Annotated in this window: 53 protein-coding genes and 3 pseudogenes; 31 read left to right on the top strand and 25 right to left on the bottom strand. The window is 72.2% G+C overall.

What is annotated here, in order from left to right; all coding sequences use genetic code 11:
* Positions 1-59: 59 nt before the first annotated feature.
* On the bottom strand, positions 60-893 hold the full coding sequence (locus tag ACN6LD_RS09530) for a helix-turn-helix domain-containing protein (RefSeq protein ID WP_319191927.1): 834 nt from the start codon (positions 891-893) through the stop codon (positions 60-62).
* Positions 894-1,226: 333 nt separating this feature from the next.
* Positions 1,227-2,144, bottom strand: coding sequence for a sugar phosphate isomerase/epimerase family protein (locus ACN6LD_RS09525; protein WP_057574569.1), 918 nt, complete (start codon positions 2,142-2,144; stop codon positions 1,227-1,229).
* Between the two features lie 174 nt (positions 2,145-2,318).
* On the opposite strand from ACN6LD_RS09525, the gene iolC reads away from it, so the two are divergent.
* Genes iolC through mmsA form a run of 5 tightly spaced genes read left to right on the top strand, consistent with a single transcriptional unit; the run spans position 2,319 to position 8,385 of the window.
* Positions 2,319-3,269 (top strand): 5-dehydro-2-deoxygluconokinase, encoded by a 951-nt coding sequence (gene iolC / locus ACN6LD_RS09520; protein ID WP_319191920.1) that lies wholly within the window; start codon positions 2,319-2,321, stop codon positions 3,267-3,269.
* The gene (locus tag ACN6LD_RS09515) at positions 3,266-4,150 is read left to right on the top strand and encodes a Cgl0159 family (beta/alpha)8-fold protein (protein ID WP_319191919.1); all 885 of its coding nucleotides are present in this window, start codon (positions 3,266-3,268) and stop codon (positions 4,148-4,150) included. Before iolC ends, ACN6LD_RS09515 begins: the two co-directional genes overlap by 4 nt.
* Before the next feature lie 7 nt (positions 4,151-4,157).
* A complete protein-coding gene (gene iolB, locus ACN6LD_RS09510) occupies positions 4,158-4,979 on the top strand; it encodes a 5-deoxy-glucuronate isomerase (RefSeq protein ID WP_445042873.1) in 822 nt (273 codons plus the stop codon).
* Positions 4,976-6,868: a 3D-(3,5/4)-trihydroxycyclohexane-1,2-dione acylhydrolase (decyclizing) gene (iolD, locus tag ACN6LD_RS09505; protein WP_445042872.1), complete on the top strand. Its 1,893-nt coding sequence runs from the start codon at positions 4,976-4,978 to the stop codon at positions 6,866-6,868. The genes iolB and iolD overlap by 4 nt, the downstream gene beginning before the upstream one ends.
* A 14-nt stretch (positions 6,869-6,882) precedes the next feature.
* A complete protein-coding gene (gene mmsA, locus ACN6LD_RS09500; RefSeq protein WP_319191913.1) occupies positions 6,883-8,385 on the top strand; it encodes a CoA-acylating methylmalonate-semialdehyde dehydrogenase in 1,503 nt (500 codons plus the stop codon).
* A gap of 93 nt (positions 8,386-8,478) precedes the next feature.
* Here mmsA and ACN6LD_RS09495 read toward each other — a convergent pair whose 3' ends face one another.
* On the bottom strand, positions 8,479-9,333 hold the full coding sequence (locus ACN6LD_RS09495) for a hypothetical protein (RefSeq protein ID WP_319191911.1): 855 nt from the start codon (positions 9,331-9,333) through the stop codon (positions 8,479-8,481).
* 331 nt (positions 9,334-9,664) lie between these two features.
* On the opposite strand from ACN6LD_RS09495, the gene ACN6LD_RS09490 reads away from it, so the two are divergent.
* The 3 genes from ACN6LD_RS09490 to ACN6LD_RS09480 all read left to right on the top strand — a co-directional run bounded on the left by ACN6LD_RS09490 (position 9,665) and on the right by ACN6LD_RS09480 (position 14,795).
* Complete coding sequence (locus tag ACN6LD_RS09490; RefSeq protein WP_445042871.1) at positions 9,665-12,310, top strand: alpha/beta fold hydrolase; 2,646 nt, start codon at positions 9,665-9,667, stop codon at positions 12,308-12,310.
* Positions 12,307-13,161: an ABC transporter permease gene (locus tag ACN6LD_RS09485; RefSeq protein WP_319191908.1), complete on the top strand. Its 855-nt coding sequence runs from the start codon at positions 12,307-12,309 to the stop codon at positions 13,159-13,161. Before ACN6LD_RS09490 ends, ACN6LD_RS09485 begins: the two co-directional genes overlap by 4 nt.
* Before the next feature lie 140 nt (positions 13,162-13,301).
* Complete coding sequence (locus ACN6LD_RS09480; RefSeq protein WP_445042870.1) at positions 13,302-14,795, top strand: YfbK domain-containing protein; 1,494 nt, start codon at positions 13,302-13,304, stop codon at positions 14,793-14,795.
* 119 nt (positions 14,796-14,914) lie between these two features.
* Here ACN6LD_RS09480 and ACN6LD_RS09475 read toward each other — a convergent pair whose 3' ends face one another.
* The 3 genes from ACN6LD_RS09475 to ACN6LD_RS09465 all read right to left on the bottom strand — a co-directional run bounded on the left by ACN6LD_RS09475 (position 14,915) and on the right by ACN6LD_RS09465 (position 16,997).
* Complete coding sequence (locus tag ACN6LD_RS09475) at positions 14,915-15,322, bottom strand: rodlin (protein WP_319191904.1); 408 nt, start codon at positions 15,320-15,322, stop codon at positions 14,915-14,917.
* A 130-nt stretch (positions 15,323-15,452) separates the two neighbouring features.
* Positions 15,453-16,481 (bottom strand): LCP family protein, encoded by a 1,029-nt coding sequence (locus ACN6LD_RS09470; RefSeq protein ID WP_445042869.1) that lies wholly within the window; start codon positions 16,479-16,481, stop codon positions 15,453-15,455.
* Between the two features lie 105 nt (positions 16,482-16,586).
* A complete protein-coding gene (locus ACN6LD_RS09465) occupies positions 16,587-16,997 on the bottom strand; it encodes a rodlin (protein WP_319191900.1) in 411 nt (136 codons plus the stop codon).
* A gap of 229 nt (positions 16,998-17,226) precedes the next feature.
* Here ACN6LD_RS09465 and ACN6LD_RS09460 point away from each other — a divergent pair, with 229 nt between their 5' ends.
* The 3 genes and pseudogenes from ACN6LD_RS09460 (at position 17,227) to ACN6LD_RS09450 (ending at position 19,488) form a co-directional block, all read left to right on the top strand.
* Complete coding sequence (locus ACN6LD_RS09460; protein ID WP_319191898.1) at positions 17,227-17,637, top strand: rodlin; 411 nt, start codon at positions 17,227-17,229, stop codon at positions 17,635-17,637.
* 290 nt (positions 17,638-17,927) lie between these two features.
* Positions 17,928-18,178: pseudogene (locus ACN6LD_RS09455) on the top strand (chaplin).
* Positions 18,179-18,285: 107 nt separating this feature from the next.
* Positions 18,286-19,488 (top strand): chaplin family protein, encoded by a 1,203-nt coding sequence (locus ACN6LD_RS09450; RefSeq protein ID WP_319191897.1) that lies wholly within the window; start codon positions 18,286-18,288, stop codon positions 19,486-19,488.
* 114 nt (positions 19,489-19,602) lie between these two features.
* Here ACN6LD_RS09450 and ACN6LD_RS09445 read toward each other — a convergent pair whose 3' ends face one another.
* Positions 19,603-20,847, bottom strand: a complete 1,245-nt coding sequence (locus tag ACN6LD_RS09445; RefSeq protein ID WP_319191895.1) for an FAD-dependent oxidoreductase — start codon at positions 20,845-20,847, stop codon at positions 19,603-19,605.
* Positions 20,847-22,196, bottom strand: coding sequence for a carboxylate--amine ligase (locus ACN6LD_RS09440; protein ID WP_319191893.1), 1,350 nt, complete (start codon positions 22,194-22,196; stop codon positions 20,847-20,849). The genes ACN6LD_RS09445 and ACN6LD_RS09440 overlap by 1 nt, the downstream gene beginning before the upstream one ends.
* 162 nt (positions 22,197-22,358) lie before the next feature.
* Here ACN6LD_RS09440 and ACN6LD_RS09435 point away from each other — a divergent pair, with 162 nt between their 5' ends.
* Positions 22,359-23,822 (top strand): glycoside hydrolase family 26 protein, encoded by a 1,464-nt coding sequence (locus ACN6LD_RS09435; RefSeq protein WP_445042868.1) that lies wholly within the window; start codon positions 22,359-22,361, stop codon positions 23,820-23,822.
* A 28-nt stretch (positions 23,823-23,850) separates the two neighbouring features.
* On the opposite strand, the gene ACN6LD_RS09430 is transcribed toward ACN6LD_RS09435, so the two are convergent.
* The 9 genes from ACN6LD_RS09430 to ACN6LD_RS09390 are packed head-to-tail and all read right to left on the bottom strand — an operon-like array spanning position 23,851 to position 34,252.
* The gene (locus ACN6LD_RS09430; RefSeq protein WP_445042867.1) at positions 23,851-24,966 is read right to left on the bottom strand and encodes a GNAT family N-acetyltransferase; all 1,116 of its coding nucleotides are present in this window, start codon (positions 24,964-24,966) and stop codon (positions 23,851-23,853) included.
* A complete protein-coding gene (locus ACN6LD_RS09425; RefSeq protein WP_319194047.1) occupies positions 24,963-25,610 on the bottom strand; it encodes a YveK family protein in 648 nt (215 codons plus the stop codon). Before ACN6LD_RS09425 ends, ACN6LD_RS09430 begins: the two co-directional genes overlap by 4 nt.
* A complete protein-coding gene (locus tag ACN6LD_RS09420; RefSeq protein WP_445042866.1) occupies positions 25,607-26,773 on the bottom strand; it encodes a glycosyltransferase in 1,167 nt (388 codons plus the stop codon). The genes ACN6LD_RS09425 and ACN6LD_RS09420 overlap by 4 nt, the downstream gene beginning before the upstream one ends.
* On the bottom strand, positions 26,770-27,510 hold the full coding sequence (locus ACN6LD_RS09415) for a polysaccharide deacetylase family protein (RefSeq protein WP_445042865.1): 741 nt from the start codon (positions 27,508-27,510) through the stop codon (positions 26,770-26,772). Before ACN6LD_RS09415 ends, ACN6LD_RS09420 begins: the two co-directional genes overlap by 4 nt.
* Positions 27,497-29,182: a murein biosynthesis integral membrane protein MurJ gene (gene murJ, locus ACN6LD_RS09410; RefSeq protein ID WP_445042864.1), complete on the bottom strand. Its 1,686-nt coding sequence runs from the start codon at positions 29,180-29,182 to the stop codon at positions 27,497-27,499. Before murJ ends, ACN6LD_RS09415 begins: the two co-directional genes overlap by 14 nt.
* Positions 29,179-30,501 carry an O-antigen ligase family protein gene (locus ACN6LD_RS09405; protein ID WP_445042863.1) on the bottom strand — a complete coding sequence of 441 codons (1,323 nt, stop codon included), beginning with the start codon at positions 30,499-30,501 and terminating at the stop codon, positions 29,179-29,181. The genes murJ and ACN6LD_RS09405 overlap by 4 nt, the downstream gene beginning before the upstream one ends.
* 7 nt (positions 30,502-30,508) lie before the next feature.
* Complete coding sequence (locus tag ACN6LD_RS09400) at positions 30,509-31,924, bottom strand: exopolysaccharide biosynthesis polyprenyl glycosylphosphotransferase (RefSeq protein WP_319194054.1); 1,416 nt, start codon at positions 31,922-31,924, stop codon at positions 30,509-30,511.
* Entirely contained in the window at positions 31,921-33,096 is a 1,176-nt protein-coding gene (locus ACN6LD_RS09395; protein ID WP_319194055.1) for a glycosyltransferase, read from the bottom strand. Before ACN6LD_RS09395 ends, ACN6LD_RS09400 begins: the two co-directional genes overlap by 4 nt.
* A 52-nt stretch (positions 33,097-33,148) precedes the next feature.
* The gene (locus ACN6LD_RS09390; protein WP_319194056.1) at positions 33,149-34,252 is read right to left on the bottom strand and encodes a DUF3344 domain-containing protein; all 1,104 of its coding nucleotides are present in this window, start codon (positions 34,250-34,252) and stop codon (positions 33,149-33,151) included.
* Positions 34,253-34,491: 239 nt separating this feature from the next.
* Between ACN6LD_RS09390 and chpG the strand changes: the two genes are divergently transcribed.
* The 8 genes from chpG (at position 34,492) to ACN6LD_RS09350 (ending at position 39,974) form a co-directional block, all read left to right on the top strand.
* Complete coding sequence (chpG, locus tag ACN6LD_RS09385) at positions 34,492-34,731, top strand: chaplin ChpG (RefSeq protein ID WP_319194057.1); 240 nt, start codon at positions 34,492-34,494, stop codon at positions 34,729-34,731.
* 266 nt (positions 34,732-34,997) lie between these two features.
* Entirely contained in the window at positions 34,998-35,921 is a 924-nt protein-coding gene (locus ACN6LD_RS09380) for a hypothetical protein (protein WP_445042862.1), read from the top strand.
* A 206-nt stretch (positions 35,922-36,127) separates the two neighbouring features.
* Complete coding sequence (locus ACN6LD_RS09375; protein ID WP_319194060.1) at positions 36,128-36,415, top strand: hypothetical protein; 288 nt, start codon at positions 36,128-36,130, stop codon at positions 36,413-36,415.
* A gap of 170 nt (positions 36,416-36,585) precedes the next feature.
* Positions 36,586-37,086 carry a DUF5949 family protein gene (locus ACN6LD_RS09370; protein WP_319194061.1) on the top strand — a complete coding sequence of 167 codons (501 nt, stop codon included), beginning with the start codon at positions 36,586-36,588 and terminating at the stop codon, positions 37,084-37,086.
* Complete coding sequence (locus tag ACN6LD_RS09365) at positions 37,086-37,682, top strand: vitamin K epoxide reductase family protein (RefSeq protein WP_445042861.1); 597 nt, start codon at positions 37,086-37,088, stop codon at positions 37,680-37,682. Before ACN6LD_RS09370 ends, ACN6LD_RS09365 begins: the two co-directional genes overlap by 1 nt.
* Before the next feature lie 132 nt (positions 37,683-37,814).
* Positions 37,815-38,336 (top strand): hypothetical protein, encoded by a 522-nt coding sequence (locus ACN6LD_RS09360; RefSeq protein WP_319194065.1) that lies wholly within the window; start codon positions 37,815-37,817, stop codon positions 38,334-38,336.
* A 299-nt stretch (positions 38,337-38,635) separates the two neighbouring features.
* Entirely contained in the window at positions 38,636-39,124 is a 489-nt protein-coding gene (locus ACN6LD_RS09355; RefSeq protein ID WP_319194067.1) for a tyrosinase cofactor, read from the top strand.
* On the top strand, positions 39,108-39,974 hold the full coding sequence (locus ACN6LD_RS09350; RefSeq protein WP_319194068.1) for a tyrosinase family protein: 867 nt from the start codon (positions 39,108-39,110) through the stop codon (positions 39,972-39,974). The genes ACN6LD_RS09355 and ACN6LD_RS09350 overlap by 17 nt, the downstream gene beginning before the upstream one ends.
* Before the next feature lie 168 nt (positions 39,975-40,142).
* Here ACN6LD_RS09350 and ACN6LD_RS09345 read toward each other — a convergent pair whose 3' ends face one another.
* The 4 genes from ACN6LD_RS09345 to ACN6LD_RS09330 all read right to left on the bottom strand — a co-directional run bounded on the left by ACN6LD_RS09345 (position 40,143) and on the right by ACN6LD_RS09330 (position 43,817).
* Entirely contained in the window at positions 40,143-40,451 is a 309-nt protein-coding gene (locus ACN6LD_RS09345) for a chaplin (protein WP_319194069.1), read from the bottom strand.
* A gap of 140 nt (positions 40,452-40,591) precedes the next feature.
* Positions 40,592-40,870: an acyl carrier protein gene (locus ACN6LD_RS09340; protein ID WP_445042860.1), complete on the bottom strand. Its 279-nt coding sequence runs from the start codon at positions 40,868-40,870 to the stop codon at positions 40,592-40,594.
* Positions 40,867-41,967 (bottom strand): HAD-IIIC family phosphatase, encoded by a 1,101-nt coding sequence (locus tag ACN6LD_RS09335; RefSeq protein WP_445042859.1) that lies wholly within the window; start codon positions 41,965-41,967, stop codon positions 40,867-40,869. The genes ACN6LD_RS09340 and ACN6LD_RS09335 overlap by 4 nt, the downstream gene beginning before the upstream one ends.
* Positions 41,964-43,817: a GNAT family N-acetyltransferase gene (locus ACN6LD_RS09330; protein WP_445042858.1), complete on the bottom strand. Its 1,854-nt coding sequence runs from the start codon at positions 43,815-43,817 to the stop codon at positions 41,964-41,966. Before ACN6LD_RS09330 ends, ACN6LD_RS09335 begins: the two co-directional genes overlap by 4 nt.
* A gap of 440 nt (positions 43,818-44,257) precedes the next feature.
* Between ACN6LD_RS09330 and ACN6LD_RS09325 the strand changes: the two genes are divergently transcribed.
* On the top strand, positions 44,258-44,638 hold the full coding sequence (locus ACN6LD_RS09325; RefSeq protein ID WP_069773010.1) for an S-adenosylmethionine decarboxylase family protein: 381 nt from the start codon (positions 44,258-44,260) through the stop codon (positions 44,636-44,638).
* A gap of 29 nt (positions 44,639-44,667) precedes the next feature.
* Positions 44,668-45,543 (top strand): 4'-phosphopantetheinyl transferase family protein, encoded by an 876-nt coding sequence (locus ACN6LD_RS09320; RefSeq protein ID WP_445042857.1) that lies wholly within the window; start codon positions 44,668-44,670, stop codon positions 45,541-45,543.
* Positions 45,544-45,619: 76 nt separating this feature from the next.
* On the opposite strand, the gene ACN6LD_RS09315 is transcribed toward ACN6LD_RS09320, so the two are convergent.
* Together ACN6LD_RS09315 and ACN6LD_RS09310 are read right to left on the bottom strand one after the other, a co-directional pair.
* Positions 45,620-46,213, bottom strand: coding sequence for a hypothetical protein (locus ACN6LD_RS09315; protein ID WP_445042856.1), 594 nt, complete (start codon positions 46,211-46,213; stop codon positions 45,620-45,622).
* Between the two features lie 775 nt (positions 46,214-46,988).
* A pseudogene (locus tag ACN6LD_RS09310) lies at positions 46,989-47,330 on the bottom strand (TerD family protein); the annotation flags it as partial.
* A gap of 381 nt (positions 47,331-47,711) precedes the next feature.
* Here ACN6LD_RS09310 and ACN6LD_RS09305 point away from each other — a divergent pair.
* The 3 genes from ACN6LD_RS09305 to ACN6LD_RS09295 all read left to right on the top strand — a co-directional run bounded on the left by ACN6LD_RS09305 (position 47,712) and on the right by ACN6LD_RS09295 (position 49,602).
* Positions 47,712-48,008, top strand: a complete 297-nt coding sequence (locus tag ACN6LD_RS09305; protein WP_319194695.1) for a hypothetical protein — start codon at positions 47,712-47,714, stop codon at positions 48,006-48,008.
* Positions 48,005-48,781 carry a hypothetical protein gene (locus ACN6LD_RS09300; protein WP_445042855.1) on the top strand — a complete coding sequence of 259 codons (777 nt, stop codon included), beginning with the start codon at positions 48,005-48,007 and terminating at the stop codon, positions 48,779-48,781. The genes ACN6LD_RS09305 and ACN6LD_RS09300 overlap by 4 nt, the downstream gene beginning before the upstream one ends.
* Positions 48,782-49,191: 410 nt before the next feature.
* Positions 49,192-49,602 (top strand): DUF5958 family protein, encoded by a 411-nt coding sequence (locus tag ACN6LD_RS09295; RefSeq protein WP_445042854.1) that lies wholly within the window; start codon positions 49,192-49,194, stop codon positions 49,600-49,602.
* On the opposite strand, the gene ACN6LD_RS09290 is transcribed toward ACN6LD_RS09295, so the two are convergent.
* Positions 49,592-50,347 (bottom strand): GntR family transcriptional regulator, encoded by a 756-nt coding sequence (locus ACN6LD_RS09290; protein ID WP_445042853.1) that lies wholly within the window; start codon positions 50,345-50,347, stop codon positions 49,592-49,594. The two genes, ACN6LD_RS09295 and ACN6LD_RS09290, sit on opposite strands and share 11 nt — an antisense overlap.
* A gap of 78 nt (positions 50,348-50,425) precedes the next feature.
* Here ACN6LD_RS09290 and ACN6LD_RS09285 point away from each other — a divergent pair, with 78 nt between their 5' ends.
* From ACN6LD_RS09285 to ACN6LD_RS09265, 5 genes are all read left to right on the top strand, one after another.
* Complete coding sequence (locus tag ACN6LD_RS09285; RefSeq protein WP_445042852.1) at positions 50,426-50,704, top strand: hypothetical protein; 279 nt, start codon at positions 50,426-50,428, stop codon at positions 50,702-50,704.
* Between the two features lie 523 nt (positions 50,705-51,227).
* Positions 51,228-51,452 (top strand): hypothetical protein, encoded by a 225-nt coding sequence (locus ACN6LD_RS09280; protein ID WP_445042851.1) that lies wholly within the window; start codon positions 51,228-51,230, stop codon positions 51,450-51,452.
* Positions 51,449-52,192, top strand: a complete 744-nt coding sequence (locus tag ACN6LD_RS09275; protein WP_445042850.1) for a GntR family transcriptional regulator — start codon at positions 51,449-51,451, stop codon at positions 52,190-52,192. The genes ACN6LD_RS09280 and ACN6LD_RS09275 overlap by 4 nt, the downstream gene beginning before the upstream one ends.
* On the top strand, positions 52,189-52,491 hold the full coding sequence (locus ACN6LD_RS09270; RefSeq protein WP_445042849.1) for a hypothetical protein: 303 nt from the start codon (positions 52,189-52,191) through the stop codon (positions 52,489-52,491). Before ACN6LD_RS09275 ends, ACN6LD_RS09270 begins: the two co-directional genes overlap by 4 nt.
* A 327-nt stretch (positions 52,492-52,818) precedes the next feature.
* The gene (locus ACN6LD_RS09265) at positions 52,819-53,577 is read left to right on the top strand and encodes a DUF6928 family protein (RefSeq protein WP_319194708.1); all 759 of its coding nucleotides are present in this window, start codon (positions 52,819-52,821) and stop codon (positions 53,575-53,577) included.
* A 682-nt stretch (positions 53,578-54,259) separates the two neighbouring features.
* Here the strand turns inward: ACN6LD_RS09265 and ACN6LD_RS09260 are convergent.
* Positions 54,260-54,496 (bottom strand): hypothetical protein, encoded by a 237-nt coding sequence (locus ACN6LD_RS09260; RefSeq protein WP_319194710.1) that lies wholly within the window; start codon positions 54,494-54,496, stop codon positions 54,260-54,262.
* 556 nt (positions 54,497-55,052) lie between these two features.
* Between ACN6LD_RS09260 and ACN6LD_RS09255 the strand changes: the two are divergent.
* Positions 55,053-55,290 (top strand): annotated as a pseudogene (locus tag ACN6LD_RS09255) (tyrosine-type recombinase/integrase); the annotation flags it as partial.
* Positions 55,291-55,344: the final 54 nt, after the last annotated feature.

Below are 55,344 nucleotides of genomic sequence, written 5' to 3'. Positions count from 1 at the left end.
TCTGATCGGCCGGTTCGACCGGAACGACCGGATTCAACTGGCAGGACCCCAGCCTGTATTCAGCCAATGCGTCCGGTCTTGGAAAAATGCGCACCCGGTCCGGACCAACCTCCGGCCGACGTCGGCAGCAGCAGGCTGGTCGCCTCGCCGCTCATCCGGTCCGCGACCGGTGACACCGGTTCCGGCAGCCGCCTGGCCTGCGCGAACTGCCTCGGCGTGCAGCCCGTCATCGCCTTGAACTCGCCGCTGAGATGCGCCTGGTCGTAGAAGCCGCACAGCGCCGCCGTCTCCGCCGCGCTGCGCCCCTCGGCGAGCAGCCGCCGGGCCCGTTGCAGCCGCAGCACGCGGGCCGCCGCCTTCGGGCCCAGCCCGATCTGCTCACGGAAGCGGCTCTCCAGCTGCCGTACGCTCCAGCCGACCTCCTCGGCCAGCCGGGGGACGGGCAGCGCGCCGTCCGTGCGCACCAGCAGCGACCAGGCCCGCGCCACCCGCTCCGAACCCGGCACGGCCGCCTGCCGCCAGCGGTCGAACGTGTCGTCGAGCAGCGCGAACCGCCGCTCCCAGCACGGCAGCGCGGCCAGGGCGGCGGTGAGTTCACCGAGGGGCGAGCCGAGGCTGTGCGGCAGCTCGTCCGGATCCACCGTGCGGTTGACGAGCTCGTGCTGCGGTGTCCCGAACAGGGCGAACGCGGCCCACGGCGTCAGCAGCACCTCGATGCCCGAGAACCGTCCGCAGTGCTCCCCGACGGCGGGCGTGGTGGTGGGCCCGCAGTACACGCAGGCGCGGGTCTCCGGCTCCTGCCCCGCCCGCCAGATGCGCACCGGCTCGTCGAACCCCAGCAGCAGGGTGGAGGCCCCGATGGGCGCCTCGAGGCGCCGCCGGGGCCGGGGCATCGCGAGCCGGATCCCGCGATAGCTCATCACCCCCGGCCGCAGCCGTGGATGAGGAAACGCGGTGACGAACTCCCAGGACCCGCCCGGCCCTTGTCCGGACCGGGTGCGTACCACCCGTGCAGCCATGGGTGCTTATGGTGCTCCAGCGTGCGCGGCACCGCCAGGGGTGCCGCATGCCCGCCCTGATCCGCTCTGATCCGCCCTGACCCCGGCGGGGACCGACGGGGCCTGACGGGGCCTGACGGGGCCTGACGGGGCTTGTGACCGGCCTTGACGGGGCTTGGCGGGGCTTGGCGGGGCTTGACCGGGCCTTGCGGGTCGCGCGGACCCGTCTCAGGCCCCGCAGCTCCGCAGGAACGCCCGCGTGCGCTGCGCGATCGGCAGCGGGGTGTCCGGGGCGCACGGGTACATGTCCTGCTCGACGATCGCGAACAGGTCCACGTCCAGCTTCTGCGCCGCCTCCAGCACGGGCCCGAGCGCCGGCACGCCCGCGGGCGGCTCGCACATGACGCCCTGAGCCACGGCCGGCCCGAACGGGGTCCCCTTGGCGCGCACGTCCGCCAGGATCTCCGGGTCGACCTGCTTGAGGTGCAGGTAGCCGATGCGCTCCCCGTACGTCTCGATCAGCTTGACGCTGTCGCCGCCGCAGTAGGCGTAGTGGCCGGTGTCCAGGCACAGCGACACCAGGTCGGAGTCGGTGCCGTCCAGGAACCGGGCGACGTTCTCCTCGCTGTCGACATGGGTGTCGGCGTGCGGGTGGACGACGATCTGCAGGCCGTAGCGCTCCCGCACCTCCCGCCCGAGCCGTTCGGTCAGCGTGGTCAGGTTGCGCCACTGCTCGGGCGTGAGCGTGTCGGACTCCAGCACCTCGCCGGTCTTGTCGTCCCGCCAGAAGGACGGGATGACGACCAGGTGCCTCGCGCCCATCGCCTGCGCGAGCACCGCGTTGTCGGCGACGTGCGCCCAGGTCTTCTCCCACACGGCCTCGCCGTGGTGCAGGCCGGTGAAGACCGTGCCCGCCGAGACCTTCAGGCCGCGCCTGGACGTCTCCTCGGTGAGGACGGCGGGGTCGGTCGGCAGGTACCCGTAGGGGCCGAGCTCGATCCACTCGTAGCCGGACTGCGCCACCTCGTCGAGGAAGCGCTGCCACGGGACCTGGGCGGGATCGTCCGGGAACCAGACGCCCCAGCTGTCGGGGGCCGATCCGATCCGGATGCGGGAAAGTGAGGACTGAGGTGACAACGACGTCATGGCCGTCAGAGTGCGGTCTCACCGTAGGGGTGTCAAGGCCTGGTCCGAATGTCTGGACAAAACATTGACAGGGCCCGCCGTGCGGGGCTACAAAGCCTGAGAGCCGAAACGGGACGTGTGCCGAGAACATGCCGCGAGCGGCGTCACGGGGACGACCGACACGAAGGGAAGTCGATGGCGTACGACCTGATCACCATGGGGCGGATAGGGGTGGACCTCTATCCGCTGCAGACGGGCGTCCCGCTCCCGCAGGTCACGTCCTTCGGGAAGTTCCTGGGCGGATCGGCGACCAACGTGGCGGTCGCCGCGGCCCGTCTCGGCCGGTCCACGGCGGTGATCTCGCGCACCGGCGACGACCCCTTCGGCGCCTACCTGCACGAGGCCCTGCGCGGCTTCGGCGTCGACGACCGCTGGGTCACGCCGGTGCCCGGCCTGCCGACGCCCGTCACCTTCTGCGAGGTCTTCCCGCCGGACGACTTCCCGCTGTACTTCTACCGGCAGCCCAAGGCGCCGGACCTGGAGATCGACGCCCACGAGCTCGACCTCGACGCCGTCCGCGAGGCCCGCGTCTTCTGGGTCACCGGCACCGGCCTGAGCGAGGAGCCCAGCCGGACCGCGACCCTCGCCGCCCTCGCCCACCGCGACAAGGCAGGCGCCACGGTCTTCGATCTCGACTGGCGCCCGATGTTCTGGAGCGACCCCGAGGCCGCCCGCCCGTTCTACGCCGAGGCCCTGAAGCACACCACCGTCGCCGTCGGCAACCTCGACGAGGTGGAGGTGGCGACCGGCGTGCGCGAGCCGCGGGCCGCCGCGCAGGCGCTGCTGGACGCCGGCGTCGAGCTCGCCGTCGTCAAGCAGGGACCCAAGGGCGTCCTCGCCGTCGACAACAAGGGCGGGTCCGCCGAGGTGCCGCCGCTGCCGGTGAACGTCCTCAACGGCCTCGGGGCCGGCGACGCCTTCGGCGGCTCCCTCTGCCACGGCCTGCTCGCGGGCTGGGACCTGGAGAAGACCATGCGGCACGCCAACGCCGCCGGCGCCATCGTCGCCTCCCGGCTGGAGTGCTCCTCGGCGATGCCGACGCCGGACGAAGTGGCCGCGGCGATCGAGGCGGGAGCCGTCCTGTGACCACCGTCGACGTCTCCGAACTCGTCCGTCTGCGCAGCAGTCGCCCCGAGGCGATCGCCGAGGCCGCCGCCCGCCGCCCGCGCAGGCCGCTGCTGGGCGACTCCGGGCGGCTGATGATCGTCGCCGCCGACCACCCGGCCCGCGGCGCGCTCGGCGTCGGCGGACGCAAGCTGGCCATGGCCAACCGTGCCGACCTGCTGGAACGGCTCTGCCTCGCCCTGTCGCGCCCCGGCGTGGACGGCGTCCTCGCGACCGCCGACATCCTGGACGACCTGCTCCTGCTCGGCGCCCTCGACGGCAAGGTCGTCATGGGCTCCATGAACCGCGGCGGCCTCCAGGGCGCCGCCTTCGAGCTCGACGACCGCTTCACCGGCCACCGCGCCGAGGACATCGAGCGGCTCAACTTCGACGCGGGCAAACTGCTGCTGCGCATCGACTACGACGACCCGGGCTCCCTCACCACGCTCGAGACCACCGCCCGCGCCGTCGACGACATGGCCGCCCGCCGACTCCCCCTCTTCGTCGAGCCGTTCATCAGCCGGCGCACCCCCGACGGCAGGCTCGGCAACGACCTCTGCGCGGAGGCCGTCACCAGGTCGATCGCCATCGCCTCCGGGCTGGGCGGCACATCGGCCTACACCTGGCTGAAGGTGCCGGTCACCGACAACCCCGACGACATGGCCGAGGTCATGCAGACGTCCACGCTCCCCGCCGTCCTGCTGGGCGGCGAGGTCGGCGACGACCAGGACGGCGCGTACGAGAAGTGGCGCGGGGCGCTGCAACTGCCCACCGTTCAGGGCCTGGTGGTCGGACGTTCGCTGCTGTACCCGGCGGACGGGGACGTCGCCGCCGCCGTGGACACCGCCGTCGGACTGCTGTGAGGGCCGCATGAGCAACGACCTGTACCTCGCGCGCGGGACCACCGCGCACGCCGGCTACGCGCTCGACATCGATCCCGCACGAGCGGGCTGGGACTACTGCAGCCTGCGGGTCGTCGAGCTGGAGCCGGGCGGCGGGCACGTCTTCGACACGGGTGACAGCGAATGGATCGTGCTGCCCCTCGAAGGCGGATGTACCGTGCGCACAGATCAAGAAGAGTTCCAACTCCTGGGCCGGGAAACGGTGTTCGCGTCGGTATCCGACTTCGCGTACGTTCCCCGGGACGCCCGGGTCCAGATCGCCTCCGGCGCGGGAGGCCGCTTCGCCCTGGCAGGAGCGAAGTGCGAGCGACGACTCCCCGCCCGCTACGGCCCCGCGCCGGAGGTCCCCGTCGAAGAGCGCGGCAGCGGCACGTGCGCCCGTCTGGTGCGCAACTTCGCCTCCGCCGACGCCTTCGACTGCGACAAGCTGATCGCCGTCGAGGTCGTCACCCCTGGCGGCAACTGGTCCTCGTACCCGCCGCACAAGCACGACGAGTACCGGCCGGGCGAGGAGGCCGAGCTCGAGGAGATCTACTACTTCGAGATCGACGGCCCGAACGGCTTCGGCTACCAGCGGGTGTCCCCCTCGCGGGAGGGCGGCGCCGACGTCCTCGCCGAGGTGCGCTCCGGCGACGCCGTGCTCGTCCCCGACGGCTGGCACGGACCGGCCGTCGCCCAGCCCGGGCACGCCATGTACTACCTGAACGTCATGGCGGGACCGGGGCGGACCCGGGAGTGGCGGATCTGCTTCCACCCCGACCACGTAGAGAGCACAGGGGGCTACCGATGACGGCGCAGACCTCGACGACGCGGCTGACGGTCGCCCAGGCGCTGGTGCGCTTCCTCGCCGCCCAGCACACCGAGCGCGACGGCGTACGGCAGCGGCTGATCGGCGCGACCTGGGGCATCTTCGGCCACGGCAACGTCGCGGGCCTCGGCCAGGCGCTGGTCGAGTACGGCGACGAGATGCCGTTCCACCAGGGCCGCAACGAGCAGTCGATGGTCCACGCGGCCGTCGGCTACGCCCGTCAGTCGAACCGGCTGTCCACCCACGCGGTGACGACGTCGATCGGCCCCGGCGCGACCAACCTGGTCACCGGAGCGGCCCTCGCCACCGTCAACCGGCTGCCGGTCCTGTTGCTGCCCGGCGACGTCTTCGCCACCCGGGTCGCCGACCCGGTGCTCCAGCAGCTCGAAGTCCCCTACGCGGGCGATGTGTCGGTCAACGACTGCCTGCGCCCGGTGTCGAAGTACTTCGACCGGATCACCCGCCCGGAGGCGCTGATCCCGGCGGCGCTGCAGGCGATGCGCGTCCTCACCGACCCGGTGGAGACCGGCGCGGTCACCCTCGCCCTGCCGCAGGACGTCCAGGCCGAGGCCTACGACTGGCCGGACGAGTTCTTCGCCGAGCGTGTCTGGGCGGTCCGCCGCCCGGTCGCCGACCCCGTCGAACTCGCCGAGGCCGTACGCGCGATCAGGTCGGCCGAACGCCCCCTGGTCATCGCGGGCGGCGGCGTCCACCACAGCCGCGCCGAGGAGGCCCTCGCCGAGTTCGCCGAGGCCACCGGCATCCCCGTCGCCTCCACCCAGGCCGGCAAGGGCTCGCTGCGTCACGACCACCCGCAGGACGTGGGCGGCGTCGGCCACACGGGCACCGCGACCGCCGACGAGCTGGCCCGCACGGCGGACCTGATCATCGGCGTGGGCACCCGCTACACCGACTTCACTACCGCCTCCAACACCCTGTTCGCGGGTGACGGCGTCCGCTTCCTCAACCTCAACATCGCCTCCTTCGACGGCCACAAGCTCGCCGGCCTGCCCCTCGTGGCGGACGCCCGCAGCGGCCTTCGCGAGCTGACCGAGGCCCTGCGTCTGCACGGGCACCGGGTCGCGGACGTCTACGTCACCGCGTACTCCGAGGACAAGGAACGCTGGGAGCAGCGCGTCGACGCCTGCTACGAGGCCGACGAGCCCGACGTCCGCCCGACGCAGCCGCAGGTGCTCGGCGCGCTGGACGCCCTCGCCGACGAGTCGGACGTGATCATCAACGCCGCCGGCTCGCTCCCCGGCGACCTGCACAAACTGTGGCGGACGCGCTCCCGCGACCAGTACCACCTGGAGTACGGCTACTCCTGCATGGGGTACGAGATCCCCGCCGCGATCGGCGTGAAACTGGCCGCACCGGAGCGCAACGTCTGGGCGCTGGTCGGCGACGGCACGTACCTGATGATGCCGACCGAGATCGTGACGGCCGTGCAGGAGGGGATCGCGATCAAGATCCTGCTCGTGCAGAACCACGGCTACGCCTCCATCGGCGGTCTGTCGGAGTCGGTGGGCGGCGAGCGCTTCGGCACGGCCTACCGCTACACCGCGGACGACGGCACCTTCACCGGCGCCCCGCTGCCCGTCGACCTGGCCGCCAACGTGGCCAGCCTCGGCATGCGGGTGCTGCGCGCGAAGACCGTCCGCGAACTGCGCGAAGCCCTCGCCGAGGCGCGGCGCGCCGACACTCCCACATGTGTCTACGTCGAGACCGAAACGGCCGACACTGTGTCGGGCCCGCCGCCCGCGCAGGCCTGGTGGGATGTACCTGTGGCCGAGACCGCGACGCGACCGTCCGCGGTGAAGGCACGTGAGCTGTACGAACGGCACGTCTCTACCCGACGCCGCCATCTGTGAAGGAGCACTCGGTCATGACGAAGATCGTCAACCACTGGATCGGCGGCAAGACCGTCGAAGGCGCGTCGGGTTCGTTCGGGCCGGTCACCGACCCCGCGACCGGCGCCGTCACCACGAAGGTCGCGTTCGCCTCGGTGGACGAGGTCGACTCCGCGGTCGCGGCCGCGAAGGACGCCTACGCCACCTGGGGCACCTCCTCGCTGGCCAAGCGGAGCACGATCCTGTTCGCGTTCCGGGCGCTGCTCGACGCGAACCGGGACGCGATCGCCGAGCTGATCACCGCCGAGCACGGCAAGGTGCACAGCGACGCGCTCGGCGAGGTCGCGCGCGGCCTGGAGATCGTGGACCTGGCCTGCGGGATCACCGTGCAGCTGAAGGGCGAGCTGTCGACCGAGGTGGCCAGCCGGGTGGACGTCGCGTCCATCCGCCAGCCGCTCGGCGTCGTCGCGGGCATCACGCCGTTCAACTTCCCGGCGATGGTCCCGATGTGGATGTTCCCGATCGCGATCGCCTGCGGCAACACGTTCGTGCTGAAGCCGTCCGAGAAGGACCCGTCGGCCTCGCTGAAGATCGCCGAGCTGCTGTCCGAGGCCGGTCTCCCGGACGGCGTGTTCAACGTCGTGCAGGGCGACAAGGTGGCCGTGGACCGTCTCCTGGAGCACCCGGACGTCAAGGCCGTGTCCTTCGTCGGCTCGACGCCGATCGCCCGCTACATCCACACCACCGCCTCCGCGAACGGCAAGCGCGTCCAGGCGCTGGGCGGCGCGAAGAACCACATGCTGGTCCTGCCGGACGCGGACCTGGACGCGGCCGCCGACGCCGCCGTCTCCGCCGCGTACGGCTCGGCGGGCGAGCGCTGCATGGCCATCTCCGCGGTCGTCGCCGTCGGCGCGATCGGCGACGAGCTCGTGGAGAAGATCCGCGAGCGCGCCGAGAAGATCAAGATCGGTCCCGGCAACGACCCGACGAGCGAGATGGGCCCGCTCATCACGGCCGTCCACCGCGACAAGGTGGCGTCCTACGTGACGGGCGCGGCGGCCGAGGGCGCCGAGGTCGTCCTCGACGGCACCGGCTACACCGTCGACGGCTTCGAGGACGGCCACTGGATCGGCATCTCCCTCCTCGACAAGGTGCCGACCACCGCGAAGGCCTACCAGGACGAGATCTTCGGCCCGGTGCTGACCGTGCTGCGCGTCGACACCTACGACGAGGGCATCGCCCTCATCAACGCCTCGCCGTTCGGCAACGGCACCGCGATCTTCACCCGGGACGGCGGCGCGGCCCGTCGCTTCCAGCTGGAGGTCGAGGCGGGCATGGTCGGCGTGAACGTCCCGATCCCGGTCCCCGTCGGCTACCACAGCTTCGGCGGCTGGAAGGACTCGCTCTTCGGCGACCACCACATCTACGGCAACGACGGCACGCACTTCTACACCCGCGGCAAGGTCGTCACCACCCGCTGGCCCGACCCGGCCGACGCCCCGGCGGGCGTGGACCTGGGCTTCCCCCGCAACCACTGATCCCGCACACACCGCGACGCCCTGCCCCGTCCGGGGGGCAGGGCGTCGCCGTGCGCCGGCCGACGGCGTGGACCGGCGGCCGTGGCGTGGACGTCAGCCGGTGGTGGAGCCGGCGCCGGAGCCACCGCCGGCCGCCTTGACCGCCTCGGTGAGGTCGCCGGTCTGCGCGGCCGGCGGCGCCTTGACCGGGGCCGTCTGACCGAACTTCTCGAAGTCCATGGTGACCTTCATGGCGCCGATCTCCTGGATCATGCGGACCGGCAGGTCCTTGGGGCCGACCCACACCTCCATGGTGATCGAGGAGGCGCCGCCGGTGAGCGAGCCGAAGAGGTTGTCCTTGTCGCCGTAGGCCTTCTTGAACTTGCCCATCCCGGCCTGGTCGATGACGGCCCGGTAGTGCGTGGTGGTCTTGCCGTTGATCTTCTCCGAGCCGAGGTTCTCGACGTCGTCCGCGTACTTCAGGCCCTTCATGGACGCCGACGGGCTGCCGTTGCTGCCGCTGAGCGCCTGCGCGCCCTGCGTGCCGAAGACGGCCGAGCTGTCGATCTTCATCCACTCCTTGCCCTTGAGAGGGCCGGCGGCCTGCGGGTCGACGTCGTAGTAGTACGCGCCGTCCACGAAGAGCATGCGCGTCTTCGGAGCGTCCTGCAGCTGCTGCATCTGCGCGGCCGCGGTGTCCATCAGGACGTCGAAGGCGTACCCGTCGCCCCACGAGTAGGTGCCCTCCATGGCGACCGGAGCGCCGGTGCCCATGGAGGTGGTCATCTTCACCTCGGCCGAACCGAGCTGCTCGGTGCGGTCGGTCGCCCGGCCCAGCGCCGCCATGATCGCGTCCGTGCCGTCCACGGCCTTGGCCGCGTCCTTGGCGGTCTCGCTGCCGCACCCGGCCGTCGTGACCAGGGCCGCCAGAGCGACTGCCGTCCAGGCCCCCGCGTACTTCGCCTTCATGAGTCCCCACCCCTGTGCGTCGTCTGTGATCCCCGAACCCTAATGGGTCACACTGACACGTCCGGATGCCGGACGTCGCCCCACTTTCGCGCCGGGAGCCCCGCGGTCCCGGCGCCCGCCGAGCGACCCGAACGGCCCGACGGATCCGGCCCGTCCGCGCTCTGCCGAGACGGCGCCCGCCGGCTGCCGACCGTCCCGGGGACGGACAGGACCCGGCCCGCGTGTACCGCGTCCGCGGTATGCCCCCACGGCCGCGTACGCCCCGGGGAGGTCGCCGAGTTCGGTCTGCGGTCGACAACTCCACGACAGGTTGACCCCGTACGGTTGAAGCATGGATCTTCGACTGCCCGGTCTGCGAGGACCACGGCGGGCGCGACGGCTCCTCGCCGCCGCGGCCGCCGTGGTCGTACTCGCCGGTGCCGGTACCTGGACGGCCGTCGCCTCCGACGACGACACGCCCGCGGTGCACCGCGCCGACCGGGTCATGGCGGTGGACGGCGTACGCCTGGACACCTCCTACTTCACCGCGGGCGGCTCCGGCCGGCGCCCCGCCGTCCTCCTCGCGCACGGCTTCGGCGGCAGCAAGGACGACGTCCGGCAGCAGGCCGAGCAGCTCGCCCGCGACGGCTACGCGGTGCTCACCTGGTCCGCGCGCGGCTTCGGCGAGTCCACCGGCAGGATCGGGCTGAACGACCCGAAGGGCGAGGTCGCCGACGTCTCCCGGCTGATCGACTGGCTCGCGAAGCAGCCCGATGTCCGGCTCGACAAGCCCGGCGACCCGCGCGTGGGCGTGGCCGGCGCCTCCTACGGCGGCGCGGTCTCCCTGCTCGCCGCCGGACACGACGACCGGGTCGACGCCATCGCCCCGGCGATCACCTACTGGAACCTCGCGGACGCCCTGTTCCCCGACGGCGTGTTCAAGAAGCTGTGGGCCGGCGTCTTCTTCAACACCGGTGGCGGCGCCGCCCGCTTCGAACCCGCGCTGGCCGCGATGTACGAGCGCGTCGCCGAGTCCGGCGTCCCGGACGCCGCCGCTCGCCGGCTCCTCGAGGAACGCTCGCCGTCCGCCGTCGCCGACCGCATCAAGGTCCCCACCCTCCTCCTCCAGGGCCAGACCGACTCCCTGTTCACCCTCGCCCAGTCCGATGCCGCCGAGAAGGCGATCCGCAAGAACGGCGCGCCCGTCGACGTCGACTGGATCTCCGGCGGCCACGACGGCGGCGACATGGAGGCCGCCCGCGTCCAGGCCCGCGTCGCCTCCTGGTTCGACCGCTACCTCAAGGACGACAAGTCGGCCGACACCGGCCCGGCCTTCCGCGTCACCCGCACCGGAGGCGTCGACTCCACCGACGGCGCCGCCCGGCTCCGGGGCGCGAGCGCGGACGCCTACCCCGGTCTGACCCACGGCGACCGCGCTTTCGCGCTGACCGGCCGACGCGAGGAGCAGTCCTTCGTCAACCCGCCCGGAGCCACCCCGCCCGCCGTGTCCGCCCTGCCCGGCCTCGGCGGCGGCGGCCTCTCCCGGCTCTCCGCCCTCGGCGTCGGAGTCTCCCTCGACTTCCCCGGCCAGTACGCCGCCTTCGACTCCGCGCCGCTCGCCGACGACCTGCGGGTCACCGGCTCGCCGACGGTCACCGTCCACGTGAAGTCGACGACCGGCACCGCCGTGCTCTTCGCCAAGGTCTACGACGTCGGCGGCAGCGGCAGCCAGGTGCTGCCCTCCCAACTCGTCGCCCCGGTCCGCGTCGACGGCGCCGAGGCCGGCAAGGACGTCACGATCACCCTCCCCGCGATCGACCACAAGGTCGAGGAAGGGCACCGGCTGCGCCTGGTCCTCGCCTCCACCGACCTCGGCTACGCCTCCCCGATGGCCCCGGCGACGTACACCGTGTCGATGAAGGGGGACCTGAAGGTCCCCACCGCCCCGGCCGTGACGACCGCCGCCGCACCCCTCCCGTCCTGGGTCTGGTGGCTCCCCCTCACCGGCGCGGCGCTCGCGCTCGCCCTGCTGCTGACGGCCCGCCGCCGCACCGCCGCACCCGCCCCCGACCCGGCGCTCGCCGAGGTCCCGCTGCGGATCACCGACCTGAGCAAGAAGTACGCGAACGGCGACCGCTACAGCGTCCGCGAACTGTCCTTCCAGGTCGAGAAGGGCCAGGTCCTCGGACTGCTCGGTCCCAACGGCGCCGGCAAGACGACGACCCTGCGCATGCTGATGGGCCTGATCACGCCCGACGGCGGCGAGATCCGCGTCTTCGGCCACGCCATCCGCCCGGGCGCCCCCGTGCTCTCCCGCGTCGGCTCCTTCGTCGAGGGCGCCGGCTTCCTGCCGCACCTGACCGGCCGGGAGAACCTCGAGCTGTACTGGCGGGCCACCGGCCGTCCGGCCGGGGACGCCCACCTCGACGAGGCCCTGGAGATCGCCGGCCTCGGCGATGCGCTCGCCCGCGCGGTGCGCACCTACTCCCAGGGCATGCGCCAGCGCCTCGCCATCGCCCAGGCCATGCTGGGCCTGCCGGACCTGCTCATCCTCGACGAGCCGACCAACGGCCTCGACCCGCCGCAGATCCGCGAGATGCGCGAGGTGATGATCCGCTACGCGGCGGCCGGCCGCACGGTGATCGTCTCCAGCCACCTCCTGGCGGAGGTCGAGCAGTCCTGCACCCACCTCGTGGTCATGGACCGCGGCCGGCTCGTCCAGGCCGGTCCGGTCGCCGAGATCATCGGCTCCGGCGACACCCTCCTCGTCGGCACCGCCGTCCCCGTGGACGAACCGGTCGTCGAGAAGATCGCGGCGCTGCCCGGTGTGGCCTCCGCGCTCCCCGCCGACGAAGGCCTGCTGATCCGGCTGGACGCCGACGGCACCGCCCGGCGCCTGATCGCCGAACTCGTCCGGCTCGACGTGCCGGTGACCTCGGTCGGCCCGCACCGCCGCCTCGAGGACGCCTTCCTCACCCTGATCGGAGGTTCCGCATGAGCACGCTCACCGAGGTCGCCTCCGGCTACCAGCCCGGCCGCACCCTGCCGCTGCGCGTCGAGCTGGTCCGCCAGCTCAAGCGCCGCCGCACGCTGATCATGGGCGGCATCCTCGCCGCCCTGCCGTTCGTCCTGCTGATCGCCTTCGCCATCGGCGGCGAGCCCGGCGGCCGCAACGACCAGGTGAGCCTGATGGACACGGCGACCGCGTCGGGCGCCAACTTCGCCGCGGTCAACCTGTTCGTGTCGGCGGGCTTCCTGCTCGTCATCCCGGTCGCCCTGTTCTGCGGGGACACCGTCGCCTCGGAGGCCGGCTGGTCCTCCCTGCGCTACCTCCTCGCCGCCCCCGTGCCCCGCGCCAGGCTGCTGTGGTCCAAGCTCGTCGTCGGCCTCGGCCTCAGCCTGGCCGCGATGGTCCTGCTGCCGGTCGTCGCCCTCGCGGTCGGCAGCGCGGCCTACGGCTGGGGCCCGCTGGAGCTGCCCACCGGCGGCGCGCTCGACCCGGGCACGGCCGCCCAGCGGCTGGTGGTCGTGGTCGGGTATGTCTTCGTCTCCCAACTGGTCACCGCGGGGCTCGCGTTCTGGCTCTCCACGAAGACCGACGCCCCCCTCGGCGCGGTCGGCGGCGCGGTCGGCCTGACCATCGTCGGCAACGTCCTGGACGCCGTCACCGCCCTCGGCGACTGGCGGGACTTCCTTCCCGCGCACTGGCAGTTCGCCTGGGCCGACGCCGTCCAGCCCACCCCCGAGTGGTCCGGCATGATCCAGGGCGCCGCCGTCTCCGTGACATACGCCCTGGTCCTGTTCGCCCTGGCCTTCCGCGGTTTCGCCCGCAAGGACGTCGTCTCCTAGGTCACCGGGGGATCACCGGCCGGTCTCGGCGGCCGGTGACCGTGCTCTGTTCGAGACGCATCCGCAACTCCCCGTGTCGCACGTTCCGGCCCCCTGTCCCGTCACAGTCACAGACGTCGACGTACACAGGGGGCACAGACATGAACAACCACCGGGCACCTGCACTGTTCGCCTTCACGGCGGCAGCGGCACTGCTGCTGACCGGCTGCGGCGGGGCCGAGGACTCCGCCGGAAGCAAGGCCGCGGACGGAGCGGCCCGCAACAGCGACGCCTTCCCCGCGCCGAGCGCACCGCGCGCCGGCGAGGAGGGCGACGAGGGACGCTCCGACCGCCTCTCCACCTTCGCCCTCGACGTGGACACCGCGTCCTACGGCTACGCCCGCCGCACCCTCGCCGAGGGCCGCCGTCCGGAGCCCGCCACCGTCCGCCCCGAGGAGTTCGTCAACAGCTTCCGCCAGGACTACGAACGCCCGGACGGCAACGGCTTCTCGGTCACCGTCGACGGCGCCCGCACCGGCGACGACGGCTGGTCCCTGGTCCGCGTGGGCCTCGCCACCCGTACGGCCGCACAACAGGGCGAACGTCCGCCCGCCGCCCTCACCTTCGTCATCGACGTCTCCGGCTCGATGGGCGAACCCGGCCGTCTGGACCTCGCCAAGTCCTCCCTCGGCACGATGACCGACCGCCTGCGCGACGACGATTCCGTCGCCCTCGTCACCTTCAGCGGCGAGGCCGAGACCGTCCTGCCGATGACCCGCCTCGGCGGTCACCGCGGCCGTGTCCACGAAGCCGTCGACGGCCTGGAACCCACCGACTCCACCAACCTCGGCGCCGGCGTCGAGACCGGTTACGCCACCGCCGTGGAGGGACTGCGCAAGGGCGCCACCAACCGGGTCGTCCTGATCTCGGACGCCCTCGCCAACACCGGGGACACCGACGCCGACACGATCCTCGAACGCATCGACACCGCCCGCCGCGAACACGGCGTCACCCTCTTCGGCGTCGGCGTCGGCAGCGACTACGGCGACGCCCTGATGGAACGCCTCGCGGACAAGGGCGACGGCCACACCGTCTACGTGTCGGACGAGACCGGCGCCCGCAAGGTCTTCTGCGACGACCTCCCGCGCAACGTCGACCTGACCGCCCGCGACGCCAAGGCCCAGGTCGCCTTCGACCCCGACGCCGTCGCCGAGTTCCGCCTCGTCGGCTACGACGACCGCCGGGTCGCCGACGACGACTTCCGCGACGACCGCGTCGACGGCGGCGAGGTGGGCCCCGGCCACACCGTCACCGCCCTCTACGCCGTGCGCGTCAAGCCCGGCGCCGCCGGACGCCTCGCCACGGCCACCGTCCGCTGGCTCGACCCCGAGACCCGCACCCCGCACGAGACGTCCGGCCGGATCGAGACCGGCGCCCTGCACGACGACCTCGCCGACGCCTCCGCCCGCTTCCGCGTCACGGCGACGGCCGCCTACTTCGCCGACGTTCTGCGCCGCCCGCAGACCCCGCTCCCGGACGCCCCCGACCTGACCGAACTGCAGGAAACAGCCCGCACGTTGGCGAAGAAGACCGAGGACGCGGACGTCACCGCCCTGGCCGAGGCGATCGCCGACGCGAACCACCTGGACCTGTAGGAGGTCCCGCCCGGACGCCCGGACTTTCCGTCTCCGCCCCCGCACACCCCGGGCGGCACACGAAACAGCGGGCCACCGGAGAACCGGTGACCCGCCGTCGCGGTACGTCGGGCTGCGGCTCAGCCGTTGCCCGCGCCGTTGCCCGAGAGGGCGGAGATGTCGTCCAGGATGTGCGACAGCGGCTCGTCGCCCTTGGCCTGGGTGCTGTTCTCCACGCACTGCTGGTTCTGCGGGGAGGACAGGACGTTGACGTCCTGAACGGTGATCGGGAGCGCGCCGAGAACCCCGCCCACGTTCGCCTTGAGGGGCAGGCCGATGCACGGCTTGTTCAGCGAGCCCTGGACCAGCGAGAGCTGCGGGCTCATGTCGCCGAAGGTGGCCGAGTTGCCGAACTCCGACGAGGCGCCGTTGCCGCTGGCGGAAGTGGTGCCGCTGTCGTCACCGATGGCCAGGGCCTGCGGGGCGCTCACGGCCGCGAGACCGGCGACCGAGGCGGCGAGGGCCGCGGATGCCCACAGCTTCTTCATGTTCGTTCCCTTTCGAAAGGCGCGGGCACCGGGGGAGGAGCCGCGTGATCAACAACGCCCCGACCCCGACCGGGGTTGCGCGGCGTGCCCCGATCGGCCCAGCGCACCGGATGTGCCGGCCGTGCGCCCCTCACCTGCACGCATACGCGCTCCCGCGCACCGCCACCGTGCTGCCGAGAACGGTCGGCGGATCCTTCGGCCGGGGGTTCTTGCCCTCGGCGACCAGCGGCTCGTCCCGGTGCACCTTCGTGAAGAGCGCGTCCGCCTTACGGTCGTCCCAGGCCAGCGCCGAACCGATGCCCAGGGAGGCCGGGGCGAACCCGCCGATCGGCACGGTCGTGAACTCCGTCGCCGCGTCCGGCAGCCTGCGCAGCGCGGCCGCCTCCTGGGCGAGCTCGTTCAGCGAGAACCCCTGCGAGCCGCCCCCGAGGAGGGTGCGCACCAGGTGCAGGGTGCGCCGCGGGTCGTCGAGCAGTCTGCGCGCCTGCACTTCGAGCAAGGACTGGAACAGGAAACGCTGCTGGCGCTGGATGCGGCCGAGGTCGGCGCTGGTGTCGACGTGCCGTGAGCGTACGTACTGCAGCGACTGCCCGCCGCCGAGCCGGTGCTTGCCCGGCTTGAGGTCCAAGCCGGTCGCGAAGTCCTTCAGCCGCCGTGGGGTGCACACCTCGACGCCGCCGACCTCGTCCACGGAGTCCATGAACCGCCGGAAGTCCACCTGGACGAACCGGTCGACGCTCAGCCTGGTCATGGACTCGACCGTCTTGACGGTGAGCTCCGCGCCGCCCTCCTGGTACGCCGCGTTGAGCTTCGCCGGATGCGCCTTGCGCTGCTTGCCGTCCGGACCGCGGTACTGCGGGATGTGCGCCCAGGAGTCACGGGGCAGACCGATCACGCTGACACGGTCCCGCCGCGCCGAGAGATGAATCAGCATCAGGACGTCCGTGCAGCCGCAGGCCTGGCCGCCGGCGTGGAACTCGTGCTTCTCGCCGGCGGAGATGGTGTCCCGTTCGTCGGTGCCCATCAGCAGAACGTTCATCGCGCGCGGGGCGTGCTCCCGGGCGGGCAGCGCGGAACTGCCGAGCATCGCGCCGGTGGCGGCCAGGACGATTGAGGGAATCGCCAGCCGACGTGGCAGAAGGTTTCTCTTCGTCGTCACCCGGCGCACGCTAGAACAGCGGGGCGCCGATGATCCGGCGGCCCGCTGCCTGGGTGGAGAAACCACCCGGGGGCTCAGAAAAAGAACCCGTTCACCACGTCGGACTCAGTGGTTGGCCGCACCGTTGCCGGCGAGCACGGAGATGTCGTCCAGGATGTGCGACAGCGCCTCGTCGCCCTTCGCCTGGGTGCTGTTCTCCACGCACTGCTGGTTCTGCGGGGAGGACAGGACGTTGATGTCCTGGACCGCGATCGGAATGGCGCCGAGGACCGAGCCGGCGTTGATCTTGGCGGGCAGACCGATGCAGGGCTTGTTGAGGGAACCCTGGACCAGCGCCATCTGGGGGCTCATGTTGCCGAAGGTGGCGGAGTTGCCGAACGACTGGCTGGCGCCGTTGCCGCTGGCGGAGGTGGTGCCACTGTCGTTGCCGATGGCGAGCGCGGGGGTTGCTGCTGCGGCGGCGACGCCGACGACGGAGGCGGCGACCGCAGCGGCGGCCAGTACCTTCTTGATCACTTGTGTAAGTCCCTTCGTGAGAACCCCGTCCACCGGAGCGTTCTGCTTAACGCCAACGGCCCCGCTTGGTTGCCCCACTTCACTCCGATGGCCTATAGGCGGGAAATCCGGTCGTCGGGTCGGAAAAACCGATCGGGTGAAGGGCCGCAACCAAACCCGGCGCATCCGGTTGATCGGTGGCAGGCACATGGTCCTGGCCCGGCGCCAGGACAGGGAAAGGAATAGCGAAATGCTGAAGAAGGCAATGGCCGCGGCTGCGGTCGCCGCTTCCGTCATCGGAGTGTCGGCGGCTGCCGCCCCCCAGGCGCTTGCCATCGGGGACGACGCGGGCACCACCTCCGCCAGCGGCAACGGGGCGCACGAGGCCTTCGGGAACTCGGTGACCAAGGGCGACATGAGCCCGCAGGCCACGCTGGTTCAGAGCTCCCTCAACAAGCTGTGCGTCGGCCTGCCCGTCAAGGCGAACGTGGGCGGGGTTCTCGGAGCCCTCCCGATCACGGTTCAGGACGTCAACGTCCTGTCCTCCCCGCAGAACCAGCAGTGCGCCGAGAACAGCACCCAGGCCAAGGGCGACGAGCCGCTGTCGCACATCCTGGACGACATCAGCGCCCTCTCGGGCAATGGAGCGGCCAACGGCTGACGCCCCCGGCGTCGCTCGCCGGACGGTCCGTGCCTCTTTCGGCGGACCGTCCGGCTTCGGTGTTCATCCGGCGATTTTCCCTGATGTTCTGTCAATTTATGTTGCGCTGCTCAGACGAATCGTTTCTCCCCGTTGGGTCCGGCGGGTCAATTGTATGAAGGCGTTCGAGTGAATTCCCGGACGGCGCGCGTTTCTCAGTTTCTTCTCTCGGCCATCTGTCGTTTGCAGCCTGCGAGTCATGGTGCGAGCCGATCCAGTTGCGCTCGCTCGGTTTCGACCGTCATCTGGGCATGACCGCAGAGAAGGGAAACCCATGAAGAAGAGCGCTGCTGTTGTCGCGGGTCTGATCCTGGCCCTGGGCGGGGCCGCCCCCGCTTTCGCCGACGCCGGTGCCAACGGCGCTGCCATCGGCTCCCCGGGCGTCCTGTCCGGCAATGTCGTCCAGATTCCGATCCACATCCCGATCAACGTGTGCGGCAACTCCATCAACGTCATCGCCGCGCTGAACCCGACCGGCGGCAACGTCTGCATCAACGACTGACGACACGTCATTCCCGGCCGTTGGGCCGGACCCGGGCCGGCCTTGGACGACTTCCGTGTGGTCCGAGGCCGGCCTTTCCCACTTCTCCGAGCAGGAAGACCACGAGATTGCGACAGACCCTGAGCAGGGGAATGGTCGCGGCCGCCGCCGCGACGAGCATTCTGTCCCTGTGCGGGGGCGGCTACGCCCTCGCCGACGCGAACGCCGAGGGGGCGGCCAACGGTTCACCAGGAGCCCTCTCGGGCAACCACGTCGAGGCCCCGCTGCACGTCCCGCTGACCGTCTGCGGGAACTCGGCCGACGTCATCGCCGCGCTCGACCCCGCGTTCGGCAACGCCTGCGCCGAGCAGGCCGTCGCCCGCGAGACCCGCGCGCACGGGACACCGAAGGACCACGACGACCCGCACGGCGGGGATTCCGGCTACGGCCAGTCCGACGACGAGGAGTCCGGCTACGGCGACTCGGGCTACGGGGACTTCGGCTACGGCGACTCCGACGACGAGGAGCCCGGTTACGGCGACTCCGGCTACGGCGACTCCGGCTACGGCGACTCGGGCTACGGCGACTCGGGCTACGGCGACTCCGGTCAGGCCGGGCACGGGCACGGGCACGGAGACGACTGCGGCTACGGCGACACATGCGGCGGCGGAGGCCACATGCCTCCGGGCGGCGGTCACGGCCACGGCACTCCTCCCGGCGGGGGCCACTCGACGCCTCCCGGCGGCGGCCACAGCATGCCTCCGGGCGGGGGCCACTCGACGCCTCCCGGTGGGGGCCACAGCACTCCTCCGGGCGGTGGGCACAGCTCGCCTCCCGGCGGAGGTCACTCCACCCCGCCCGGCGGGGGTCACAGCTCGCCTCCCGGCGAGGGTCACTCGACGCCTCCCGGCGGCGGCCACAGCTCGCCTCCGGGCGGTGGGCACAGCTCGCCTCCCGGCGGAGGTCACAGCTCGCCCGGAGGGGGTCACAGCTCGCCTCCCGGCGGGGGGCACTCCACGCCTCCCGGCGGGGGCCACTCGACGCCTCCCGGTGGCGGTCACAGCACCCCGCCTCCGCACGGCGGGCACTCGACACCGCCTCCGCACGGGGGTCACAGCACACCTCCGCCCGGAGGCGGGCACAGCACGCCGCCCGGCGGCGAGCACACCGCGCCCCCGCACAACGGCGGTGGCGGCGGGCACACCCCGCCCGAGCTGCCGCACACCGGCAGTGACAACGCGGCGTTGCTGGCCGCCTCCGGCGTCAGCGCGGCGCTGATCGCGGGCGGCGCCGTTCTGTACAGGCGAGGCAGGGCCGCCTCCCGGCGGTGAACGCACCCGGTGCCGGCAGCCCGCGCGGCCGGCACCGGTGCCACGTCCCGGGCCTGTCGCCGGATGGCGCCGCGTTCCGTGCGGGCCGGTCCGGACGGCGGGCCCTCGGTGTGCTCAGCGCCGCACGGCCTCCGTCGTCCCGCGCCGGCCGGGCGCCGGGATCGCCCCGCCCGGCAGTCCCGAGTGCAGCCGGCGCCGGACGCCCCGGACCAGGGCCCCCGCCGTGAAGGTCGCGCCGTGCACGAAGCGCATCGCCGGCCCGAACCCGGCGGCCGTCACCAGGCCGGCCATGAACAGTCCGGGGCAGGACGACTCGAAGTCCCGGCCCACCTCGGGGGAGCCGTCGGCCACCGTGGCCAGCGCGTCGCGCAGCGGGCCGGAGAGGAGCCCGAGCCGCTCGCGGGTCGCCCGGAAGCCGGTGGCCGCGATCACGTGCTCGGTCTCGAAGGGGTCCGCGCCCGTCACCTCCAGCCGTACCCCGCCGTCCGCCGCGCGTGCCGCCGTCACCTCGTGGTCGAGGCACACCTCCACGGCGCCCTCCACCCGGTCGCGCACCCACCAGGCGCCGGCCGGTCCCAGCGCCGTCGCCGCGATCCGCGCCCGGGTCGGCTCCGGGAGCCGTCGGTAGAGGCCCGGGCGTTCGGCGTAGAACCAGTTGCGCCAGCCGCAGCCGAGGCCGCTGTGCGGGGAGCGGGCCGACCGCCACCACGGGCGCTCCCAGGGCGGCGGCACGTCGTTCCAGTACAGCCGGTCGGCGCGGGCCAGCACGCGGACCCGGGTGCCCTGTTCGGCGAGCAGGGCGGCCGTCTCGAGGGCGGCCTGTCCGCCGCCGATCACGGTGACGTCCCGGCCGCGGAAGCGGTCGAGGTCGCCGTGGTGGCTGCTGTGCGAGACGAGCGAGGAGGGCAGGCCGCGCAGGGCCGCGGGGATCTCCACGAACGGCATCACGCCGACCGCGAGGGCGACCGTGCGGGCCTGCACGGTCTCGCCGTCCTCGGTGACCGCTTCGAAGCCGCCGGGCAGCGACGCGATGCGGACCACCGTGCGCTCGTCCACGTCGGGGACGGCGTTGCGGGCGAACCACAGGCCGTACTCGGCGAACGTCTCCACGGGGATCGGCTGTCCGTGCCCGGCCGCCACGCCCTGGGTCGCGCAGTACGCGTCGAGCCGCCAGCGGGCCGCCGGGTCGGACAGGTTGGACGCCCACGGCTCGGACTTGAGGAACATCCCGCCCGGCATGTTGTCGCGCCAGGAGGCCATCGGCCGGCCGAAGACGCGCAGGCTCAGCCCGGCCTCCGCGGCGTGGGACGCGATGGACAGGCCGTACGGGCCCGCTCCCACCACCAGCAGGTCGTACATCAGCAGCTGCTCGCTTTCTCGTCGTCGGTCGGTCCGGCCAGGGCCGGTGCGGTGCGTCCGCTGTGTTCGGCGGGACCGGCCTGGGTGCGCAGGCGGGTCAGGGAGGACGGGGGCGGCGGGGACTGGCGGACCACGCGGGGCCCCTCCCCGGCGGCTGCCGCCGGGCCCAGCCCGCGCAGCCGGTGGAGCAGTCGGCGGGTGACGTGCGCTCCCCACAGGCCCCACATGGCCCGGCCGGGAGCGGTGTCGTCACCCGCGTGCCAGGCCAGTTCGCGGCCTCGGCGGGTCGGTCGCAGCGCGGTCAGCGGCGCGTAGTTCTCCACGACGAACGTCCGCCCGGGCCGGGGCTCCCAGACGGGCAGCGGACGGTGCGTCAGGTCCAGGTGCTGCGCACGGACGACGTCCACTCCGGCGGCGTCGGTGAAGAGCCGGAACTGCGCGCCGGGGCGCGGGTTGAAGTCGAGCAGGTGGTACTCGCCGGTTCCGCCGCAGCGGCGGAAGTCGAGGTCGAGGATGCCCCGGTGGCCGAGAGTGTCGACGAGCCGCTCGGCGTGCCCGCGCACCTCGGGGTTCTCCGTCCACTCGCCGACCGCGGTGAGTCCGGCCCCACGCGGCCAGGCGCACAGTTTGCGGCCGGAGCCGCCGGCGCGGAGCGAGCCGGAGCGGTCGGCGTATCCGTGGAAGAACCAGTCGCGGTCCTGACCCGGCGGCAGGAAGGCCTGGAGGAGCAGCCGGCTGCCCGCTTCGTCGGTGCGCAGATACAGTTCGCGCGCTTCCTGGGGGGAGCGCACCAGAGCCGTGCTGCGCAGCCCCGAGCCGGCGGGCAGCAGCCAGGGCCGGCTCCACTTCGCCACCACCGGCAGGCCGAGCCGCCAGGCCTCGGAGGCGGCCTGTGCGGCGCTGTCCGGGATCACCGTGAGCGGGTGGGGCACGTCCGCCGTCGCGCACAGGGCGACCAGTTCCGCCTTGTCGGCGACCCGTTCGGGCAACGCGCGGGGCTGCTGCGGCAGCAGGTAGGCCGGCGCCAGCTCGTCGCGCAGCCGGCTCACCGCGATCGCTCCCGCGTCGTCCATGGGGATGAGCACGGCGGGCCGTTCGACGCGGGCGGCCACCCGCAGCAGGGTGGCGGCGATGTCGGAGGGGGCGGCGCCGGGCGGCGGCGGGGGGTGCAGCTCCCGTACGAAACGAGAGGTGCGCACGGGACTTCCCGTCGACTCGGCGACCACGTGCACGTCGACTCCGGCGCGTCCGAGCGAGCGCACGGCACCCAGCGTGCCGTGGTGAAAGGGATTCCGGTCGATCCGCAGGAGAACGGCGGGGACGCGGGTGTCGAGCAGCGACTGGGGCATTTTTCAGCGGGTCCTTCGGCTCGGTTCACCGATATGGGCGATCAAGGCACTCGAAAGCCGTATCGGCGGTGGCGTGGATCCTTTTCGTGTGACTTTCATATGACTGAGTGTCAGTAATGCGCGGGCAGTGCGCGTTACGCGCGAGTGGAGAAAGGAGCAGGCATGACTCCACGACAGCGACGCGCACGGTCGCGGCGGCTTGCCGTCGTCGCGGCAGCCGTCGCGGCCTCGGCCGCCCTGGCGTCCGGGCCTGGATTCGCCGCGGGCGCGGGGGTGGTGCGGGTCGGCGATCCTCCGGCTCCCACCCCGACCGTCCCGGCGCCCGCCGCGTCCGAACCGGCTCCCGCCGCGGCCGAACCGGCCGTCCCCGCCCCGGCCACGACCGCGGCGGCAGAGGCGAGCCCCACGCCCACCCCGGCCGAGTCCCCGACGCAGACGCCGACCGGGACCCCGGGGACCCCGACGGAGACCCCGGGCGCGTCCACGGCGCAGACGCCCTCGCCCTCGGCCTCGCCGGCGAAGGCCGCCGCCCCCGCCTTCGGCGCCTACCTCGACTACGGAGCCCGCGGCGTGGCCCGCATCGCCGAGCTCAGCGCCTGGCTGGGCGGCTCCGACCTGCGCGTCGGCCACACCTACCTGCCGGGCGACCGGTGGCACAACATCGAGGGCCCGGCCGGCTTCCTCGACGTGTGGGCGAACTGGCGGCGGGAGAAGGACGACCGGATGCTCGTCCTCAACGTCCCCATGATGGAGCGCAACGAGGAGGGCGTCTCCGACTCCGAGGTGCGCCGGCTGCTGCGGCAGGGCGCGGACGGGGAGTTCGATCACCACTTCACGGCTCTCGCCGAGCGGCTGGTCGCGCTGAAGGCGCCGGACACGGTGATCGTGCTCGGCTGGGAGATGAACGGCATCACGTACACCCATCGCTGCGGGCCGGACCCGGAGGCCTGGAAGAAGTACTGGAACAGAATCGTCACCGCCATGCGTGCGGTGCCGGGCCAGGAATTCAGGTTCGATTTCACGCCGACGCGCGGCAAGGACGCCGTTCCGTGGACCGAGTGTTATCCGGGAGACGACACGGTCGACATCATCGGAATGGACTCGTACGACCAGCCGACCGGTCTGTCCTTCGACGAGCAGGTGAGTGAACCCTACGGGCTGCAGGCACACGTGGACTTCGCCAAATCGCACGGCAAGCCCATCTCCTATCCCGAATGGGGACTCTTCCGCAACGGCGACAACACCGAATACATGCGCCGCATGATCGCCTGGATGGACGAGCACCGGCCGCTGTACAACACGCTGACCGACTACTGCCCGCACGGCGTGTGGCAGTGCGGGCAGAACCCGCGGTCGTCCGAGGTCTACCGTTCGCTGCTGTCCGGCCGTACCGACGAGCCGGTCACCGAGCCGACGACCCCGGCGCCCACCACGGACCCGTCCACGGACCCGACGACCCCGCCCTCCACCGAGCCCACGACCCCGCCCGCCACCGACCCGCCCGCCACCGACCCCACCGGCGAACCCCCGGTGAACTGCACGCCGATGGACCTCGGCGACTGGGTCGAGTACTGGCTCGGCGGCAAGCTGTGCATCCGCCTGGACTGGTGGTCGCGCAACGGGTGAGCCGATGCACGGTGGCGGCAGGTCCGCGTCAGGGCCCGCCGCCACCGGCACGCTCCCTCCGCTGCTCCAGCCGGAGCAGCAACTCCTTGCCCCGCCGCCGCGCGGCCACGTCGCACGCGACCGCCGACAGCAGCGGGGCAGTGCGCCGACGGGCCAGCAGCAGCCGCTGGTTGACGACCGGTTCGGGCCGCCAGTGGTGCTTGTACGGCTCGTCGCCGCGCAGCAGGCTCAGCGCGGCGCACCCCCCGTCCCGGGTGTGCTCGGCGCACGCCTCCAGCAGCATCACGGCCACGTCCGCCTTGCGCTCCCGCAGCCGCGGATGGGCGCCGTAGAGGTAGCCCCCGGCCAGCCGCCGCGACAGCAGCGTCAGATCCACGGCCACCACGTCGTCGTCGAGCCGGAACTCGGTGACCACCGCGTCCCCGGAACGCACCATCGGACCGACCGAACGCACCAGATGCTCGCAGAACCGGTCGCGCAGGTGCTCGCCCGTCACCTTCCGCCCCTGCCACTGCAGCCGGTGCAGTTCCAGCAGCCGCCGCAGCGCCGAGTCCACCTCCTCCGGGCGCACCGCCTGGCGCTGCACGCCGAGCGCGGTCAGCTTGCGCAGCTTCGCGCGCACCCGCTGGGCCTTCGCCGACGGCAGCCGGGCCACCAGCTCGTCCATCGGCACGGCGGGCAGCTCCAGGCACACCGAGTCGCCGACCCTCCGCCGCGGCCCGCGCCAGTGCTCGTAGACGCGCTCCACCGCACCGCCCGGGCGCACCTCGCGGAAGTCGATCAGCGCGGTGCGGGCGGCGGCCGCGAGGGCGCCGGTGAGCGCCCCGACGGCCGCCTCGCCGCGCTCGTCGTCGACCAGGACGTCCCCGTAGTCGGAGATCGCCCCGCCGAGCGGCACGAGCGCGGGCACCGGCCGGCGCACGGCCGTCAGCGGGGCGACGGCCACGAGTTCCGCGCCGTCCCGGACCAGTTGCAGGCGCAGCCGGCCGGGACGGCCGTACGACAGCCACCACGAGTGCAGCCAGGCGTGGCTCTGGAACGGGGTGGCCGTCGCGCACCGCTGGTACAGCCGGTCCCAGGCCGGGGCGAGAGCGGCGAAGGCCTGCCCGTCGGTGACGACCTCGGTGGTGAACGTCGGCTTCACAGCGCCCCGTGGGCGTCGGCGGCGAGAGCCGGGCCGGGCACGGCGGCGGGGCGCGCGCCCTCCTCCTCCCGGCTCCGCTTCGGCCGCACCAGCAGCAGCAGTCCGCCGAGCAGCCCGCCCGCGCTCGCCCCCACGGCACCGGTCAGCGTGGGGGACGGGGAGGAGGGCCCGGTCGGCTTCACCGCGCGGGCGAACTGCTGGAGTTCGACGTTGGTGGTGGCCTGGGAGCTCTTCGCGTGCTGGGTCAGCGAGCGGGAGACCGCGTTGGCCATGTCGGCGGCCAGGTCGGCGCGCCGGGAGGTCGCCGTGATCGAGACCATCGGGGCGTCCGGCGAGGTCGCCGTCTGCACGCTCTGCTGGAGCGTCCGCACCGGCACGCCGGCCCACACCTGAGCGTCCCCGAGCACCGCGAGCTGGGTGGCGACCCGGCCGTAGGCCTGCGCGAAGCCGAGCGCCGAGGCCGGGTCGGACTTCGCCGTGGGGACGGCGACCACATACGCGGTCGCCGTGTACACGGGCGGCTTGACGACCCCGTAGGCGCCGCCGAGCAGGCCGCCGGCGACGGCGCAGGTCGCGAGCAGGGCCCAGGGCGGGAGCGCCTTGGCGCGGCGCAGGGCGGCGGGACGGCGAGGGTTCTCGGTCATGGGGAACTGACTCCCTGGGGTGTCGGGGAAGCGGAGGACGACAGGGCTGGTCCGGAAACGGTGGTCGCGTACACGTCCATGAGCTGGGCGGCGCTGCGGGCGATGTCGTAGTGGAGCGCCGCCTCGGGGGCGGTGCGCGGTCCGGGCGGCCGCGCACGGGACTCGGACAGCGCGCGGACGAACGCCGCGGCGCCGCCGGTCACCCGGCGCGCGCCCGGCGCCGCCCGCGCGGGCAGCTGCTCGATCGCGGGACAGGACGCGTAGAGCACGGGCAGGCCCGACGCCAGCGCCTCCACGGCGGCCAGCCCGAAGGTCTCCTCGGCGGACGGCGAGACGAACACGTCCATGGCACAGGCGAGGGAGGGCAGGTCGGGGCCGGGAGAGCCGTCCGCGACATAGGGGCGCTCGCCGGCGAACAGGACCCGGTCGGCGACCCCGGCCTCCTGCGCGACGCGCCGCAGCACGTTCTCCTCCGGGCCGCCGCCGACCAGCAGCAGCCAGTGGTCAGGGGTGAGGCGGGCGAGCGCGCGGATGACGACGTCGAAGCGCTTGCCCGCCGTCAGGCGTCCGACGCCGCCCACGACACAGGCGTCGTCGGGCAGTCCGAGGCGCCTGCGGGTGCGCAGGCGGGCCGCCGGATCGAAGCGGAAGCGGGCCAGATCGATGCCGTTGGGGACGACCTCGATCCGCGGTTCCGGCACTCCCCAGCCGCGCAGCCGGTCGGCGACCGCGGGCGAGACGGCGACCGTGGTGCGGCCCAGCCGCTCGCTGGCCAGGTACAGCGCGCGCACCCCGGAGGTCAGCGGCCGCCCCTCCATCTGCGAGTCGCCCAGGGAGTGTTCGGTGGCCACCACCGCGCGGACCCCGGCGAGCCGCGCGGCCAGCCGGCCGTAGACGCAGGCCCGGTACAGGTGCGTGTGCACGAGGTCGTAACCGCCGGAACGGACGACCCGGACCAGCCGCGGCAGCGCGCCCAGATCGCGGTTGCCGGCCATGCCCAGATGGACGACCTTGACGCCGTCCTCGGCGAGCCCGTCGGCCACCGAGCCCGGGTTGGTGAGCGTCACCACCTCGCAGTCGACCGGCAGATGCCGCAGCAGCAGCCGCAACTGCTGCTCGGCGCCGCCCACGCCCAGCCCCGTGATGATGTGCAGCGCCTTCACCGCAGCCCCTCGACGGGACGCCGGCGCAGCCGGTGCAGCCGGTGCTTCAGGAACAGCCGGACGGCGTCGTCGTCCTGCCCGACATGGACCCGCGGGAGGGCGTGCAGGCCGTTCAGCGGCCCGGGGTCGATCGCGCAGGCGTAGGCGTAACCGGCCTCGCCCACGGCGTCCACGGCACGCCGGTCGACCGTCCCGTACGGGTAGCAGAAGCCGTCGACCCCGGTCCCGAGGAGCTCGGCGAGGGCGGCGCGGCTCTCGACCGTCTCCGCCTTCAGGGTGATGTCGTCGGCCCGGGTCAGATCGACGTGGGTGAGGCCGTGCGAGCCGATCTCGACGCCCTCGGCGGCCGCTCGGCGGATGCCGTCGGCGGTCAGCAGGGGTTTGCGCGGACCCAGCGGATCCCAGGCGTTGTCGCCGCCGAGCCGGCCGGGCAGCACGAACAGGGTGGCGTTGCAGCCCTGCCGGCGCAGCACCGGCAGGGCTGCGGTGAGGAAGTCGGCATAGCCGTCGTCGAAGGTGAGGCCCACCAGGTCGCGGCCCTCGCCCCGGGCGCGGGCGGCCAGCAGCTCGGCCATGGAGACGCCGCGCAGCCCGCGCCGGCGCAGCCACGTCAGCTGTCTCTCCAACCGCTCGGGGGTCACCGTGATGCGGTAGGGGTCGTCGGAGCAGTCGCCCACGGAGTGGTACATCGCCACCCACGGGACGGGAGCGCGGCGCTTGAGGTCAGGAGCGGCCATGGGAGAGCTTTCGGGTCGCGGAACGTACGGAACGGAGTGCGGAGACGATGCCCTGGGCGCCCAGGGCCCGGCCCAGCAGCAGGAAGACGACGGTCACGGTGAGGCCCCCGGCGGCGAGCCCCTGCACCGGGTCGGCGAACCGCGCGGCGGCGAGGGCCCCGGCGAGGGTGGCCAACAGCGCCGCCCGCACCGGCCGGCTCAGCTCGCGCAGCACGGCCCGGACCCGGATCGGGACGCTGCGCGGACCCATGCCGGCCAGGAGCATCAGGGCGGTGACGGTGATGCCGGTCGCGTTGGCGACGGCGATGCCGTACACGCCCCAGGGGCCGATGCCCAGCGCGCCGATCCAGGACGTCACGACGATCCCGCCGGCCATCGCGCCGACCGGGTACCAGGAGCCGCGGCCTCCCGAGAAGTACGAGCGGACCAGCACGCCCACCAGGGTCTGGCCGAGCAGCCCGAGCGCGTACACCCGCATGACGCCCGCCGTCGCCGCCGTGTCCTGAGCGGTGAACGCACCGCGCTGGAAAAGCAGTTCGACGATCTGCGGGGCACACGCCACGACCGCGGCCGTGCCCAGCAGCACGATGCACGACGCCAGCGCCAGATCCCGCTCCACCCGGCTGCGGGCCCGCTCGGCGTCCCCCTCGGCCAGCGCCCGCGCGACCACCGGGAAGGTCACCGTGCACACCATGACCGACAGGATCATCGGCATCTGCGCGACCTTCTGGGCGTAGTTGAGGTGCGAGATCGCCCCCGCCGGAAGCTGTGAGGCGAGGAAACGCTCGATGAGCGTCTGGGACTGCCGGCACAGCGCGAAGAGCAGGACGGTCGTCAGCAGCGCGGTGTCCAGCGGCCGGGGCTCCTCATGCCCGACGGGCGCCTCCCCGGCCGTCCGGCCCCTGCGGAGCTGACCGATCAGCGAGGGCAGCTGCACGAGGACCATCAGCAGCCCGCCCACCGCCACCCCGGCCGCCGCCGACCGCACGCCCCAGCGCCCGCCCAGCACGGACATCCCGGTGACGATGCCCACGTTGTAGGCCACGTAGATCGCCGCGGGCGCCACATACCGCCGGTGGGCGCGCAGGGCCGCGCTGCAGTACCCGGCAAGTCCGAAGCTCACCGCGCAGGTCGCGGTGAGCCGGGTGCAGTCGACGGCGAGCGCCGGGTCGGGCAGACCGGGCGCGAGGACGTCGACCACCTGCGGGGCGGCGCCGACGAGCAGTGCGCCGACCGCGATGAACGCCAGCGAAAGCCGGGGCAGCGTGCCGGCGACCAGCGCCCGGACCGGGTCGCCGGGGGCGCCCTGGGAGCGGCGGGCCAGCGCCATGCTGAACGCCGGGATGAGGGCGAACGCCAGTCCGTCCTCGATCAGCAGCGTGGCCGCGAACTCGGGCACGGTCCACGCGACGAGGAAGGCGTCGGTGTCGCTGCCCGCCCCGAAGAGCCGGGCCAGCGCCTGGTCCCTGACCAGCCCGAGCAGGGCCCCGGCCACCGAGAGGGCGGCGGTGACGAGAGCTGCCTTGGCGAGGAAGCCGCTGGAGGCGGCGGGGAGTTCGCCGGCCTCCCCGGCGGTCTCGGGGACCGTCTCCCCGGACCGGGCGGCGGACCGCGCGGGCGGCACGGACACCGGCCCGTCCGTGCGGGGTGTCCGAGGAGGCGTCACGGTCATCGGGCCTGCGCCTCCTCGAGGGCGCTGCCGCCGACCAGCGCCCACCAGGCGACGATCCCGAAGACGACGGCCGTCAGCACCGTCGACGGTCCGCCGATGTCGGCGTACATGAAGTCGATCAGCTGCCAGACCAGCAGGCCGCAGGCGAACAGCGCGCAGTCGAGACCGCGGCCGGTGCGCCGGGCGCGCAGCCACCCCCGCAGCCCGCACGCCAGCATCGCCAGCCAGCCGCCCGCGAGGGCGAGCGCTCCGATCAGGCCCTGTTCGCCGAGGACCAGCAGATACATGTTGTGCGGGGACAGCAGCGGCTGCCGGACGAAGCCGGAGCCCGCGCCGTCGGTGTCGCTGCCGGAGGACAGCGCGAGGGAGGCGTGCGCGTCCCGGTGTTCGGGGAAGCCCTTCAACCCGACGCCGGTGAGGGGCTGTTCGGCCCACATGCCGACCGCGGACGCCCACAGGGTGTACCGGTCGGTGACCGACTGGTCGGGGGCGTCCGTGACCTGCGTGATGCTGCTGACGCGTTCCTGGAGCATCGCCGAGCCGACGCCGAAGCCGCCCACCAGGACCACTCCGGCGGCGACCGCCGCCGCGCCGAATCTGAGCGCCCGGCGCAGCCCGGCGAGGGCCAGCTGGATCGTGCAGGTCAGCGCGGTCGCGATCCACGCGCCCCGGCTGAAGGAGAGCGCGAGCGGCGCCAGAAGGGCGAGCGCTGCTGCGGCGGCGACCGCCCGCTGCCGGACGCGGGAGCCGCCGAGCGCCAGACCGACCGCGCAGACCAGCCCGAAGGACACGACGGTCGCCATGCCCATCACGTCCTGCGGTCCGAAGGTGCCGACCGCCCGGATCGTCGCGCCCTGGTAGGAGGCGCCGGTCCCGGTGACGAACTGGTGGACGCCGACGGCCCCCTGCCAGCCCGCGAGCCCGACGAACGACCAGGCCAGCACCCGCAGGTCGGCCCGGTCCCGGACCAGCAGCACGACGGCCGCGGGGACCAGCACGAAGATCTGCAGATAGCGGCCGAGTCCGGTGAGCCCCGCGCCCGGTGAGGACGCGCCCATCGCCGCGAGCGCGAGCCCGGCGACCGGCATCGCGAGGACCACGGCCGCCGTACGGGACAGCGGGCGCCGCCGCTGCCGCAGCAGCCGCACCACACAGAACAGCACGACCAGCGCGGACAGCGCGTCGGCCGGCCCGGCGCCGCCCTCACCGCCGGGGGAGAGGGGAAGACCGAGCAGGGCGATCACGGCGACCACCGGCAGGACCGGTGACAGCGTCCGGGCCCGGGGCAGCGTCAGCGGAAGGGGCGGGGCGAGGGTCATCGGCGGTTCAGCTCCCGGTCGGTCGCACGAGGGCGGCCGCGGTGCGCAGCAGGATGCACACGTCCTGCCACAGCGACCAGTTGTCGATGTACGCGTTGTCGAAGCGGGCCCGGTCCTCGATCGAGGTGTCCCCGCGCAGCCCCTGCACCTGGGCGAGGCCGGTGATGCCGGTCCGCATCCGGTGACGTGCCGCGTAACCGGGATAGGTCTGGCTGAACTGGCCGACGAAGAAGGGGCGTTCGGGGCGCGGTCCGACGAGGCTCATGTCGCCGCACAGCACGTTCCACAGCTGGAGCAGCTCGTCCAGCGAGGTCTGGCGCAGAAAGCGGCAGAAGCGGCTCATCTCGCGTTCGCCGGCCACGCTCCAGCGGGTCGCCGACTCGTGCTCGTCGACCGGGCGGTGGGTGCGGAACTTCAGCAGGGTGAAGGGCCGGCCGTCCTTGCCGATGCGCTCCTGCCGGAAGACCACCCCGGGCCCGTCGGTCACCCGCAGCACGGCCGCGCACAGCAGCAGCAGCGGGCTCACCAGCAGCAGCAGGGCCCCGGAGACCACGACGTCCAGCAGCCGCTTGCCGAGGCTGCCGCGCCGCCGGGCGCCCATGTCGAGACGCCGGCAGGAGAACCCGGCCAGCTGCTCGCGGCTCGCGTACGAAGGGGAGTCCGCGTCGACCTCCCACACCGCGCAGCCCGACTCGGCGAGCGCCCGCAGCAACGGGCCCTGCACGCTGCGCACGGCGGGGTGGACGCACAGCACGTCCCGCACGCCGTTCTGGATGAGGGCCCGCTGCACCTCCTGACCGGTGGTCAGCACCGGCAGCCCCTCGCCGCCGCCGGGGCTCTCGGCCACGATCCCGACCGGCTGGACACCGCACCGGGGATGCCGCAGCACCGCGGCGGCCACCCGCTGCGCGGTCGTCGCGGGGCCGATGACGAGTGCGGCACGAGGCCGGCGCAGCAGCGCCCGGCGGCGGCGCAGATGCACGACTGCGCGTGCCGTGCAGCCGGCCGCGGCCTGTGCCGCGCAGCCGAGGACCAGGGTGCGGGCCGAGAGCGCGTGCGCCGGGTTCCACGCCGCGGCGAGCGCGCCGAGCGCGAGCCAGGCCACCGCGATCCGGCCGCACACGGCGGGCAGTTCGTCCAGCACCCCCGCCACCGGACGCGGGCGCTGGGGGCGCAGCAGTATCGTCGCCGCCACCAGCAGGGCCACCAGTAACGGGCGGCGCTGCGCCCCGGTCAGGGCCAGCGCGCCCGCGAACGCGGCGAGGCCGTCGGCGAGCAGCAGCGGCAGCGGCGAGGCGGGCCGCGCCGGGGGCCGGCGGGCGGGGAACCGGAATCCCGTTGCGCTCCCTCGCCGCGGGATGACCGAGACGGGCGAGTATCCGGCCTGCGCGCCGGGAGAGGGGACGGTGCTTTCCGCAGTCACGAGTGGATGGACTCCCTGCACTCGGTGGGCGCGACCCGCGCCCCGTTGGTGGTCGTGAGCAGCTCGCGGTACACGCCCTCGACCGCCTCGGCCGTGCGCCGCACGTCGTGCACGGCCAGGACGTGCCGGCGCCCCTGGTGGCCGAGCGACTCACGCAGCAGCGGGTCGGGCAGCAGCGCACAGACCGCGTCGGCGAGCGCCGCGGGGTCGTCGGCGGGGGCGAGGCAGCGCTCCGCGAGTCCGGCCGGCAGGCTCTCCCGGGCGCCGTTCACGTCGGTCACCACCACGGGTCTGCCGCAGGCCATCGCCTCCAGCGGGGCCAGCGCCATGCCCTCCCAGCGTGAGGGCAGCACCACCAGGTCGGCCGCCTGGTACCAGGGCACGGCGTCGCCGACGGCCCCGGCGAACAGCACCGACTCCGGTGCTCCCAAGCGCAGACGCGCCGCGTCCGGACCGTCGCCGACCAGCACCAGCCGGGCGGCGGGCGTCCTGGCCACGATCGTGTCCCAGGCCCGCAGCAGCACGTCCTGCCCCTTCTGCCGGCACAGCCGCCCCACGCACACCACCAGCGGGGCGGCGGGGTCGAGACCGGGCAGGAGCGAGGCCCGCACGGTGTCGACGGGGGCGGGATGGAAACGCCCTGAGTCGATGCCGTTGGGGACGACGCTCCACCGTCCGGCGATACCCGCCCGCAGGCCGGCGGCGCGTTCCGCCTCGCTCACGCACATGAGCCGGTCCGCCCAGCGCGCCCCGAGGCGTTCCCACCTGAGGGCGAGCGCCGCGGTGGCGCCCCCGACGGCCTCGAAGGACCAGGCGTGCGGCTGGAACACGGTCGGGATCCGGCCGCGCACCGCGAGCCGTCCGGCGAGGCCCGCCTTCGCGCTGTGCGCGTGCACCAGGTCGGGGCGTACCTCGGCGATCAGCCGTGCGAGCCGCCGCACCTCGCCGGGGAGCGAGGGCCCCGGCGAGCGTGTCGCCGCCCAGTGCCGGGTCCGCGCGCCCAGGGACCGCAGCTCCCCGGCGAGCCCGCCGGCCGGGCAGGCGACGGTGACGTGCAGACCCGCCGCGAGCTGGGCCCGCGCCAGGTCGGTCACGACCCGGGCGACCCCGCCGTCCACGGGCTGGGTGAGGTGCAGGACCCGGGGCCCGGCGTCGGGTTCTGGCTGGTGCATTGCGCGGATTCCTCGCTCACGGTGGCGCTCGGGACTGCGGGAACGCGCCTGATTACTTCTTCCGTGTGTCGACGGCTACGAAGAGCGCCCCGGCCCACGCCGCGTCCCGGTGGGAAACGAGCCGAACGGCCAGCTGGTCACCGCCGTACCGCAAACCCCTGCGGAGATCGAACACGTCGGAGTCGTAGCCGAGCGTGTTGACGTACGCCGGTACACGCGCCGTCGGAGCCACCCCCGGCTCGCTGATCGTGGAGTTCAACACATCGTCAGATGGATTGACCGGGTCGGTGAGCGCGACGGCCGGCCGGCCACCGGTCGAGAACATGAGCGAATCACCCGAACGGCCGCGGTCGCCGTCGTAGGCCACGAGCCCGGCCCGGCCGCCCGCGCCGGGCGCGATGTCCAGCCCGCGCAGCCGGATCTCCTTGCCGGCCGGGGAGCCGAGGGTGTCGAAGCCGTCCCACACCGACAGGTCGCGCAGCGGCTCGGCCGGGTTCCGGTACGCCACCACCAGCGTCCAGCCGCCCCACGCCCCGGTCGTCGAACGGCCCATGGCCACGTTCACCTGGGCGACTGTGTAGAGGCCCTGGCCGCTCTGACGCACCAGCCGGGTGACGTCCGCGGAGGCCTGGAAGGCGTCGGCGCCCTGGGCCGCCCGGTGGCCGACGACCGTGTCCGCGAGCACCGCCTTGTACGCCCCACCGGGCTCGGCGATGAGCACCCTCCCGTTGTCCTTGGGCGGCTTCTGCTCACCCACGCGCAGGTTGCCGCCCCAGTACAGGCGCGCGTACGTCACCTGTGCGCCCTTCGGCAGACGGACCTCGGCCCGGGAGGAGTTGTAGGTGTTCGGGTCGTCGTCGACGTCGACGTAGAACATGTCGAAGCCGTTGTTGACGCCCGCCCCGCCCTTGCGGACGGCGGGACAGGAGGGCGCCGCGCGGACCGCCGGAGCGGCCCGGCAGCTGATGGCCGCGTTGGCCGCACGGACGATCCCGCCGTGCTGTGTGGCGTGGTAGCGCTGCTGGAAGGCGAGGCTCTTCGCCTCCGTGGCGGGCGGCGCGCCGGCCGCACGGGCGCCGGACGGCGCCCAGAGCGAGGCGAGGGCGAGGACGCCGACCGTCGCGCGGCGCAACCGCGGACCCAGGGAATTGCGCATGACCGGCAGTGGCCTTTCGTGCGATTTGCTTGCTATAGGCGTGCGGCAGATGGGGCGCAACTCTAACTTCTGTCCGGATTAATCCGTAGAAACAGGACAAGTGTGTCGGAATGGTGAAACGAAACCTCGGGTGACACCACTCTTTTGGCGGCACAACCCCCGCGTCTCCCGCGCGTTGACCTCAGCGCCGGGCATCCCCGCCCAGGTGTTTGTGTCAAAACCCCAAGGAGCACCTCTCCATGTCGCGTATCGCGAAGGGCCTGGCCCTGACCTCCGTTGCCGCCGCGGCCGTCGTCGGCGCCTCCGGCATCGCCGCCGCCGACAGTGGCGCGAACGCCGTCGCCGCGCACTCCCCGGGCGTGCTGTCGGGCAACGTCGTCCAGGTTCCCGTCCACATCCCGGTCAACATCTGCGGCAACACGATCAACGTGGTCGGTCTGCTGAACCCGGCGTTCGGCAACACCTGCGTCAACGACTGACGTCACCTCGCCCCGAGGTCACGACACGTCATCCGTCGAACGGCCGCCCTCCTGCCAGGAGGGCGGCCGTTCGCGTTCGCGAAAAGCGATGCCCCGAACGGGTGGAAGGGTCGCGACACGCTCGGCAGGCCTTGACGGGCCCTTTACCTGCGGCGGAGCGGGCGGAACGGGTCATCGAGAGTCACGGAGAGCTTTCGTTCTGTTGCGGAGTGCGACATCCGTTCGCACGGTGGGGACGAGCCCCGACGCAATCGAAAGGATTTCCCATGCGTGGTCTGCCCGCACGGCGTATCGCTTCCACCGCCCTGTGCGCCTCCCTCGTCCTCGGCATCGCCGCCCCCGCCGCCATGGCGGCCGACCGAGCCGCGACCCGTGAGCGCGTCGCCGCGGCGTCGGACGCGCCCGTCCCCGGCGCCGCCGCGCTGCTCGCCCAGGTCGAGGGCCTCGGCCGTCTCGGCGCGGTGGTCACCCCCGTCACCGACCTGCTCAGAACCGTCCTCAAGGCCGAGGACGGTCAGCTCACCCCCGATCAGGCGACCCAGCTCGCCGAAGCCGTCAAGGCGGCGGTAGCGAAGATCGCCGCTTCGGCGGGGACGACTGCGCCCGCCCTGCCCGCCGACCCGGCGCCTGCTCTGCCCGCCGACCCGGCGCCTGCTCTGCCCGCCGACCCGGCGGCCGCGCTCCCCGCCGCTCCGGCAGCCCCGGCCGCTCCCGCAGTCCCCGCAGTCCCGGCAGTCCCGGCAGTCCCCGCAGTCCACGAAGCCTCCACCCTCCCGGCCGCTTCGGGGACAGCGGTCTCCCCGCCGGCTGCCGTCGTCGCTGCCGCAAAGTCGAAGGCGGCCGCCGACCCGGTGTCCGACGCCCTCGCCGCCGTGCAGAAGGCCGTCGACAACCTGCTCACGGCGGCGACCTCGCTCGACCTCGGCAATATCGTTTCGGCGGTCACCGGTGTGGTGGACGGCCTGCTCGACCTGCTGGCCGGGACGCTGGAGGGGCTCGGTCTGACGCTGCCCGCCCTCCCGGCGGAGGCGCCCGCCGCGTCGGCGGAGGCGCCCGCGCTGCCGGCGGAGGCCCCCGCCGCGCCGGACCTTCCGGCCGCTCCGCTGCCCGCGGCCCCGGCTCTGCCGGCCGCTCCGGCCCTGTCCGTGGAGCCCGCGGCTCCGGCGGCGCCCGTGCTGCCTGTCCGCTGACGGCAGCCGCCCGGGGGTTCTCCGCACGGCGGTTCCCGGCAAGGCAGTTCCCCGCAGATCCGCACCCCGGCTCCGAAAGACCGCCGGGGTGCGGAAATTCTGCGTACACGGTTTCCGCATCGGACGGGGCTCGTTAGGCACGGCGCCAGAATTTCCCCTGGTGACCTGCCGTGCCGAGTCGCAGAGTCGCCGATGAAAGGAATCCGATGAAGTCCCTGAAGGCCGCCGTCGTCGTCGCCGGATCCGTGGTTCTCGCCGGTGTCGCCGCGCCCGCGTTCGCCACCCCCGCCGACCTCACGCCCACCAGCCTCAACGGCGCCGTGGACACTCTCGCCAGGGGGCCGATCAACCTGGAGGACGCGCTGCCGCTGCAGCACCAGTCGGACGCGCTCGACACCGAGAACAAGGGCTCCGTCCTCCACACCGTGAACGGCGCCGCCCAGGCCCTCAATGCCCACAACCCGCTCCTCGGCGGGCTGCCGCTGCAGGGCTGAGACGCCCGCCGCCGCAGGGCCGGTCCCCGTCGCCGACGGGACCGGCCCTGCGCGCTGTTCGAGGCCGGTCGAGCGGCGCGTCCCTCGTTCGTGTGGAGCAACGCTCCGGCGTCCCCCGGTCGGGTGAGAACGCGTCCGGAGGCCCTGCGGCACGCCGATATGGTCGCGCGGTGACCTCAACCCCCAGCGCAACCCGGCCCTTCCGCGTGACCGACCTGGGCACCCTCGTCGTGATGCCGTGGAGCGGCGAGGCTCCCGACGGCAGCGACATGCCCTACCTCCTCGCGTACTCCCTCGGCGACACCGCGGAGGGCCCCGAGGGGACGGCCCTCGCCGTCGCGCGACTGCTCGGCGACAACGGCATGCCCGTCGGCGGCGGCGTCGTCGACGGCACCGAGCGGCCCAGCCTGCCGTTCAGCCTGCTGGTCGAGTCCGGCGCGGCCGTCCTGAACATGCCGGGCCTCAACGCCCAGTGCCTGCCGCCGCGCGAGTGGCTCGCGGCCGTCGAGCAGCGCGGCTACGCCTACCTCGTCCTCACCTGCCGCGCCTGGCCGGAGGCCACCCCTGGACAGGCCGTCACGCCCGAGGCGCTGGCCGCGTTCGCGGGCGCCGAAGAGACCCTGACGGCGGCGGCGCACATCGTCCTGCCCGCCCGCCGCCTGCGCGGCTGATGAGGCCGCCGCAGCCGGCGGCGGTGGGCGGCGGCCGTGCGTTCGCCCTGCTGCTGGTCCTGACCGGCGCGGCCGGGCTGCTGGCGTCCTGGGTCATCACCCTCGACGAGTTCAAGCTGCTGGAGGACCCCGGATTCACTCCGGGGTGCAGCCTGAACCCCGTCGTCTCCTGCGGCAGTGTCATGCGGAGCGAGCAGGCCTCGGTGTTCGGGTTCCCCAACCCGATGCTCGGCCTGGCGGCCTACGGCGCGGTCGTGTGCGTCGGCATGAGCCTGCTCGCCCGGGCCGCCTTCCCGCGCTGGTACTGGCTGACCTTCACCGCCGGCTGCCTGTTCGGCGTGGGGTTCGTGTCCTGGCTGCAGTTCGAGTCGCTGTACCGGATCAACGCGCTGTGCCTGTGGTGCTGTCTGGCGTGGGTCGCCACGATCCTCGCGTTCTGGTACGCCGTCTCGTTCGACGTGCGGCACGGATTTCTGCCCGTCCCGGCCGGCGTGCGGACGTTCTTCGCCGAATTCACCTGGGTGCTGCCGCTGCTGCACATCGGGGCGGTCGGGATGCTGATCCTGACCCGGTGGTGGAGTTTCTGGACCGGCTGACCGGCTGACCGGTGCGGCGGTAGCACTATTACGGCAGTCGGGGGATTTGTGAACTGATGCCGTTTTCCGGCTCGTTACCCGGTACGGACGCAAGGCCTCCCCGCTCTCCTGCCGAAAGGGACCGTACCCGAGATGAAGTCGACCACCCGAGGAACCCTCGCCGCAGTGATCACCTGCGTGGCCGCCGCCGCAGGCGCCGCCGTCTCCGTGACCCCGGCCGCCGCGATCGGCACGGTCCCCGTCCCGGTGCCGCTGGACGGTGTCGAGAAGTCCCTCAACGTGGAACTGCCCACGGTCGGCGGCGAGATCCCCCTGCCGACGCCGGGGGCGCCCGAGGGACCGCGCTTCGTCGAGGGCCGGCTCATCCCGGACCGGGTCGTTCCGCAGTTGCCCGTCGCCGCCGGACTGCCGGGCCTCGGTCTGCGCGCGCCCCTGCCGGAGGTCCTCGGAGCCGACTTCAACCACGTCGGCCTCGACGCCCCCGCCTCCGATCTCCGTACGCAGGGCCCGGGCCTGGCGCTGGACGCCCCGCTCACCGCGCCCAACCCCGACCGCTTCGGTCTGCCGGACCTCCAGGCGCCCCAGGTCGGCGTGATCACCCCCGTGCTGCAGGCGGTGCCCGGCGCGGACCTCGGCCTGGGCCAGGGGCTGTAGACGCCGTTCCCACCGACCGCTGACCGACCGCCGACGGACTGCTGACGGACCGCCGGCGAACCACTGGCGGACCCTTGCGGATCGCCGACGAACCGGTGAGGAACCGCTGGGAAAGCACTGACGAACCGCCACGACCACGGGCCCGGACGCCTCGTCCCGGGCCCGTCGCCGTGCCCGGCGCCACGTTGCCGCGGGCCGATCGAGGGCTGGGCGGTGACCAGTCGGCCCACCGGACGGTTACCCCCACGAAGGAAGCCACCTGACCACGGGGACGAGCGAACCCGGACGAGGAGCACACCATGGTCGTCAGCGCCGACGCAGTACCTCTGACCGCGCCGCCGGCGGGCCCGGCAAGACCCGCCGCGGCGCGCGGCACACGACGACGCGACCTGATGCGCGCCCTGCTCGGCGCGTCCGCCGCGCTCGCGATCGTCCCCGTCGTCACCGCCACCCGGCCGCGCGGCCCGGCGGCCGACGGTCCCGCGGACACCTCGTTCGACGAGACCTACCGGGGGCGGCGCATCCGGGGGCTCCTCACCACGGCGGGGACCGCGGGCGCGGGCCACGCGCAGTGGACGGTCACGGTCGACGGCCGTCCGCTGCACCTCATGCGCCGCGCCGACGGCACCTGGCTGAGCATGGTCGACCACTACCGCTCGTACGCCACCCCGCTGGAGGCGGCCCGGGCGGCCGTCGACGAACTCGGCCCCGGACAGCGGCTTCGCGAGGCGGGCCCGGCACACCCAGACGACACGCACATGGGGGGACACCATGGCCTACATCCGTAAGGACGTCAGCACGCTCACCGCCGCCGAACGGCGGCGCTTCGTGAACGCGCTGCTCGAGATCAAACGCAAGGGGGAGTACGACGAGTTCGTCCGCATGCACATCGACCACTACGTCGCGGACGGCGAAGGCGGCCTGCGCAGCGCCCACATGGCGCCCTCCTTCCTGCCCTGGCACCGCAGGTTCCTGCTCGACCTGGAGGAGGCGCTGCGCCGGGTCGACTCCTCGGTGACGGTGCCCTACTGGGACTGGACGCGTCGGCGCAGCGCGACCGCCGCGCCCTGGACGGCGGACCTGCTGGGCGGCGACGGCCGACGCTCCGACCACCGGGTGACCACCGGGCCGTTCGCCTACGCCACCGGTGACTGGACCCTCAAGGAGAACGTCACCGACGGGAAGTTCCTCACCCGGGACCTGGGCCGGGCCGCCGCCCCGATCGACCTGCCCACCGCCGCCGACGTGGAGTGGGCGCTGAAGGACCCGGTCTACGACGCCTCGCCCTACGACTCGACCCTCACCCGGGGCTTTCGCAACAAGCTGGAGGGATGGGGGACCGGCTCGGGCAGCACCGCCTGGCGCAACCACAACCGGGTGCACCGCTGGGTCGGCGGGGTCATGCTGGGCGGCGCCTCCGTCAACGACCCCGTCTTCTGGCTGCACCACGCCTTCGTCGACCTGCTGTGGACCCGCTGGCAGAGCCGCCACCGCGACCACCGCTATCTGCCGGCCGAACCGCCGGGGCCGACCAGCGGCCAGTACCGACGGGTCGTCGCCCGCCGGGAGAAGCTGCCGCCGTGGGACGTGACGCCGGCTCAGCTGGAGGACATGTCCCGGATCTACCGGTACGCCTGACGGAAGTCCCCGGGAGCAGGCCTGACGGAAGTCCCCGGGAGCAGGCCTGACGACAGTCCCCGGGAGCAGGCCTGACGACAGTCCCCGGGGACAGGCCCGACGAAAGTCCCCGGAACAGGGGAGAGCCCCGGCGCTCGAGGTGCCGGGGCTCTCCTGCGAAAAGGCTGCTCAGTTGCCGTAGCCGCTGTGGTCGCCGTGCTTGTCGCCGTGCTTGTGGTCGCCGCCCTTGCCGTGGTCGCTGACGTTGGCGCAGGTGTTGCCGAACGCGGGGTTCAGCAGACCGATGACGTTGACGGTGTTGCCGCAGACGTTGACCGGGATGTGGATCGGAACCTGGACGACGTTGCCCGACAGGACACCCGGCGAGCCGATGGCAGCAGCGTTGGCGCCCGCGTCCGCCATGGCCAGGCCGGCCCCGCTGACCACCACGGCACCGGTGCCGAGGGCAACAGCGGCCATCTTCGCGATGCGAGACATCACGTTCTCCTTAGTGAATCGGTTGGTGCGACAGCAGGGGGCGCCGTCGCACTCCCCGTTCAACGCCGCCGCCCCGACCGGGTCACGGGACCATCGTAGGGATCACCCTTTTCCAACAGGGTGGACATACAGACGGGTGGCTAGGAGGGCCGGAGGCGGGCCGTGACGAAGTCGCTCAGGGTGGCGATGCACTGCAGACTGTCCAGGCTGAGGTCCAGCGCGGCCACGTCTACGCCGTAACGCCGGTCGATCGCGCCCAGCAGGGCGACGCCGGCCAACGAGGTGAGGCCGATGCGCGGACCGAACAGGTCGTCGTCGGCGGGGAGTTCCGCGACGAAGGTCTCGTCCAGTCGGGCGGCCTCGGCGATCATGGAACGGATCTCCCGTTCCACCGCGGCCCGGTCCGGGGTGTCGCTCACGCCTCGGTGTCCTCTCGGTCGGATACGTGCAGCCATGCGGGCGGCTCGGGCAGGTCGCCGTGCAGGGACCTGCCGAGGACCGCACCCGCGGCGCCGGCGGCCGCGCCCACGGCCGGGTCAGCGGTGTCGTCCGTGCGGCGCAGGCCCGCCTGGCGGAGCAGGATGCGCATTTCGAGGTTGGCGTCCGTCGGGCGCAGCGTCACCCGGAACTCCTCGGCGCCGGCCGCGCGCGAGCGCTCCATCAGCCGGAACAGGAAGGCCGCCGCCGCGCCTCGTCCGGCCACCCGGCAGGAGAGTGCCAGCAGTGGCACGGACCGGACGGCGGGAGCGGTGCCGTCGACGAGGGCGGCGCCGATGACGCCGTAGTCGCCGAAACGGTCCGTCATGGCGGCCGTGAACAGGTCGTGTCCCGCCGAGCCGGCCAGCTCGCGCAGCCGGTCGGGGGTGAGGCCGGAGGAGTTCAGTCGGTGCGTGCGCGCGGCGAGCTCCAGCGCGCGCGGGATCTCCTCGGGTGTGGCGGCGCCGACGGTGAGGCGCATGCCGCACCAGCGCAGGAACTCCTCGCGGGTGCCCTGGAAGCGTTCGGCCTCGGCCCGGCGGGTCTCCTCGGTGCGGTAGCGGTGCACGCGCGCGCGGGACTCCGGCGTCTCCTCCCGGCCCTCGAACGCAGCCAGCAGCGCGGGGACCTCGGCGGGGTCGAGGGTGCGCACACCCGGCAGCAGGGCCTCGACCTCGGCCCGCTCGTAGGGCGAGTCGTCGACCAGGAGCAGGGCTTCCACGGCGATGCCGAGGTCCTTCGCGATCGCGCGCAGCGACTCGCTCTTGTCCTGCCAGGAGACCTGCGGGGCGAGGAAGCGCGCCCGCAGGTCGGGCACGTCCTCCAGCCGGCCGAGGACCGAGGGAGCGCTGCGGCTGGCGATGCTGCTCAGCACGCCGCGGGCCGCCAGCGCGTCGATCGCGGCGAGCATCTGGGGGCGGGGCGCGGGCAGCGCGTCGGTGGCCGACTCGACGGCGATCTCGTCCCACAGCGTGCCGTCGAGGTCCCAGACGACGCACTTGACCCGGTCGGGGTCGAGGCCCTCCGTGCTGCCGCTCATCGCGCGCCGTCCTGCTCCGGCAGGAACAGCTTCATCGCCAGGCTGGTGGGGTCGAAGCCGAACTTGCGGTAGACCGTGCGCATCGGGACGTTGCTCACGTGCACCCGGCCGACGACCTCGGTGATGCCGTTCGCCAGGCAGAACTCCAGACCCGCCGTGAGCAGGAGTTCCGCTACGTCGCTGCGGTTGTCGACGGGAGACACCGCGAGGGAGCGGAAGTTGGCGTAACGGTCGCCGGTCATCGCGTTCTGGTTGATGCTCACCCAGCACCAGCCGACGGGTTCCCCGCCCGGCCCGTGCGCGACGATCATGCCCTCCTTCGACTTCTCCATGGCGCGGCCGAGCCGGGCCGCCCACCGCTCGGGATCGTCGATGGCGTCCTCGCCGAAGGAGACCCGGGCGATCTCGGCCTCGAACCGTCCGATCGCCGGCAGGTCACGCTCGTCGGCCTGGCGGGTGACGTACGGCTGCGCCCGCTCGGCGAGGGCGGCCCGCTCGTCGTCGTCCGGGAGGCGCCAGCCGTGGACGCGTCCGGGGGTCGGGGCGGTGGGGGCGGTGGGGGCTGCGGCGGGGGTGGGCGCCGGAGCAGAGGCGGTGGCGGCAGAGGCGGTGGCAGGTGCGGACGGCGGGGCCGCTGCGGGGTCCGGCGCCGCTGCGGGCGTCGGGGCGGGGGCCGTGTCCTGGGAGGTCGGGGTCGCCGGTTCCTCCGCAGGGACCAGGCGGCCGGGACGGAAGGGGCCCTTGCCGCAGTTCGGGCAGCCGTCGGCGCGCAGGGCGGCCACCGACGTCCAGCGTGCGCCTGGGCCGACGCGGATCCGGGCGTCGCACGCCGCGCAGGTGTACTCGCGCTGCCGGGTCCGCTTGTCGCCCGTGTAGAGGGGTCCGCTGAACTCGCCCAGGTGGGACGGGGCCGTCGAGGTGGTCGTCAGGAGGTGCTGGAAGAAGCCGACGCCGCCGAGGATGCCGCTGCCCTCGTACTCGTTGAAGTTGCGGATGTAGCCGTTGGTGACCAGGCCGAGCGCCATGATCTCCCGTTGCACCTCGAGCATCTCGTCCGGACTCTTGCCGCCGAAGGAGAAGAAGACGCTGTGCGCGGGACCGGGCCGCAGGCCCTCCACGGCGCGGGAGAGGAAGAGCCGGGCGCCTTCCGGGGTGTACGGCGGGTCGGTCATCGCCACGTCGTGCTGTCCGTGCAGCGCGGCGGGCAGCGGCAGCCGCAGGTCGTGCCGGACCGTCTCCACGCGCGTGCCGAGACCGGCCGCCGTCTTCTGGATGTGGTCGAGGATCTCCTCCGAGATGTCCACGACGGTGATCTGTTCGACGATCGGGCCGCCGAGCACGTCTCCCACCACGGCGACGGCGAGCGAGATCAGGTCGTCGTCCCCGATCAGCAGGAGCGAGCCGCCCGGCAGCGCGCCCGCCGTGAGGAGCGCGAGCACCCGGCGGACCTTGGTCTCGGCCGTGCAGTGCGACTGGTCGATCGCCATGTCGGCGGCCGGACCCGACTCCATCAGCGCGCGCAGCCGCCGCACGGCCTCGTCCAGCACATCGGGGATGACCAGCTCGCGTCCGTCGCAGGCGCGGCAGGTGGCGTCGAGGACGAGGTCCATGCCGAGCCGGGCGACGAGCTCCTGACCGGCGTCGGTCAGCCGCGACGGGCGCTGCGTGGTGACGAGGCCGCGCCGGCGCAGCTCGTTCCCCAGAGCGGCGACGATCGGGACGGGCAGGCCGGTGGCCCGGCTGAGGTCCTTGGTGGAGGCGGGGGCCAGCCGGCGCAGGGCGCGCAGGACGGACCGCACTCCCGGCGGACCCTCCTGGAGCCGGACGGCGTCCGCGACTTCCGTGAGCACGGATTCGGCGGTGCTGCTCCCAGGGTGCCGACGCGCGTTGGTCACAATGCTGCTCCAGGCAAGCTGTTCGATGGATTGCGGGACCATCCAGTATACGGGCTGGTAGACAGCCGACCGGACCCACTCCCGCACTGCGGAAACAACGGGGGATCACGGTACGAAAGGGAAAGTCGAGGAATGCTTTTCGAAGTGTTCGGTAAGCGCTCCGGCGGTTAATTCTGATAGCAGCCGTACGGTTCCCCGAAAGAATTTCGCAACGACTCCCGTAAGGGCTTGCGAAACGGTCCGGAAGAATTTCCGCCGAAATGCTCTGAGCGGCCTCGGTCCCCCTTGACGGAGGGCGCGCGCGAGCCGTAGGGCGTCCCGGATGCTACGCTGGGGGCCACCGAGCGCCTATGTGAAAGGAGACGGGGGAAGCTGTTCGTCACCCCCGGTTCCCCATGACCAACTCCGCCAGCCTCGCCACCGAGGGTATAAACGTCGACGATCTGTGCTCTTATGCGGTCGACGTATGGGTGAGCGATCACAGCATCCTGACCGACGAGGAGCGCCTCCTCCAGGTGCTGCGCACGGCCGCCGAAAAGGGAAACGCCACGGTTCTCGGTGAGGCGTCGCACGTTTTCCCGAACGGCGCCGTCACCGCTATTCTGCTCCTTTCCGCATCGCATCTGAGCATTCACACCTGGCCCGAATTCAGCCTGGCCAACGTGGATCTCCTGGCCTACGGCCGGCTGAACGGCGAGCGGATGATGCAGAGCGTGGAACTCGGGCTCTCGCCGACGCGGATCAACGTCACGCGCATGCTGCGCGCGGTGCACTGACCCGTTCCTTTCCTCCCGGTACCGGGCCCGTGATCTCCGTGCAGGTCGCGTGGGCGCGCCTCGGTGACGCCCACGCCGGTCTGCTGACGCTCCTCGATCCCGTGGAGCGAGGCCGTCACGACGAGACCGTCGCCCCCGGCGACCGGGCCCGCTTTCTCGTCGGCTGCGCCCTTAGCCGCCTGCTCCTGGGCGAACTGCTCGACCTGCCCCCGGCCGACGTGCCGTTGCGGCGTGTGTGTCCCCGCTGTGGCGGACCGCACGGAAAGGTCCGGCTGGACATGCCGGACGCCCCTGCGCCGTACGACTTCTCCGTGACCCACAGCGGCGCGCTCGTCGGCGTGGCGGTGTCCTCGGACGGAATCGTGGGCCTCGACGTAGAGGACGGCGAGGTGCCGCTCGATGTCGACGGCGCCGCACGGACCGCACTGTCCGGTACCGAGTTCGCCGCCCTCCACGCCCTTCCTCCCGCCGAGCGCCGCCTCGCCTTCCTGCGCGTCTGGACCAGGAAGGAAGCCGTCCTGAAGGCCCTGGGTGTGGGTCTGCGGATGCCGTTGCGCGCACTGGAGGTCTCGCCGCCGACAGCGCCCCCGGCCGTCCTCGCCTGGCCACCCCCGCCGGCCGCCCCTGCCGACCTGCATCCTTCCGGTCTGCACCTTTCCGGTCCCCACCCTCCCGACCTGCAACTTTCCGGTCTGCACCCTTCCGGCCTGCGCATGGCGGACCTGCGCATGGCGGACCTGCTCGTCGACGGCGTGCACCCGGCGACGGTGGCGATGGTGGTGACGGCCGTGACACGGGTGAAGGCGGCGACGGGGCCCGGGGCGCGCGACGCGGTGAACGGCCTGGGAGAGGTGCGGGTCGTCCCGCGCGACGGCTCGGCGGTGCTCGCCGCGCACCGCCGCTGACCGGCGGTGGCGCGGTCGCCGGCGCCGGCGCGGGTGTGCGGGACCTGGACCCGTGCCGGGGGCGGGGTCACGGCCGTCACGACCCGCTGGCGAACGGATTGCCGTGTCCGGGAAGCTGCCCGCCCGGCGGGACATATCGCAGCCGACCGCTCCGGTCGGTCACCGGCGTGAACCCGGCGGCCTCGAGGCGGGCCGCGTTACGGGTTCGGTAACGACGGCTGTAGACGAGCAGGAGGGGGAGCAGAGCCATGAGCGCGGCCCACACGACGCCGACGACGGCAAGGGCGACGGAGTCCGCGCGGAGCGTGAAGCCGATGGACGCCGCGAGCGCGGTCAAGGCGAACACCGCGAGCCCCATCCGCACCTTGTCGCTGTACTGACTGCCGCTGTCGACCACCATGCGGGCCTTGAGTATCTCGATCGCGTCGGGCACGACGGGCGGCAGCGAGACCCCGTCGCCCGCGTCCGGGTACCGCGCCCGATTGCGCGCAGCGCGCTGTCGGGCCTGCGGGCTGGGGTCGGGCACGATGAACAGCGCGAACTTGTTGTCGCCGGTCAGCTGCAGGTCCGCGTAGGCGTACCCGAACTGCTCGGCGACGAAGGCCAGTCGGGCGAGTCCCTCCCATGACGACATGGAGACGGCCATCCGCACGGGCTCCCCGCTTGCCATGTTCCGCAGCATCTTCCGCACATGTTTCTTGCGCATAGCGCCCCCGTGTTCCTCGAAGTTCCGGCAGTCCGCCACCAACGGCATGCTCATGCCGGGCGGGGCCGCCCATGCTCACTGTGCGGCGGACGTGCGCGCCGCCTTCGACACGCATTCGGCGGAGAAACGGGCGACGCGTATCGGCTGAAGCCGTCCGCTCGGGGTATCCGCCCGAACATGCTCGCTCTGATCGCCTACCGCTCCTACCACGGCGCAACAACCGTGTGGGCCTTCGTGGTTGCCATGCTCATCGTGCTGGTGGCGGGTTGGTACATCCGACGCCGAAGGTGAGTGCGACACCCGTCCCGCAGGCCGCTGCGGACGGTTGACCGGAATCTGGTGGACGAGCTCGCGTGAGCGGCGTGCACCACGATGTCCGCAGTCGCCACGGGCCGTCCCTCGTCACCGCAGCAGGACTCTCACCATCCGTTCCAGTTCGTGTCCAGGCGGTGCGCCGCATCTCTCACCGTGACTGCACCTCACGGTGACGGCACCTCACGGTGACTGCACCTCGCGTCCGTGTTGTTGAACAGGGTAGGAGGTCTGCCGAGTTGGCATCACGTATGGATGCGGCACATTGGACACGGCCCGGCTGCCCGCTGTCGGCAACGAAGCTTGACGGAACGGCTTCGGGCTGGAACTGCTCCAGGGCGGCGAGTGGCCATGGCCCCGTGGGCCGATGGCGAGTCGGGCAGTCCGCCGACAGGCCTGATGTACCTCGTCGAATGTGCGTCGTCCTTCAGTCGTCGGCGATGTCGACCCCGTGTCTGCGTGCGAGGGCGTCGAGGCCGTGGTCGTAGCCCTGACCGACGGCACGCAGACGCCAGAGCGGACCTCTGCGGTAGATCTCTGCGAGGAGCATCGTGCGTTCGGTGGTGGCGGCGTCCAGGGTGGCCCGGGCGAGAGGCGCCCCGCTGCTGCCGGGGGCCGCGCCGATCTGGATCGCGCCGACAGCCCCGAAGGTGGTGGCACCGTCGATGGCCGCAGCGACGACGATCTTTCGCGTCGCGGGGGGCAGGGATGCCAGGTCCAGGGCGATGGTCTGTTCGGCAGGACCACCGGTCAGCAGCGGCTGCACGCCTTCTTCGCCACGCTGTACTACTGCGCTCTGCGACCGGAGGAAGCTGTAGCCGTGAGAGTGCATGACGTGACGCTTCCCGGCCCCGACACCCGGGACCAGTGGTGTGAGCTGCTGATCCACACGGCGACTCCGGAGGTCGGCAAGCAGTGGACCACTCGAACCTGCGGCCAAGCGTTTGGAAGGTGCGCGGGTCTCAGCGATGTGCTCACCTGCGTGTTCGCAAGTCGCCCACGAAGGAAAATCGTCAATGCGCTTGCTGTCGATTCCGGGAGGCCTGCCCGAGGGTCGTCTCGGGTAGCGAAAGCGCGTGCCGTCGGTCGGAGCCAGGGCGTTGGACAGCGGTAACGTCGAAACAACTACTCCGTGAGGTATTTAGGTACTATGGCAGCGGAGGTGTTGACGATGACGACGGCGGCGAAGTCGGTACGCCAGTCCCCGCTGAAGGTGGACCCGGCGACGGACAAATTGATCAGCCAGGGCGCTCATTTCCTGGGGCTGACGAAGAAGGACCTGGTGGCCGAGGCCGTCCGGGTGTATCTGGAGCAGCGCCGTGAGGATCTGCGGTCCGGCATGGTGGAGGCGCTCAGTGTGCTGGACGGCTCGCTGAAGTCGGATGTGATGCTGCTGACCGGGCTGACCGCGGAGGAGATCGACGAGGTCGGGGGAATCGAGGCGTGAGCGGACTCGGCCAACTGCGCCCGGCCCGCCCGACGCTGCGTTGCTTACGCGAGGACTTGTGCCTCGCGGTGCCGCCGGTCACGGTGCCGTTGGACGAGATCGACCACCCCGTGCTGGCCAAGGCGTCCGAGCAGTTCGTGGACGAGGACGGCAAGCACGAACGCATCCGGTCCGTGGACGACCAGGTGCTGTTCAAGGTCAAGGTGCAGCGATGGCGCGGCGCGGTATGGCTGGACGCCGATCTGCCGTGGCTGGTCGCGGCGGGGCGGCGCGAGGACGGCTCGGGCGATGACTTCTATGCAGCCCTGGAGGTCGACGGTCGCGCCGTCCGGGCTCGCTACAACGCGGAACATTCCGATGGGCTGAAGACCGCGACACACACCGCTCATCTCCTGCCCGCACGCGAGGACCACGTTAGATACCGCGCTGAGGCTGGTGTCCGCTTCGTGCGCCGCCTGCGGGCGATTCTGCTGGACCTGGCGCACGCCACGCTGCGCGACGGCCGTGAGCACACACGCGAGTTCGACACCTTCACCCTTGGCCTACAGGTACGCGCGGACGACGGCCACGAGACCTACCTCGCCATCCGGATCACCGGCTCCGTACCGTCGAACCTGACTGCGCTGATCCTGCGCAACGTCCCCGGCTGCGAGGCCGAGGGCTGGTATCCGGAGTACGCCCTGCCGGAGCGGGACCTGCTCCCGGCCGAACAGGCGTGGTCCAACCTCATGGACCCACGCGTGGCTGCCCAGGTACTGGACGAGGAGCGGTAGCCGAGCATCCGTCGGCGCGAACTGCGACCCCGATGTCGGGGTATCGATCCACGATCGTGGACAGAAAAGGCGCTTGGCCTCACAGCGATGTGCATCCGGACATCAAAGAAGCCCTCACGCGTTTCCGCAGGGAGAGGGTGTGGGCGCCCCCGGCAGGACTCGAACCTGCGGCCAAGCGCTTAGAAGGCGCCTGAGCTGACCACCGGATGAGTGGGCCTGACCTGGCCGTTCTGGGACGCTGAGTTTGGACGCACGGCGGCTTCGACACGCATTCGACAGGTCCCGCTACCGCCCGACGCCGAGCCGCCTACCGCCTCGTCAGCTGGGCGCGCCACAAGGACACGTAGAACTGAGCTGCTCCCGAGCGGTCGTGAGCGTACCGTCAGCCCGAACCATGGGAGTGGAAGCCAGTGCTGTACGAACACGAAGTCATCTTGAACGAACTCGCGCAGGGGCTCAGGCCGACGGCCAAGGGCGTTGAGTGGTTCGAGAGCCTCTCGGAGGATGACAGGCGCAAGGTCTTGCACACGCTGGTGCTGTTCTGCGGACAGGCCCGTGCTCGCGAGGACGACGTGCCGGAGAGCATCGCACTTTCCGGCATTCGCCCCACTCACACGCCGGCCGTAATGCTTACGAAGTGGCGCTTCGGGATGGCCCAGCTTCCGGGCTATGAACTCACGAAGTCATTTCGCCTGCTCGTCGCCCTCTTCAGCATCGCCGATACCCGCAGGCGGACGCTGTACTGCGCCGGGGGGTGCAGTCACGCGTGGCACAACCTGCCGGATCTGCCGCTGGACGCAGATGGGTCGGCTAGCGGTTGACCGGGATCTCGTAGACGATCTCGCAGTGAGCGGCGGGCACCACGATGTCCGCCGTCTCCACGGGCCGCCCCTGGTCGCTGTAGTACGTCCGCCGGATGTGCGTGACGAGTGCGGCCTTCTGGATGCCGAGTAGTGACGCCTCCTCGGCGGTCGCCTGTCGCGGCTCCGGCTGCTCCACGGCGTGGCCGACCGTGATGCCGATGGCGGCCATGCGGTTCACGACGCCCGCCCCGGCGTGCGGCCCTCCCTCGGGGAGGATGACGAGGGTGCCGGCCGTGAGGTCGTACGGCTCCCAACTCGTCGACAGCTGCACGGGCCTGCCGTCCGCCAGGAATTCGTACGTCGTGCGGACGCACAGCTCGCCCTCGGCGATGCCCAGCCGTGCCGCGATCTCCGTCGGCGCCGGCACCTTGGCGTCGGTCCGGCTCTCCCAGTCCCCTTGCCTGCCAACGGCCTTCATGTCCGCGCGGAAGGGTGAGCCGGTGGGCTGCTCGCGCGCAGAGGAACGGACCACTCGCACGCGCTGCCGTGGCTCGGCGACGTACGTGCCGGAACCGGCGCGGCCCTCCAACACGCCCTGAGAGATCAGCAACTCCTGCGCCCGGCGGACGACGTTCTCACCCACGCCGCACTCTTCGCCGATCTGGGCGCGGGAGGGCAGGCGGTCTCCCGGCTCCCAGACATGCTCCGCGATCCGCCGCCGGAGTTCGTCGGCGATGCGGAGATAGGGCGGCTGCTCAGGCATATGGAAAATCTAGTCCACTAGCTCTAATCTAGTTAACTAGCTTTACTCAAAGTGATCGCTGGTGACGGAGGCTGCCCTGTGCCCGCTTCGGGAGTTAGCGCGGCGGCCCTCGCCGCCCGGCTGTCCGCCCTCGGGCTGCTCACGCGAGTGGAGGAACACCTTCGGCACACGTCGGTGGAAGCGGAGGTGCCGGACGCGCTCTCCGCCGAGTCATGGCGGGAGGTCTTGGACGTGGTGGCGGAGGCCGATCGATTCGGGCTCCTGGCCACCAGCATGAACGGCCGCACCCTCTGGGCGGTCATACGCAAAGCGGTCCCCACGACGGGCGATGTCGGGGGACCGAGCCATCAGCGATAGGAGCTGAGCAGCGTGCTCAACCGTATCCGCCGTGCCGTCTCGCTCACCAGAGAGCGGCACCTCCCCAGGGGCAGGCACCGCCGTCCCTTAACGACCCCCGGGCCGTCGGCCGCCCCTGCCTTGTCCCCGTCTTCGGACAGGACGACGGCCGCCCGCCGGCGTGCCTCCCACGACGTGGACCACCGACAAACGCTCAGGGGTGAGGACGTCGCGCTCGTCCGCCCGTACGTACTGGCCTGGGAGAAGCGCGTGAGGACGCGCGAAGTGGTAGTCGCTCCCTATCTGTCGGCCGACGCTTTGTCGACCCTGATGGGGGTCCACTAATGCCTTCCCGTCGACGGACCCGCCTAACGGACGCCTCGGTCGTTCCCTACCGATCAACCTCATGCCGGATCGGCACCCACGACACCTGCGTGGAGTCCGCCCCGGCCTCGGCGCCGGCAGACCTTCCGGTGGTCTACGAGGCGTGCGACTGCTCGTGTCATTCGGCACCGGGCCAGATGAAGCCCACGGAGGTGCAGCGGTGAGGGAGCGGGTGCCCGTCGGCACGCTGGCATCCAACGTTGAGGTGACCGCGGCCACCGTGCAGCGCGGCGACATCATTCAACTCGGAGGCCGGGCCTGCCGGGTGCAGGATCTCTTCCAGCTCTCCCAGGGAGCGAAGCAAATCCTCTTCGACTCGGGCGAGTTGCTGACCATACACGCGCGCACCCGGCTCGCTGCCGTGCGAATGATGAGGCGGCGGTGACCCGGTCCGTGCCTCCTCGCCACAACGACATCGCCGACGATCTCCGGCACCAGATCTCGACCGGCCACCTCGAGCCTGGCGATCGACTGCCGTCCGAGACCGACTTGGCCGACCGGTACAAGGTCAGCACTGTGACGCTGCGGAGCGCCCTCGCGGTGCTCCAGGGTGAAGGCCTCGTCGAGAAGCTCCACGGCAAGGGCAATTTCGTTCGTCGCCCTCTCCGCCGGATCATGTACGTCGGCGGCTGGGGGACGCTGGACCCGTGGACCGCCGCCGAAGCGGCCCTACGCGTCACGGTTCGCACCGCTACGGTCCAAGCCGACGGACACCTGACAACCTTGCTGAGGGTCCCGACGGGCAGCCCACTCGCGGAGTTCTTCTGCGTCAGCCACGAGGGGGAGTCACCGCACGGACTGGCCCGTATCTACATCCCGCGCGACCTGGCGCCGGCCGGAGTGCTCGACGACGAACCTTCGTGCCCGGAGGCAGCCAAGAGATTCGCCGTACTCGGCCCTCCGCCGGCCGCTGTCCGGGAAACGGTCTGCGCCCGCCCGCCGACACGGGATGAGCCATCGACCCTCCGTACCAACTCTGCCGCGCCGGTACTGGCCATCACACGCGTCGCGACCGACCCCGCCGGCCGAGTGGTCGAAGCGGCCCTCCTGGTCTTCCCAGCGGATCGAGCCGACGCAGTCTTCACCACCCACCACACGCTCGAAGAGAGGCAGACGCCAGGGTGACTGCACAGAACGAACTACGCCTCCTCCCGTGGTCAGGCCCGGAGGGCAAGCCCTGCTACCTGAGCACGGATGACAAGGGCGGCTACATGTCCCGCCTGGCGGACAACATCGAAGCGGACCAACTCGATACGGCGGCAATCCTGTTCGAGCAAGCCTCGGTCACCCTCGACGACCAGGACGCGGACCCGGAGGACCTACGCCGGTTGGCCGGGGAACTGACCGGAGCTCTCGGGGACATGCTCCGCGTCGCAACCAGCCGCGGTCACCTCCTGGGGGTGAGCGAACCACCCGGCTTCTGAAACAGCGGCCGCAGACAGGTCCCATGGCCCCGCCGAATTCCCCGGGCGGGGCCCCAACCATGTCCGGCGTGGCACCATGCCCCCTCCAGCGCACCGTTGCATGGGGGACACATGCGTGCAATCAGCTTGGGAAGCTGTGATCATTTGCAACTGGATCGGGCGCTGACCTGTGTTGATTGCTGACCTCCACCCTTGCCGGTGCTGTCGGCTTTCACCGTGATTCCCCGCTGTTCCCCGCTGGATCTGGTGCGCTTGTGGTGCGCCTCCGTTGTCAGTGCAGGTGGCTATGGTGCGTCTGCCATCAAGGGCAACGCTCTGGGAGGGACTTTGGGAGCCAAGACGGGACTGCTGGTGTACGCCGCCGGCGAAATACCGGAGCTGCTGCGACGAGTGGGAGCGGCGGACCGTGATCGGACCGCCACCATGATGCGGCGGCTCTACCCGGGCAGGGGGCTCGAGGAGTGCGAGGGCTCAGTTCTCTCGGACGGCGTGTACCCCCCGGAGGGGACGGTGTACGCCGCCTGCTGGCCGGGTGTGGAGGTCATCGGTGATCGGGGGATGATGATCGACCTTCCCTCACAGCTCCCGGAGCACCTCGTGGAGGCAAGCGCCGGCCGACGGCTCGTCCTGCACAACATGCACAGCGTCGTCGATTGGCTTGCGTTCGCCGTGTGGGAAGACGGCCGGCTTGTCCGCTCCCTCAGCCTGTCCCCGGACGACGGCGTCATGGAGAACATCGGCGAACCGTTCCCGTTCGAACTGCCCTACTGGGCCGGAGAGCGTTCAGCCGACGTCATTCCCTGGCCGGACGAAGACGAAGAGCCCTATCCGCTGCCCTTCCACCCCTTGGAACTGGGAGAGGACGCACTGCGAGCGCTCTGCGGCTTCGTCCAGGAGGGCCGCCCCGAGGCGGACGACGTCGACGCGGACCACATCCGACTCCACGGCTTCCAGGTACGGGATCCACACGGATCTGATCCCGCGAAGCAGGAAGCCGAACTGCAAAGCGCTGGGGAAGCGATGGGACCGCCGCGCTTCTATACCTTTGGGCCTGACGGCTTGCTGGTCGAGAACGACGGCATTTAGCTCACGACCTCTTCGTCCCGAAGCAGCTTGGGTGGGGGCGGTGCCGTGGGCTGACGTAGCTGTCATCTGCTGTAACGGTCCGCAGACGTCCACGCTCGTCCGCCGCTGTTCGCAAGCGTTGTCACGCAGTTAGACACTCACTTGGGACGTGGGGCCACCTGTGAGCCGCTGCGTGGGTTCAACGGGGAGCCCGCTGCTCGGGTCAGATGGCTATGCCATCAGCGCACGAGGAGCCGTGCTGCCCGCGGGTGGCGCTGACGCGTACCGTCGGTCTGAATCGGGGGTGGATGTCTGTGTTGTACTCACATGAGATGGTCCTGAACGAACTCGCACAGGGACTCAGACGCTGACCGAGGGTGTCGAGTGGCTTCGCGGGCCTCTTACAGGTCGTTTCGCACTGAGGTCCCTGCGGGATAAGACGTTGTGACGCCCGGCTTCGTCCGTGCGCCCCCCGTGTCTGCCGGCCAACACGCGACCCGGTCGACCCTTCCCGGCCGTATGCAGCCCGTATCGGCTCCTCCGTGACTGCCGACCGGTTCGGTCCGCCGACGCCTGACGCCCGCGAGGTCGCCCGCACGCGCACACGCCGCAGGGGACGGCGGACACGCTGACGAGCGGCCGCCCCGGGTGCCACCGCCGCGTACGACGAGCCAGTGGTTCCCCGGCGAGCGGGCCGCGGAACTCACGGGGCGGAGGGCGTGGTCTGCATCGGCGCCCGTGAGTCGCCGTCCGTCGGCGCCGGGGGTGAGAACGCGAACAGGGCCACCAACGCGGCGACCACCGTCCCCCAGACGCAGATCGCGCCAACGAGATCGCGTGCATGCGGGCCGCCGCCCGTCGCGGCCTGGTCCCTGAGGCGGTACACGGCCACCGCCGTCACCGTCGCGACCAGCAGGATCAGGACTGCTGTGCCGTCCATGTGCAGTGTCATTGCCGGGCCTTCCGAGAATCGGGGCCGGCCCGCCGGCGTCCGGTGAGGATTCCGGGCGGGCAGGCGCAACCGATGTGCTGCGTCGTGGCGTCGGATCGTGGGACGTAAGGGGCCGGACAGTCGCCGTGCAGGCATCCTGACACGCCGTTTTCACGGTCCGGGGGATTCCCAACTGCCGTCATTCGCCCGCGAGTTAAGGAGTGTCTGACGTATGAGGTCAGACTAGGGGATCCTCCCGGAGCCTCGTCATGAGCCGTATGTGTACAAACCTGCGGGTCGCACTTTGACGTTCTGCACAAGTCGGTCGGCGCGGGTGACCAGTGCGTCAGATTCCGGTTCGGCGCGGTGCGGCGGCGTGTCCTGCCCGATGTCCGCCCCGCCCCCGGCCCCCGCGCCACGCGGAGCTGGGGCTCGGCCCCGCCCGGGTGCCTCACGCCCCGTTCAGCGGCTGACTGTCCGCCGTTACCCCTCCTGGCGCATCTTGTATAGACGCATAGACGGGAACGTCCCTGTGAGCGCCATCCGTGTTGAGACCTCCGCCGCGACCTTCACACGGGTGGCGGCTGACGCAGGGTTGCGGGTGGTCCGGCTGCACGAAGCGCGGCGGCTGCGCCACGCTGCTGACGGCGGCCGGCGTCGAGCCACGGGGCATCACGGAAATCCTGGGGCACAGCCAGATCAGCAGCACGATGGACGTGTACACGCACGTGGTGCGCGACACTCAGCGTGAGGCGATCAGCCACAAGAACCGGCTGCTCAAGCGCCGTCTGCCCGCCGCCTGAGAGGCGACTGCCGTCAACCACTACCGTCAAAGGCCCGGCACCTACGGATTTCCG

It is taken from the genome of Streptomyces sp. SAS_272, from assembly GCF_052543235.1.
This window is presented reverse-complemented; position numbering and strand designations above follow the sequence as displayed.

Excerpts from the sequence above, each read along its gene's own strand:
- ACN6LD_RS09530 (WP_319191927.1), bottom strand. The coding sequence starts at position 893 with ATGCCCCGGCCCCGGCGGCGCCTCGAGGCGCCCATCGGGGCCTCCACC.
- ACN6LD_RS09525 (WP_057574569.1), bottom strand. The coding sequence starts at position 2,144 with ATGACGTCGTTGTCACCTCAGTCCTCACTTTCCCGCATCCGGATCGGA.
- iolC (WP_319191920.1), top strand. The coding sequence starts at position 2,319 with ATGGCGTACGACCTGATCACCATGGGGCGGATAGGGGTGGACCTCTAT.
- iolB (WP_445042873.1), top strand. The coding sequence starts at position 4,158 with ATGAGCAACGACCTGTACCTCGCGCGCGGGACCACCGCGCACGCCGGC.
- iolD (WP_445042872.1), top strand. The coding sequence starts at position 4,976 with ATGACGGCGCAGACCTCGACGACGCGGCTGACGGTCGCCCAGGCGCTG.
- mmsA (WP_319191913.1), top strand. The coding sequence starts at position 6,883 with ATGACGAAGATCGTCAACCACTGGATCGGCGGCAAGACCGTCGAAGGC.
- ACN6LD_RS09495 (WP_319191911.1), bottom strand. The coding sequence starts at position 9,333 with ATGAAGGCGAAGTACGCGGGGGCCTGGACGGCAGTCGCTCTGGCGGCC.
- ACN6LD_RS09490 (WP_445042871.1), top strand. The coding sequence starts at position 9,665 with ATGGATCTTCGACTGCCCGGTCTGCGAGGACCACGGCGGGCGCGACGG.
- ACN6LD_RS09485 (WP_319191908.1), top strand. The coding sequence starts at position 12,307 with ATGAGCACGCTCACCGAGGTCGCCTCCGGCTACCAGCCCGGCCGCACC.
- ACN6LD_RS09480 (WP_445042870.1), top strand. The coding sequence starts at position 13,302 with ATGAACAACCACCGGGCACCTGCACTGTTCGCCTTCACGGCGGCAGCG.
- ACN6LD_RS09475 (WP_319191904.1), bottom strand. The coding sequence starts at position 15,322 with ATGAAGAAGCTGTGGGCATCCGCGGCCCTCGCCGCCTCGGTCGCCGGT.
- ACN6LD_RS09460 (WP_319191898.1), top strand. The coding sequence starts at position 17,227 with ATGCTGAAGAAGGCAATGGCCGCGGCTGCGGTCGCCGCTTCCGTCATC.
- ACN6LD_RS09445 (WP_319191895.1), bottom strand. The coding sequence starts at position 20,847 with ATGTACGACCTGCTGGTGGTGGGAGCGGGCCCGTACGGCCTGTCCATC.
- ACN6LD_RS09440 (WP_319191893.1), bottom strand. The coding sequence starts at position 22,196 with ATGCCCCAGTCGCTGCTCGACACCCGCGTCCCCGCCGTTCTCCTGCGG.
- ACN6LD_RS09435 (WP_445042868.1), top strand. The coding sequence starts at position 22,359 with ATGACTCCACGACAGCGACGCGCACGGTCGCGGCGGCTTGCCGTCGTC.
- ACN6LD_RS09425 (WP_319194047.1), bottom strand. The coding sequence starts at position 25,610 with ATGACCGAGAACCCTCGCCGTCCCGCCGCCCTGCGCCGCGCCAAGGCG.
- ACN6LD_RS09415 (WP_445042865.1), bottom strand. The coding sequence starts at position 27,510 with ATGGCCGCTCCTGACCTCAAGCGCCGCGCTCCCGTCCCGTGGGTGGCG.
- murJ (WP_445042864.1), bottom strand. The coding sequence starts at position 29,182 with ATGACCGTGACGCCTCCTCGGACACCCCGCACGGACGGGCCGGTGTCC.
- ACN6LD_RS09405 (WP_445042863.1), bottom strand. The coding sequence starts at position 30,501 with ATGACCCTCGCCCCGCCCCTTCCGCTGACGCTGCCCCGGGCCCGGACG.
- ACN6LD_RS09395 (WP_319194055.1), bottom strand. The coding sequence starts at position 33,096 with ATGCACCAGCCAGAACCCGACGCCGGGCCCCGGGTCCTGCACCTCACC.
- ACN6LD_RS09390 (WP_319194056.1), bottom strand. The coding sequence starts at position 34,252 with ATGCGCAATTCCCTGGGTCCGCGGTTGCGCCGCGCGACGGTCGGCGTC.
- chpG (WP_319194057.1), top strand. The coding sequence starts at position 34,492 with ATGTCGCGTATCGCGAAGGGCCTGGCCCTGACCTCCGTTGCCGCCGCG.
- ACN6LD_RS09380 (WP_445042862.1), top strand. The coding sequence starts at position 34,998 with ATGCGTGGTCTGCCCGCACGGCGTATCGCTTCCACCGCCCTGTGCGCC.
- ACN6LD_RS09375 (WP_319194060.1), top strand. The coding sequence starts at position 36,128 with ATGAAGTCCCTGAAGGCCGCCGTCGTCGTCGCCGGATCCGTGGTTCTC.
- ACN6LD_RS09365 (WP_445042861.1), top strand. The coding sequence starts at position 37,086 with ATGAGGCCGCCGCAGCCGGCGGCGGTGGGCGGCGGCCGTGCGTTCGCC.
- ACN6LD_RS09360 (WP_319194065.1), top strand. The coding sequence starts at position 37,815 with ATGAAGTCGACCACCCGAGGAACCCTCGCCGCAGTGATCACCTGCGTG.
- ACN6LD_RS09355 (WP_319194067.1), top strand. The coding sequence starts at position 38,636 with ATGGTCGTCAGCGCCGACGCAGTACCTCTGACCGCGCCGCCGGCGGGC.
- ACN6LD_RS09350 (WP_319194068.1), top strand. The coding sequence starts at position 39,108 with ATGGCCTACATCCGTAAGGACGTCAGCACGCTCACCGCCGCCGAACGG.
- ACN6LD_RS09345 (WP_319194069.1), bottom strand. The coding sequence starts at position 40,451 with ATGTCTCGCATCGCGAAGATGGCCGCTGTTGCCCTCGGCACCGGTGCC.
- ACN6LD_RS09335 (WP_445042859.1), bottom strand. The coding sequence starts at position 41,967 with ATGAGCGGCAGCACGGAGGGCCTCGACCCCGACCGGGTCAAGTGCGTC.
- ACN6LD_RS09325 (WP_069773010.1), top strand. The coding sequence starts at position 44,258 with ATGACCAACTCCGCCAGCCTCGCCACCGAGGGTATAAACGTCGACGAT.
- ACN6LD_RS09315 (WP_445042856.1), bottom strand. The coding sequence starts at position 46,213 with ATGGCAAGCGGGGAGCCCGTGCGGATGGCCGTCTCCATGTCGTCATGG.
- ACN6LD_RS09305 (WP_319194695.1), top strand. The coding sequence starts at position 47,712 with ATGGCAGCGGAGGTGTTGACGATGACGACGGCGGCGAAGTCGGTACGC.
- ACN6LD_RS09290 (WP_445042853.1), bottom strand. The coding sequence starts at position 50,347 with ATGCCTGAGCAGCCGCCCTATCTCCGCATCGCCGACGAACTCCGGCGG.
- ACN6LD_RS09260 (WP_319194710.1), bottom strand. The coding sequence starts at position 54,496 with ATGGACGGCACAGCAGTCCTGATCCTGCTGGTCGCGACGGTGACGGCG.